Below are 57,671 nucleotides of genomic sequence, written 5' to 3' on the forward strand. Positions count from 1 at the left end.
AAGCTTTACTAATTTCTTGTCAAATATAGTTGCAGGTCTTATTGCATATAGCTTCTTGCCTAAAAAACCTTCTATTAAATATCAAACTGTAAAGTCCAATCAATTGACTTTTTATTAATCGAACTCAGGTTTCTTATTTATTTTATATAGCTTTCATTCCTTTTTTAAGTAGGCAGTCTGTATTTTTCTTTTAATTTGATACACAGTATTTGATAGGTCTGATCTCCCTAGGTAAAATAACTTTGCTTCTTCCTTACAACTCATTTACTACAAGAGACTATTTAAAATAGAATTAATTCCTTAACTAAAAGTACTTAATGGGTGGGCTTATTATTCTTTTAAGATTGCTATACCTTACCTTTTTAAAGATTTAGTGTTGCTAGTCCATGGTATAACAACACCATCTGCCTCTAGATTGCAACTATGAATGTTTTTAAGTACTTGATGCTTCTTCATAGACTAAGTAGTTACTCACAAGTTATCTAGAAACTCTTTGTACATAAGATTTGTCGCGAGAACTCTATTAGTGTATGGATTTTCTGTAAGTTTCATGATGGCAAGTGGAGTAGATGTATATAATACTTAGAAGTCATTATTATTTTAATGTTGAAGATAGCTACAGCTCGCGTTAAATGTTTAAATACAGAATGCTACAAATGAGTGCTTTGTGATTTTATTCATGAATTTTATACTTGTTAAAAAGTAATCATATTTAATGATCTAAAAATACTTATTTCATAAAGGGAATCTCCATTTTTGTCCTAGATTTATACTTAACATCTAAATACACAACGATGAAATTTTTTATTGATACCGCAAACTTAGATCAAATAGCCGACGCTCAGGACATGGGAATTCTGGATGGAGTGACTACTAATCCTTCTCTTATGGCCAAAGAAGGAATAACTGGACAAGATAATATAATCCAACATTATAAAAAGATCTGTGAACTGGTAGATGGAGATGTCAGTGCAGAGGTTATTTCTACTAATTATGAGGGAATGGTTAAAGAAGGAGAAGCTCTTGCAGCTCTCAACGACCAGATAGTTGTAAAATTACCTATGATTAAAGACGGTGTAAAAGCCTGTAAGTACTTTACAGATAAAGGTATTAAAACTAACATGACTCTAGTTTTTAGTTCTGGACAGGCATTACTAGCAGCAAAAGCCGGCGCAACTTATGTATCACCATTTATAGGTAGACTAGACGATATTAGTACCGACGGTCTTAACCTAATTGCCGAAATTAGAATGATCTATGATAACTATGGTTTTGACACAGAAATTCTAGCAGCTTCAGTAAGGCATACTATGCACGTTATAGATTGTGCAAAATTAGGAGCAGACGTAATGACTGGACCACTTTCTTCCATAGAAGGCCTGTTAAAACACCCATTAACAGATATAGGTCTTGCAAAATTTCTAGAAGATTACAATAAAGGAAACGCTTAATCTTTCTTTATCTAGTTAAAGATAAAAAAGGTGCTTAGTAAATATTACTAAGCACCTTTTTTTACGTTTTGTGTAACCAGCTTATCTACTTAAATAGCCTAAAAGAGTAGTTTCTATCTTGTAATGAAATAAGTTAATATTAGGATCTAGAATAGTAAGTCCAGGGGCTATTACCATACTCCTATTATCATTTCTCAAAGCGAGTTGCTTACTTATAGACTGGCTATTTACCAGTTGAAATTCTGTTCCTATATGAAAACCGAATTGTTCTCGAGCATCTTTCCATACATCGCTCTCAGGATCATCTAGGTTAATACCTATAAATTTAATCTCTGGATACTTATTGCGCAATTCATTTACTTTTCTATGCACTCTTAAGGCATAAGATTCATTTTTATTAGACCAATAAAAAAGAACAGATAATCCATTTATGTTAGAAGACAGTTGTGTAATATTCTTTTGATCATCATAAATTTTAAAATCCGGTAACTTATTTCCAGGATCTAGATTCATATACGTTGCAGCTATCTTAGTAATTTCATTATTAAGTTGCTCATCTGTTGATATTTGAAGAAACTCGCCCACTAGATCATTAATTTCTCTTGCATTTTTTCTACTTTTAATAAAGTTTCTAGTCTCGATACCTGCAAATAAACCTTTTAATTTTTCATTAGTAAAAAGACTATCTATAACATGCAGTTTCTCCTTACGGTAATCATACCCTTCCCTGTCTACCGCCTCACCAGACCCATATTTACGAGCACAGTTATATAATGCAATATTAGAAACTAGAGATGTGACATACGGCCTATAAGCATAGTTGTTAAGTAATTTAGTATCGCATATTTCTAGATGCTGTCTGTAAGAATAAAAATTAGACGGTAAAACATCACTTTTTAAAATATCGCTTTTACCATAATGTGTAAAGGCATATCGTTCTAGAGTAGACCAAGAACTAAATTTGATAATCATCTCTGTGTTCTTCACAAAATAGGTTTGAAAACCGATTTTCTTTGCCGTTTTCTTTAATGCTTTGATTCTCTTTGCAGTCAGCTCATCAATCATTTTTTTAAAGTCACTAGGCTCGCGATGGTACTCACTCATTAGGTTTCTATTTGTTTGTTCAATTTCTAGAAATAAATTGATCAAATAGTTGTTCTCCTTTGCGGCAGCACCAGTATACGCAAGAGACTCATCAAATGCTTTTGTGTTTAATCTCAATCTTAAAGTATCCCCATATCCTATATATAAAGATTGATATTCCGTAGGATGTACAAAAGTGTATAACCCAGGCGTTATAGATTCATATTCCTTAAGAAATACCCCTTTATCATTTAATCTAATCGTGTCATTTATTCCAGAGTAATTTCTTAGAACGATAAAATCGGCGTTAGGATTTATAATCTTTCCAGTTAATACAATAGATGTATCACCACTATTTTCTTCTTCACAACCTATTAAAGCTGTGAGAGATACTGCTAGTAGAACGATGTAAAGAAATTTATAGTTTCGCTTTCGCGAAAGCGAGATATAATCAATCATAAAGGCACCATATAATAGAGATAGTCACAAAAAAAGACTTATTGATTTACATGACGCGTTAACGCACTGTTAAAATGATGTCAAAGAGTTCTTTTTAAACTCAATAGAATGAGTATTTTTGCAAATTCAAAAATCAATCTATGTTAACTGTTTCTAATTTATCGGTTCAATTCGGTAAGCGCGTATTATTTGATGAAGTAAATGCAAAATTTGGTGGTAGTAACTGCTACGGCATCATCGGAGCAAATGGTGCTGGAAAATCTACTTTTTTAAAAATTCTTACAGGAAAAATGGAGCCTACCAGCGGTCATGTAAGTCTAGAGGCAGGAAAAAGAATGTCTGTTCTAGAACAAGATCACAATGCCCATGATGAGGATACCGTACTAGAAACAGTACTTAAAGGTAACAAGCCTCTGTATAATTTAAAGACGCAAATAGATGCCCTTTATGCATATTATACAGATGAAAACGCTGAGAAAATAGGAGAGTTACAAGTTGCCTTTGAAGAAATGGATGGATGGAATGCAGACAGCTCTGCAGCATCATTACTTTCTAATCTGGGTATAGGTGAGGAATATCATTATACTCTTATGGGTGATATGGATAATAAGTTAAAGGTGCGTGTGCTTTTAACACAAGCGCTTTTTGGAACTCCAGACGTTCTAGTTATGGATGAGCCTACTAACGACCTGGATTATGAAACTATCTCATGGTTAGAGCATTTTCTTGCAAATTATGAAAATACAGTAATCGTAGTATCTCACGATAGGCACTTTTTAGATGCGGTATGTACAAATATAGCCGATATTGATTTCGGTAAAATTAACCAGTACTCTGGTAACTATACCTTCTGGTATGAGTCTTCTCAACTAGCAGCGAGACAGCGCCAGCAAGCAAATAAAAAGGCCGAAGAGAAGAAGAAAGAACTTCAAGAATTCATTGCTCGTTTTAGCGCAAACATGGCAAAGTCTAAACAAGCAACTTCTCGTAAGAAGATGATTGATAAACTAGATATATCTGAGATAAAACCATCTTCTAGACGTTATCCAGCTATTATTTTTGAAAGAGATCGCGAGGCAGGTGACCAAATCTTAAATGTTGAAAAACTAGCAGGATCTGTAGATGGTGAAGTGCTTTTTAAAGATGTAGATATTAACCTGGCCAAAGGTGATAAAGTTGTTTTATTCTCTAAAGACAGTCGTGCCACCTCTTTATTTTATGATATCATAAACGATCGCGCTACTGCAGACGCTGGTAAATTTGCCTGGGGTGTTACCACAGTGCAAAGTTATTTACCAGTTGATAATTCTGAGTTTTTTGATGTAGATCTGGATCTTGTAGACTGGTTAAGACAGTATGCACAGACTGAAGAAGAGAGAGAAGAAGTACACATAAGAGGTTTCTTAGGTAAGATGATTTTTTCTGGAGAAGAAGCTCTTAAGAGTGCACGTGTACTTTCTGGAGGTGAGAAAGTACGTTGTATGTTATCTCGCATGATGATGAAAAGAGCAAACGTTCTTGTAGTAGATGAGCCTACTAACCACCTGGACCTAGAATCTATACAAGCGTTAAACAACAGTTTAAAAAACTTTAAAGGTACCGTGTTGCTTACCACGCATGATCATGAGTTTGCTCAGACAGTAGGTAATCGAGTGATAGAGTTAACGCCTAAAGGAGTTATAGATCGCTACACCACTTTTGAAGAGTATATGGACGATAAGAAAATTAAGGAACTGAGAGATAAGATGTATTCTTAGCCTTTATTTTATAAAGAAGAGTAAAAAAAATGCGGGCAAAGCCCGCATTTTTTTTGCTTTATAGATAAATTAAGATAATTAGTATTTAATCTCACAATTTCAGGATCACTTAATTGCGTTGTCTTAATAACTAGGCATCATCTTTGTTCATTGTCTATCGAGTATTTATTAAATTTGTAAAATACCAGAGGTTATGGGAATTATAGGTCGCAGAAAGAATAAGAAATACGATTATGAACCACGTTACTATAAAAATAGTACCGGCGGTAAACCCTTTGAGATCAAACATAAGTTTGATGATCAACGTTCTACAGTACAAAATGTGGGGCTCAAGGGAAAATTCGGTAATGCGATACAAGATTTAAAACAAGGAGCAGATGTGCTAGTTAAGAGAAGACTCTTAATTATTATTTCTATTCTTGTTCTCATTTTTCTCTGGATCATTGACTTTGATTTATCCATCTTTAGATTCTAATTGACTTCATGTCAGACATTATAAAATTATTACCAGATCACGTTGCAAATCAAATCGCTGCTGGAGAAGTAGTGCAACGACCTGCCAGTGTGGTAAAAGAGTTGCTAGAAAATGCTATAGACGCTGGAGCAACACAAATCCAGATGATCATAAAAGACGCTGGTAAAACATTAATACAAGTTATTGATAACGGTAAAGGTATGAGCATGACAGATGCTCGTATGGCTTTTGAACGTCATGCAACATCAAAAATCTCTACTGCCGATGATCTTTTTAATCTCCATACCAAAGGTTTTAGAGGTGAGGCACTAGCCTCTGTTGCTGCTATTGCACAAATTTCTGTAAAATCTAAAAGAGAAGAAGACGATCTAGGAACTTTGTTAGAAATAGAAGCAAGTAAAATCACAAAGCAAGAGCCCGTTGTTACTTCTAAAGGTACGATGATAAGTGTACGTAATTTATTTTACAATGTACCAGCAAGAAGGAAATTTCTTAAATCTGACCAGGTAGAATTGCGCAATATCACAGACGAGTTCCATCGTGTGGCAATGGTCCACCCAGAAGTAGCAATAAGTTTTACACATAACGATACCTCACTTTTTAATCTTGTTAAGAGTACGTACAGACAGCGTATAGTAGGTATTATGGGAGCAAAAACTAATGAAAAATTAGTTCCTGTAGAAGAAGAAACAGAATTGATGTCTATAAGGGGTTTTATAGGTAAACCAGAATTTGCTAGAAAAACTCGTGGATTGCAATACTTCTTTGTAAACAATAGATTTATAAAACATAATTATTTAAATCACGCCGTAGCAAGTGCCTTTGAAGGATTGTTAAAGGATAAATCAAATCCGTCGTACTTTCTTTATTTAACTGTACCGACTGATAGTGTTGATATAAATATTCATCCTACAAAAACAGAAGTAAAATTTGATGACGAGCATAGCTTATACGCTATCCTTAGAGCAAGTGTAAAACATGCGTTGGGTCAGTTTTCTGTAAATTCTATTGATTTTCAACAAGAGAAACAATACGAAGTGCCTTATGATGTGGCAAAAAATGGCTATACACAAGCGCCTAAGATAGAGGTAGATCCAGATTTTAATCCTTTTCAACAAGATTCAAAACCATCAAAATCATACCAGGCGCCTTCGTTTCAAAAACCACCGTCTCAACCATGGGAATCGCTTTATGCAGGTATAGAAGAGACCACGCAATTAATTGATGAAACGCATACAGAAGAGTCTACTTCTTCTATGTTTCAACAACACGAGGTCGAGCAGCGCAATATTTTTCAATTACAACGCAAGTTTATAATCAGTACTTTAAAAAGTGGACTGTTAGTTATTAATCAGCAAAGAGCGCATGAGCGCATTCTTTATGAAAAACTATTGAGACAGCTTACCGTGCAAAATGGAGTAAGCCAGCAATTGCTTTTTCCTATCAAGATTAATTTACCTGTAGAAGAGGTTGCGATACTTATTGCTTTACAAGAAGAGTTAGAACATACTGGGTTTTTATTTAAAAGTCTAGAGAATAATGTGGTAGAGATAGAGGGCTTGCCACTAGAATTAAAAGAAAAAGATGTGCCTGGCGTGCTAGAAGCCGTTATTGCAAAAGAACAACACGATTTACCAGAAAACACCTATTCTCCAGCAGACAGACTAGCGCAAACCATGGCGACCAGCATGTCTATTAAAACAGGTGAGGTGTTGAACAGCGAGGCGATGGAGAATCTGGTGGATGAATTATTTGCATGTAAAGAACCAGAGGTCACCTTTTCAGGAAAGAAAATATTTATAAATCTATCTGGCGATAGTCTTAATTCAAAATTTAACTAAAGATGTTTAATTTCAATTTATCACCTATGGTTAAGAATCTCCTCATTTTAAATGTGGTGATTTATATAGGATTTATGTTTATTCTTAATGCAGAGCCTTTGTTTAACACCTTTGCGTTATGGCCTTATCAGAATCCTAATTTTAGAATATGGCAGCCGTTTACTCATATGTTTATGCACAGTCAGTATGACTTTACACATATCTTGTACAACATGCTCGCACTTGTTTTTTTAGGTCCTGCAATTGAAAGATGGATGGATTCTAACCGGTTTCTTTTCTTTTATTTAGCTTGTGGTATCGGTGCTTTTATTACAGTAGCTGCGGTAAATTACTATAACTTCACCTTTGATAATGCTTATTTCATGGCGACAGATTACAATGTGCCTTCTGTAGGTGCTAGTGGTGCTATTTATGGTATTCTAGCTGCTTATTTATGGTTGTTTCCAGAGAGATCATTGACTTTATTTCCAATTCCTATTCCTATAAAAGTTAAATATTTGATAGGATTCTATATGATCAAAGAATTACTTGCTACATTAGGCTTTATTACATCCACTCCTAATGTGGCACATCTAGCTCATATAGGTGGTGCTATTTTTGGTTTTATCATGATATGGTACTGGAAGAAAAACGACATGGATAAATATAGAATCTATTAAATATGAATGGTTGGGATCAGTTTAAAGTAAAATATGCCGCATTTGATATAAGTGGTAAGTTAATTACCGTTTTATTTTTAACCACTATTATTGGTTGGTTTTTATATTATACTTATTTACCTGCTTATTTACAATTTGTTTTACCTAGCGGTTTTTCAGCTGCATTATTACAGCCGTGGAGCTGGATTACTTATGGTTTAATTCATGATGGTTTATGGCACTTTATAGGGAATGCGTTAGGTATTTATATTGCAGGTAGGTACATTTTAAATATCTTTAAAGCGAGACAGTTTTTAACCCTATTCTTTTTAGGTGTTTTTGCTGGTGCATTATCATTTATACTAGCATCTGGATTATTTCCTACTTTTTTTAGATCTCCTGGTTTAATAGGTGCAAGTGCTGGTGTTTTTGCATTAATTTTATTTTCATGTGCTTATTTCCCAGAGTCTGAGTATAGATTGATATTTTTAAATATTAAATTGAAATACGTTGCATATTTCCTTCTTGCAACTAATATAGTAATGGTTGCATTCCAAATAAATACTGGTGGCAGTCTGGGGCATCTAGCTGGTGCTGCGGTAGGTTATTTTGCTGCTGTACGCATGAAAGAAGGAGATGATATTCTAGAGAGTTTTGCTAGAATAGGGGACTTCTTTATAAACCTTTTTAAACCCAGCGTTAAGAAATCTAAGTCAGAGCACAAGGCAAAAATGAAAACAGTTTATAAAGGGAAAACAGCATCTTCAAAAACAGCTAGTACAGTAAAATCTACAGATCAGAAAAAGGTAGATGCTATTCTTGATAAGATCTCGGCGAGCGGTTATGAGTCTTTATCAAAAGCAGAAAAAGATTACCTGTTTAAAGCAGGAAAAGACTAGTTTATTTCTTTTAGTTGGATAGTAGTTCCGCTTTCGCGAAAGCGGAATAATTAAATCACTTATTTATAATTTCACTTTTAGAGTAAGGCGATGGTAGTTTTATTTTAAAGGCAACGGCCAGCACTCGCGTTAGTATTACAGTCACCGCAGATGTTGTAAATACGATATTGTTAGGTAAATTAAATTCTAAAAGTATAAAGTAAACAATGCCACCTACTATGCAAGCAGTTGCATAAATGTTTTTTCTAAAAAGAACAGGGATTTCATTAATTAAAATATCTCTGAGCACACCACCAAAACAAGCAGTGATACATCCTATAATAATACAGATTAATTGATGTAAACCAGCGGCTAGTCCCATTTCTAGACCTACCACTGTATAAAGACCTATGCCTATGGCGTCAAATAAAAAGAGAGTTTTACGCAGTTTTGCTAGTTGTGCCCTAAAAATAAAAGTGATGACCACACAAGCTAGTATGGTGTAGATTAAGTTCATGTTGCGCATCCACGAGATGGGTTGCACGCCTATAAGAATATCTCTTAAAGTACCACCACCAGCGGCTGTAACAAAAGCTATAATGACTATCCCAAATGGATCTAGTTTTTTAGAAAATGCAGCGAGTGCACCAGAAATGGCAAAGGCAATAGTCCCTAAAAAATCAATAATTTCTATAAAATTCATCGTCCTTGTGTTAGGTAAGTATAGTCCTTGAGTACTGTGCGTATGAAGACTCCATCTCTCAAATCTGAATTGATATTTAAAAGAGATTCTACTTTTATGCGCAATTCTCTAAGAGTCATATAATCACGACTTTCTCCAGCAAGGCGGTAAATGTCTTTTATTTCATTAACATCTGCATCTGTTAATAGATAAGCATTTTGAAATTGTGCCTGATAATTAGGGTCTAGATCTTCTAGAATCGTATGAGATATTTTTGTGCTTTTTTTTGTATTGATGACTATGGTTTTTGCAGCGAGATCACCTAAACGTTGTTTTTTTTCTGAAAATAGAATAGAAACTACACCTACAGTACCAAAAAAGATTATAATATCTACCAGTCTGAATATCCATCGCACTAAATAATCTGATAATCGGGCAGGTGATCCATCTTCTCTTACTACTTTAATACCCATAATAAATTTACCTACGGTACGTCCATTAAAGATAAGATGCATGAATAGAGAGTAACAAAATATAGGTAGCATAGAAAGTTCTTGAATCCCTAAGGTATTATTATCGTCTAATAATCCTACCGCTCTATATATAGTAAGAGACATGGTAATCAAATATATAGCAAATATGACTAGGTCTAATAAGAAAGCGAGCATGCGTTTACCAACACCGGCAAATTCATATTCTATGTTTACATTTTGTGCTGTGTTAATTGCAGTATTTGACATACAGTTGTAAGTTTATATCTTTATAAAAAAAAGAGCCCATGCGTGAAGCTGCTTTTGTGAAGCAAAATAAGGAAAAATGGATAGCTTTTGAAAGAGCACTGGATGCTAATGTGAAAATTAATCCAGATCACCTGTCTGATTTATATATTCATCTTACTAATGACCTCTCTTATGCACAAACATATTATGAGGGTTCTAATACATTAAAGTATTTAAATTCTCTTGCTAGTCAGGCGCATCAAAAGATTTATGTCAATAAGAAGGAAAGTAAAAATAGTATAGTAGAGTTCTTTAAAACCGATTTTCCATTATTTTTCTCGGGATACCAAAAAGAATTTCTTTATGCCATTCTTGCATTTTTTGTTGCGATATTTATAGGTACCATAAGCACTTTGTATGACGACAGCTTTGTTAGATTAATACTAGGTGATAATTATGTAAACATGACACTTGAAAACATAGCAAATGGTAATCCTACAGCTGTTTATCAAGATAGTGGGCAAGGAGGTATGTTTCTAGGTATTACGATCAATAATATAAGAGTAGGTATGATGTGTTTTGCCTTCGGTCTACTTACCTCTATAGGCTCGCTATATATTATTTTTAATAATGGTATTATGGTAGGAGCATTTTTTACCATGTTTTATAGAGAAGGTGTTACCATAGAAGCATGGCGTGTTATCATGTTACATGGTACGGTAGAGCTTTCTATAATAGTAGTATGTGGTGCGGCAGGAATTATATTAGGTAATGGTATTTTATTTCCTGGAACATATCAACGTAAATATTCTTTTATAAAAAGTGCCAAAGCAGGTTTAAAAGTCATGGTGAGTACCATACCTTTATTTATACTTGCAGGTTTTATAGAGGGATTCATTACCAGATATGCTTTTATGCCAGCTCTTTTAAACTGGATTATTGTGATAGCAAGCGCTGCGTTAATTATATGGTATTACGGGATTTATCCTAGAATAATAAAGAACAGACATGAACAATTATATAGAGCCTCGATTACGTAGGGATTTTAGTGGTGTTATCACTGCTTATTTTGATTTTTTAAAAGGCGATCATAAAAATTTATTTAAGGTATTTCTTGCTTATAATTTTATTTTTATAATTATTCTTTTTATAACTAATTATATAGCAAACTCAGGACTATCTAGTGTTGTTGCCTTAGCAAACGGTACTTACATGGATCAGGCTATGAATGGAGCTTTAGAGACCAGTTATATAGCGAGCGGTATAGGTGTAGTAATTAATGTTTTAGTTACTTTGTTAAACGCCTCGTTAGCAGGTGTGTATTTAAGACTTTATGAAAGAGATAGAGAAGGTAATCCTAATTACAAAGAAGTATTTCATTATGCCAAAAAGAAATTAGGAGGTATGTTTCTCATTGTTTTAATAGGTGGTATTGCAGTTATACCAGTAATGATAGTAGGTGTAATCGCTGCTATCATACCTATTCTAGGAATCTTTGTTTTATTGCTTATCCTTATTACATATGCTACCTGGGTAGGATTGAGCATGTTTGCATTTGCTTATGATGAGCACATGGATGCCGTTGCTGCACTAGGTAAAGGTTGGGAAATGCTTTTTTCTAAATTCTGGAAAGCTGTAGGTGTCTCTTTTGTGACTTCCATTCTTATTTATTTAGCATCTACACTTTTTCAATTGTTACCTGTTTTAATAGTTGCCTTTTATGGTTATAACAGTGCAGAGGATAATGTAGAACTAGAAAGCAATATTTTTATAAAAGCGGTAGAGTTTTTCTTCTATGCTATAAATAGCATCCTTAGTTCCTTAACCTTTTTTCTTATCATGTTAGTCATGGGGTATTTATATTTTAACCTACATGAGACGAAGTATAATGTGTTTTTAAAGAACCGTATTGCAAAATTAGGTGTGAAAGATGAGGAGTAAAACCTATCTATTACATATATACTTTTGGATTCTTTTCTCTTATGTAGGAAATGCCCAGATACTAGAGAATGTGATTCAGGATATTGAAGAACAGCCTGTAGAGATAGTAGATACATTAAATAGAAAATATGACACTCGAGAATTAACGGTACGCAAGATCGATAAGGATCTTAAAGAAGAATATTCTGGTGGCGAGTTTAATTATGAACGCACCACGGCAACGAGTCAGAATTTATTTGCAAGATTCTTCAGTTGGATGATGGATGGATTACAAAGAGTTTTTGGATTTCAACTATCGCCATTAACCATAAAAATCCTTACCTATCTATTTTATTTTATCGTAGGTGCTGCGGTTATTTTCATGATAGTAAGACTAGTAGGTAATGAGAGTGCGTCAAAATTATTCAGTAAAACAGCAAAGAAATCGAGTAATGTAGAAATAGCAGATACTCATATTGAAGAAATAGATTTTATTACATTAATAGAAAATAGCGAGCGAGAAGGTAGTTATAGAAATGCGATACGTTATCAATACCTATCACTTTTAAAAAGCTTGAGCGCAAAAAAGTTAATCGATTGGGATTTTCAAAAAACCAATTCTGATTACCAACACGAACTTAAAAATCCAGAAACTAGAGAAAACTTTAAAAAAGTATCTTACCTATACGATCATGTTTGGTATGGAGAGTTTCCTATTGATGAGCAAACGTATAGAGAGGCAGTAACCGAGTTTGAAACTCTTAAAAACAGAGCTGCATAATGGATAAGAAATCAAAAATATACCTCTATATCATATTCGGTGTGGTAGCTCTGTTATTATTCTTAGAATTAATAACCCCACAGCCCTTAAGCTGGGAAGAGAGTTACACCAGTGGAGATAAAATCCCTTTTGGCGCGTACATTCTGTACGATCAACTAGATGATTTATTTGAAGAAGGTGTAGAGAGTATTAAAATAGATCCAGTCTCTTTTTTAAAAGAGCATGAAGATGTAGAAAATGCAAACTATATCTTTATAAATAATTACTTAGGTTTTGATAGAACAGAGCTGAGATATTTAACAGAATTTGCAGAGCGTGGTAATAAAGTTTTTATTTCTTCAGAAAGTGTTACCGGTGCATTAGGAGACTCTCTTAATGTAGACTCAAATCGTTTTTATAGCTATTATGAGCAGGATACGGTAAGGGTACGTTTAAATAATCCTGTATTTGAAAACCGCAGCTATATCTATAAAAAAGGGAGCAGTTATCGCCATTTTACCAGTTATGATACCACGAGAACAACCGTTCTAGGAGAGGTTTTACCTTTTGAACCAGTAAAAGGTTATCTTAAAAATATTTTGGGAGAAGACTTTGGGGATCAACCAGATTCTACTCAATCTATTATAGAAAAAGCCATTGAAAAATCTAAATCTAGACAGGTGCCACAAGCAAATTTTATAGAACTTAAAGTAGGTGATGGTGCTATCTATTACCACCTTAATCCTATAGCTTTTACTAACTATTACATGCTAGAAGAAGGTAAAAAGCAGTATGTTACCGAGGTGTTTTCTTACCTTAATGATGGACCAGTTTACTTTGATGATTATGGAAAATCAGGTAAGAGAGTTGTAGCGTCTCCTATGCGATTTATACTCACTAATGGGGCTTTAAAATGGGCCTGGTATATCACACTAGGTGCTATTTTATTATATTTTATTTTTAAAGCAAAAAGAGAACAACGTGCTATACCAGTCGTTAAACCACTTGTAAATAGTACGGTAGAGTTTACTAAAACTATAGGTAATTTGTATTATCAAAGTGGTGATGTATCTGGAATTATTAATAAAAAAATCAATTTTTTCTTAGAAAAATTAAGAACTAAATACTTTGTAAACACACAACAACTGGACGATGTTTTTATAAAACGACTGGCAGTAAAAGCAGGTGTTTCACAAGACCAGACACAAGAAATTATAGAATACATTAATCACTTGCGCAGTAAACCGGTGCATAGTGAGCATGAATTAAAACAACTCAATAAAAGGATAGACGCCTTTTTCAAAGAATAAGAAATGGAAGACACTAATAACCACTCACAGATTCCTCAAGATAATAACCCTAGCCAGCAACCACAGCAGCCTGCGCAAGAGCAATATGTTCATAAGGGTGAAGATGTTAATGATGGTAACGCTTTCGCGAAAGCGGAACAACCACCATCCATTCCAGATCTACAAGAGCCTCAAATACAAGATCCAGCAACGTCATTAGAATTTAAAAACAGACTGGACTTAAATCATCTAAGTGCGGCAGTTTATAAAATTAAAGCAGAATTGCGCAAAGTGATTGTGGGACAAGAAGAAATGATCGATTTATTAATAGTTTCTATTCTTGCAAATGGTCATTCTTTAATAGAAGGTGTGCCTGGTGTTGCAAAAACGGTAACAGCAAAGTTGCTAGCAAAAACCATGCAGGTAGAATTCTCGCGTATACAGTTTACGCCAGATTTAATGCCGTCAGATATTTTAGGAACTTCAGTTTTTTCTATGAAAAACAATGAGTTTGAATTTAAACCTGGTCCTATTTTTTCTAATATCATTTTAATTGATGAGATCAACAGAGCACCTGCAAAAACACAAGCTGCATTATTTGAAGCAATGGCAGAGCGTCAGGTAACTATCGATGGTAAAGAATACCAGCTCAACGCACCGTTTCTAGTATTTGCAACACAAAACCCTGTAGAGCAAGAAGGTACTTATAGACTGCCAGAGGCACAATTAGACCGTTTCTTATTTAAGATTAACGTGGGTTATCCTAATCTAGAAGAAGAAATACAGATTTTAACAGATCATCACGCACGTAAAAATGTAAACGCAGAGTCTTCTGTAAATGGTATACTGTCTGCCAGCGAAATTGAAAAATATCAAAGAACAGTTAAGGAAATCGTTATAGAAAATAACCTTATAAAGTACATCGCAAAGATTATATTAGACACGCGTAATAATCCTAATTTATACCTAGGAGCATCACCTCGTGCATCTATTGCGATTATGAATGGTTCTAAGGCCTATGCGGCTATCATGGGACGTGATTTTGTAACGCCAGATGATATTAAGTACATCGCAACTGCAGTAATGCGTCATAGAATTATATTAACCCCAGAGAGAGAAATGGAAGGCTTAACAGCAGATAGAGCTGTAGTACAAATATTAGAAAACATAGAGATCCCTAGGTAGTGAAGAAATTTTTTAAAAGCCTCTTTTTGCAAAAACGCTTCTTTATAGCGCTAGGTAGTCTAGTGGTGCTATTTGTGTTTGCGTTCTTTTTTGAACGATTGATAGATTACCTTAAAATAGGTTTATTTGTACTGATAGGGTTGCTTTTAATAGATATCTTATTATTATATAGAACTAAAGATGCTTTAAAAGCAAGCCGAGTCTTGCCAGATAAGTTGTCTAATGGTGATAAAAACCCTGTAGAGATTTTAATTACAAACCAATACAACACTAAGGTTTTTCTAAACATTATAGACGAGTTACCTGTGCAGTTTCAAGAACGTGATTTTAGAATCATAGACCAGGTAGAGGCAGGTAAGTCTAAGACGTTTTCTTATACCGTACGTCCTACAGAAAGAGGTGAGTATCATTATGGTGGCTTACAGGTATTTGTAGGTAGTCCATTAGGTCTAGCGCAACGCAAGTTTTCTTTTAATAAAAATGCAATGGTGCCTAACTATCCATCATTCTTGCAGTTGCGCAAGTATGAATTAATGGCATTTACTAACAAGCTCAGAGATTTTGGGCTTAAAAAAATAAGAAGAATAGGGCATACCATGGAATTTGAACAGATTAAAGATTATGTTCAAGGAGATGATGTGCGCAATATTAACTGGAAGGCTAGTGCAAAACGCAACCAGTTAATGATCAATCAATTTCAGGATGAAAAGTCACAACCAGTATATTCTGTAATAGATAAAGGTCGTGTCATGAAAATGCCTTTTGAAGAATTAAAGTTAATCGATTATGCAATTAATGCTACACTTGTTATTTCAAATATTGCCTTAAAAAAAGGCGATAAGGCAGGTATGTTTAGTTATTCAGATAAGTTATCTAATCAGGTCATGGCGCAAAAAAGAGCCTCTCAAATGAATTTAATTCTAGAGACGCTTTACAACCTCGATACTGATTTTAAGGAAAGTGATTTCGGTAGACTTTATATAGATATTAAACGTACGATCACGCAACGTAGTTTATTGCTTTTATATACTAATTTTGAAACTATGGATGCGTTACATAGGCAACTTCCATACTTACAGGCTATTGCAAAGAATCATTTATTAGTGGTTATATTTTTTGATAATACAGAATTAAAAGAAATGGTAAAAAGGCCTGCTATTTCTACACATGAGATTTATCAAAAAACTATTGCTGAGAAGTTTATTTATGAAAAACGTTTAATCGTTAATGAATTAAATAAATATGGTATTCAAACCATACTTACCGAGCCTCAAAACCTGACGGTAAACACGATTAATAAATACCTAGAAATCAAAGCACGTGGCTTATTATAAGAAGAAAAAGAAGATAGAAGGCTCTAGGAATTAACTAAATTTTTTAAGTTGATACGGTAACTTAAAAATGGACTACAGTGAAAAGATAGGGTTATGAAGATAAGTGCTAGAAAAGCTGCTATTCCTATAAGATTAGAAATCAAGGGCAACAATTAAATATGTTTTCTGTGTACAAAATTACTGTCTTCAACGGAAATTATTTTAATGCATTTCTAGATGAGATCGCAACAATTTAATCTCCTCTTTTATTTTTAAAGCCATTTGATTCAATTGATCGCTGTAGTTTCTGTCATTTATACCAGCTTCAAATGCTTGTTTCATTAAGCAACTGTACCTTTTTTCTAACCGACGTAAATCAGTTAAATCATTCTCATAAGAATTAAAATCCTTTTTCATTTTCACACTTTTATAGAGTGCGAATTTAAAAGAGTTTTAAAGTTTTTTATCTAGTAAACTGTTAATATTCAGTTGATTTAGGTTAAATTAATATTAAAGAAATCACCTGTATTTTATAGTAAAGATGGATGTTATAGTCTGTCTGAGAATAAATTATTTTATAAACAAAAAGCTAGGAATGTAAACATCCATAGCTTTTACCCCTTAAATATGTCCATATGGACATCTATAAGACTCTTAAGACGCAAATAGGTTGCGTGAAAAAATGATTAATTAATCCTGTAAAGCAAAAACTTTAACTAAAAGATCTGTACTTCTTGAACTTACGTTCTCACGTATTTGTATTTCTTCTTGAGCAATTACTTTAAAAACACCTTCTAGTGCTTTTTGAGTAACATAATCTGTTAGATCTGGGTTAACACTACTAGTAAAAGGAATCGTGTTATATTTAGTAATAGCATTGCTCCATAAATCTGTAGCACCCACTTTACCAAGACTGTTTTGAATAACTGGAGAAAATTTAGTGTAAAGTTCTTCTTGTGTTCTACCTTCTAGATATGCAGTGGCAGCTCTTTGGTCACCTAAAAGAATATTTTTTGCATCATTAAAAGTAATGTCCTTAACAGCGTTAACAAAAATAGGTAAAGCCTCTTTTGTAGCATCTTCGGCAGCGCGATTTAATAATTTAAGACCTTCGTCAGCAACACTACTTAACCCTATTTTTCTAAGACCATTATCTACTTTTTGAAGTTCCTCTGGTAAAAGAATCTTGACAAGATCGTTTTTATAAAATCCATTTGTACTCATTAATTTAGTCACTTCTTTATCAATTCCTTGATCAAGTGCTTGTCTTAGACCGTTGCCTATATCTAGATTAGATAAGCCACCTCCAGAAGATGGAATTTGACTTGCTATTTCTTGTAAACTACCACAACCGTTTATCATTATAGTAGTAAGAAAAATAAAAATTACTTTGTTCATGATGTGTCTTTTTTTCAAATATAAACTATTTACTTTTTTAAAATAATGTTGTTCAAGAATTAAGAATGGTCTGATACTTGATAAAGCATGGAAATTAAAACTAACTTATGAAAAAAATTCTTGTACTACCTATATTATGCCTTTTACTTTACAGTTGTAGCAGTAAGAGTCAACTTGCAAAAAACATTACCTCTAGACCAGTTCCATTATCTGCGTCTTTACTTACTGGACTTTATGAAAATAGAATACCTGGTGATAATGAAAATAGTTTATGGAATGATTTCTGTTTTCATTATCCTAATAAAACTCACGATATCACTGAAGGGAATCAAGTATTTATTCATCAAGTAAATGATACATTAATAAATTTAGAACTATATCAGTTCGGAAGGTTGTTAGACTCTTTCAGCCTAAAAGGAAAGTCGAATAAACATTATTTTTCTATTAAAGAAGGTACTAATTTTTCTACCATTGTTGTGGTATCCTCTTCGGTCGATAAGCGTACTATTATAGGTAACGATGTAAATGCAGATTTATTAATCGCTCAAAAAGGTTCTAGAAGGACTTTTATGTTAACAGATGAAATAGATTATAAGGATGATGGAATTATAGTGGGAACATATAGGAGACTAGCCGATACGCGACCTGCCAAAACATCTTTTCAATAAAAGTGTAAATTAAAAAAAGCAGGAATAATATACAATATACATTCCTGCTTTTTTTAACTAATAAGAAAAGGTTTTATTTATCAATAGAACCCATAACTTTTTGTGCAAAAGTATTTGCAGCCTCTATACCACTCATTCCTTGAGCAACATTGTTATGTACCTCAAGAGCACCGCATATGTTGGTTATTAATTCTCCTACTACATCCATTTCATCTTCAGTAACAGATCTATGTTCAGAAAAACTCTCTAATACTTCTAGAGTAGCTTCTAGCGACTCTGGAGTACTGTTTTTTTGCAGGTGTCTAATTACTGGTAACTTCATTTACTAAATCTTTAAGGTTCTCAAATTTATTAGTCTGTACCTGGTTTACAAAAGCTCCATTTTTAAAAGTAGCAAATGTAGGTAAGTTATCTACGGTAGCCATTTTACGAGATTCAGGAAACTTTTCAGCATCAGCTAGAATAAACACAGTATTCTCATTCTCACCAGCTAGTTTTTTAAATTTAGGTTTCATTACACGGCAGTTACCGCACCATGACGCCATATATTGTACGACTACAGTATCATTTCCCGTAATGATTTCCTGTAGATTATCTTGATCTAATGTTTGCATAATAATATTTTTAAAAGAATGGAGAAAGTAGATCGATTTACTTTCTCCATTAATAAGTGACTTCTTACTTAGTTTTTAGAAAGATACTCAGCAGTAGCGTTACGGTTTGCACCCATAGCATCTTTACCTTCTTCCCAGTTTGCAGGACATACTTCACCATTTTTTTGTACGTGAGTATATGCGTCTATCATTCTTAAGAATTCGTTTACATTTCTACCTACAGGCATGTGGTTAACACCTTCATGAAATACAGTACCTTCTTCATCGATAAGGTAAGTAGCTCTATAAGTAACGTTATCACCTACAAGAACACTGTCATCGATATCTTCATTGTATTCTACCTCTACATCTAGAATATCTAGAGTACCAGATAGATTACGGTTAGAATCTGCAAGAATGTCATAAGTAACACCTTCTATACCACCATTATCTTTAGGAGTGTTTAACCATGCAAAGTGTACCTCTGGAGTATCACAAGAAGCACCTATAACAATAGTGTTTCTTTTTTCAAATTCACCTAGCGCTTCTTGAAAAGCGTGTAATTCTGTTGGACATACAAATGTGAAATCCTTTGGGTACCAAAATAAAAGTACTTTCTTACCTTTATTTTTAGCCTCTTCAAATACATTTAATTTGAATGTATCTCCCATTTCATTCATTGCATCCACATCTAGATTTGGAAATTGTTTGCCTACTATAGCCATGATTTAATATTTAAAAATTAGTCTGTTTTTTTAGGTTGCAAATGTAGTTTCCGCTTTCGCGAAAGCGGAATAATTTCCATCTCATTAACAAATGTCATTATAGATTTTGATTATTAAACAAACAAACTTGGATAACTTATCGTGATAGCATGTGATTTTTTAGATAATCATGATTCTATTAATGGATTATTTTACAAATTTTCAAAAACTTATTAAGCACTATGCAGGTTGATTTCTACCAGACTGTGGCTTACCAAAAAGAACAAGAGAGTTATGTCATGACCGTTGGCGATAAGGCTTCTAACAGTTAAGGCTATGGCTGGAGTTTTATAAAAGGTATTGTGCTAATTATTTTAACTATTTGGCCTTTGTTTATATGGTTACCGTTGGTGATTTATGGGCTGAAGTGGGTGAAGAGAAAAAGTAATTGCGGTATGATAAAATCATAAACTTCTCTAATTTATATTTTGAATTAGAGAGGTTTTAATCTTGTTTGGTTATAAATTTTATTGGATAGTTCGATAATAATATTTTACTAAAAAACCTCAAATCATTAATTCTTATTCCTCTGGTTTTATCTCATTCAACTCCACATTTTTACTCGCTGCATATTGATAACCGCTTTCCCACCATTGTTTCATCTTTTGTTTTTTAAAGACCAGTGAATTTGTGGTTAACACGGTAGGAGTATAGTATAGGTTGATAATAGCATCGTTTTTATTAGCTACATATTTACCTATGGTTATGTTTTGTTTTTCTATGCGGTCCATCATAAAACCATGTAGATTAGAGAGTAGGGAGAATACATTTTTAGATGGTAAGTTATTATAATAAGCCACTTCAGTCTCTAGAATAATTACATCTACCTCTGTAGCACCGCGATCTATTGCTTCTTTAATAGGCACCATACTACCAAAACCACCGTCAGCGTACTCACAGCCGTTTTTTCTAACTAGACTCATAAAAGGGATGTAATTGCAAGAAATCCATATCCAGTCCAGAAAATCTTCGTATTCAAAATCGTTAATAGATTTATACTCGGTTTCATTTAATGAAATATTAGATACGGTAACGACTACATCTTTGGTACTTTTTTTTAGTTCATTAAACTCCTTTATAGAAAGCGTGTTCTTGATGAGTTTTCTTAGGTTTTTACTCTCACCAAATGTTTTTGATCCTCGATAGAAATTTTTTAAGACATTCCAGTGATTGATACTTATTTGATCCTGACCATATTTATCTTTCTTGACTAAAAAAGGTCTTCTATTAAATATAGATGACTGATTAACGCTGGTATAAATCTCTTTAATCTTTTCTATTTTATCTAGAGCGAGATGTGAAATCAATAAACTACCTGTAGACGTACCTATGTATAAATCATACTCATAGCCTAACTTTTCCTTAAGGTACTGAGCCACGCCACCGCCAAAAGCACCCTTACTACCACCACCAGAAATTACTAATGCCCTCATAAATAGGTTTTATTCTTTGTTTGCTTCTAGTAATAAACTATCGTAGATGGTAGTTCTTATCTTTATCGAATTGATAAAACCATTTCCATAACCTGCCTTATCATATTTCTGAGTAATGGTGGTGTCTTTTTCTACCTCTTCACGAGATTTCCCAGATATTATCGCTTCATTAATTTGTGTTTTTAAATCGTCTAGCATAGCAATAGATTTCTCTACGTCATGGTAATTACCTAGTGGTCCGTGACCAGGCACTACCTTAGCGTCATTATTTATAGTTGTTAATACTTGTTTCTGCGCAGCTATATAACCGGTAATAGAACCACCAGATTTAAGATCGATGAATGGATAATTACCGTTAAACATTATATCGCCCATATGTACTACATTGTTATTTAATAAATAGACAAAGCTATCACCGTCTGTATGTGCGTTATGAACATGGATAATCATGTTATTATGATCATCTACCACTAGTTCATATTTTTCTTCAATGGTTTTTTCTGGTAAAAAGCCTTCGTTTTTATCGCTAGCTTGTAGTCTCTTCAGGACATTTTCGTGTGCAATAACAGTTACCTGATCTGAATTGAAATTTTCATTTCCACCGGTATGGTCACCATGGTGGTGCGTATTGATAAGAAAGGTGACAGGTTTTTCTGTAATTTTTTTAATGGCAGTCATTAATTTGTCACTTAATGGTGCAAATTGAGAGTCTATCATGACCACTTCTTCTTCTAGAACCTGAATTAAGATGTTACCACCAGCTCCTTCTAGCATATATACATGGTCTGTTACTTCATGTGTTTTAATTTCTACTTTATCAAATCTATTTTGTGCGCTAGTAACTAATACAGTGAATAGGCTTATAGCAAAAAGTAATGTTTTCATTTTCGTTTATTTTGCATTGAATTATACTATGGCGATCATAAAAGAACCACATTTAAAACTCTGACGGCTCTTCACCTAGTGTACTCATGGTAGGTTTAGGCGCTGCAAGCTGTCTTATTTTTATTCTGAAAGCGGCAAATATTAAAGTCATAAAAGGAGATAACCAGTTGAAAATAGCATAAATAAAATAATCTTTTACATCTACACCTAGCGTGGTACTTTGATATGCACCACAGGTATTCCATGGTATTAATGCGCTAGTTACTGTACCAGAATCTTCTAGTGTTCTAGATAAATTTTCTGGAGCAAGTCCTTTTTCTTTATAAGCTTTTGCATACATTTTACCAGGTACTACGAGTGCTAGGTATTGATCGCTTGCCGTTACATTAATAGCAAGACAGCTCACAACCGTACTGGCAAAAAGACCGAATACAGAATCAAATAAGTTAAGTAATGCACGACTTATACGCGATAGAGCGCCTATTGCGTCCATAATACCACCGAATACCATGGCGCAGATTATCAACCATATGGTCCCTAGCATAGATTCCATTCCTTTTCCTTCAAAAAGTCCAGCAAGCTTCTCTGCAATCTCTGGGTTATCAGTAACTGGTATTACTACTGTTTTTACCGTAATGGCATTCATAACACCTTTATACATAGCACTGGCATCATATTTTTCTAGTCCAGATATAGTATGTACTAATTCTGGTTGAAATATTAAAGCAAACACTCCGGCTAATAAAGTACCTATTAATAAAGCAATTAAAGGAGATACTTTTTTAACAATCATAGCAATAACAACTACTGGTACAGCAAAAAGAATAGGACTGGTGTTGAAAGTAGCGTCTATGGCTGTTTGATATTGAGAAACATCTGCTACACCTGTTGTGTCTATACTAAAACCTATAATTATAAAAACTAAAAGTGTAATAATAATAGTAGGTACTGTAGTGATAGTCATGTATTTAATGTGTGTAAAAAGGTCGGTGCCAGCCATGGCAGGAGCCAGGTTAGTCGTGTCGCTTAATGGACTGAGTTTATCACCAAAATAAGAACCACTCAAAACCGCACCAGCTGTCATACCTGCGCTTATATCTAGTGCACCAGCAATACCTATTAACGCAATACCTACTGTAGCACTAGTCGTCCAGCTACTTCCTGTAGCAACAGAGATGACGGCACAAATAATGACGCAGGCTGCGAGAAATATAGAAGGATTTAAGATGTCAAGACCGTAGTAAATCATCGTAGGGATAATACCGCTTAATAACCAGGTTCCAGCTAGCGCACCTACCATTAATAAAATTAAAATCGCTCCTGTAGTAGATTTAAGATTTTGTGCTACTTCTTCTACCATAGATTTATAAGTCACTTTATTAAAATAACCTACTATACCAGCAACGGTAGCGCCTAGTAGAAGTACAAACTGGTTAGAACCACTTAAAGAATCATCACCAAATATGTATACATTAACCGCTAGCATTGCGACTAGAGCAATTACAGGAATTAAAGCTTCCCAAATACTAAGCTCTCTGTTTTCAATGATTTTTTCGTCTTCTTGATTTATATTTTGACTTTCCATAAGGGTAATTGATGAACTGTAATGTTACGATTTTGTGAAACGAGTTGCAAACTGGATTTTAAACCGTTTTATATTTTTTGAGTAGATGTTTTTCATAACCTAGCTTTCGCGAAAGCGTAACCATAACAGACAACAACGGTTTTATCCATCTAAATAAAAAAATATCTAATTGAGTATCACCCCAGTATAGTAGTAGTATAGCATGAAAAGGATTGTAAGGCACCTGTTTATTTCCAAATGTTTTACCATCTCTGACTAGTCCAAAAAGAACTGCCATAAAATTTTCAAAATTGGGCTGTCCAGGTTCTAATCGAGCTCTAAATACAATAACTTCATTAGTAGGGTTGTAAAATCGGTGAGCATGTAGTAATGGAACTTTAAAGTTTTGATTAGGTTTTAAAAAAATTTCTTTGCCTAAATAATGCACACCCAAAGTACCTTTTATCGGATAAAAATCTTCTGTAAATTGCTCGTGAAAATGAATAGGATTACCGCCACCAGGTTGTAATTCTACTTCTATAAGAGTACAAGCACCATTAGTTTGCGAGCTAGTTTTGAGTAGGGTAGCTTTTTCTTTGGTAATAGGGTTGAGGTATATTTGTGGCATAGGTCAAAGGTACTACCTAATTCTTCAATTTATCAGTAGAATTTAAAAAGCTGCAATCATGGAAAACCTTAATAAATGGATAATAAATAGTGATAATAAAACCAAGGTATTGAGACTCCATCCTATTACATTTGTAATTCAAAGTTTACAATTATGTCAGAGAAGATAGAAAGAATAAAATGTTTAATCATAGGTTCAGGTCCTGCAGGATATACTGCAGCTATATATGCTGCCCGTGCAGATATGAAACCGGTAGTTTATACAGGTATGGAGCCTGGAGGACAGCTTACTACAACTACTGAGGTAGATAACTTCCCTGGTTATCCAGAAGGAATAGATGGTCCAGCTATGATGGTCGATTTACAGAAACAAGCAGAGCGTTTTGGCACACAAGTACGCATCGGTATGATTACAGAGGTAAATTTTGCTACAGAAGAAGGTGGTATTCACACCGCTGTTGTAGATGGTAAGACTAAAATAGAAGCAAATACGGTAATTATTTCTACTGGTGCAACGGCAAAATATTTAGGTCTAGAGAGTGAACAACGATTGCGTGGTGGTGGTGTAAGTGCATGCGCGGTTTGTGATGGGTTCTTTTATAGAAATCAAGATGTAGCGATAGTAGGTGCTGGTGATACGGCTGCAGAGGAGGCTTCTTACCTTGCAAATATTTGTAAAAGTGTTACCATGCTAGTGCGTAAAGATCACATGCGAGCGTCTAAAGCTATGCAACATAGGGTAAATAGCTTAGATAATATTAACGTACTTTATAATTCTGAAGTGGATGAGGTTCTAGGTGATACAGTAGTAGAAGGTTTACGTATTGTAAATAATGAAACTCAAGAAAAGCATGAAATAGCTATCACTGGAATTTTTATCGCCATAGGTCACAAACCTAATACAGATATCTTTAAAGGACAGCTAGATATGGGTGAAGATGGTTATTTAAAAACGGTACCAGGTTCTACAAAGACTAATTTACCTGGTGTATTTGCATCTGGAGATGTACAAGATAAAATATACAGACAAGCTATTACAGCTGCTGGTACAGGATGTATGGCGGCACTAGATGCAGAGCGTTACCTTGCAGAGGTAGGAGTGGTAGATGAGGTTAAAGCTGGTGATTATTATGTAGAGTAAATGATCTCACAGTAAAGAAAAAAAAATCCCCATGGAAACTAAGGTTTCCATGGGGATTTTTAATTTTAAAAAGAATGTCTATCCTCTACTGAGAACAGATTTACCAGCAAATTTATTTAAATCAATTTTAGGAGAGTTGTGCAATTCTACATTAGCATCTCCACTAGACTCAAGAATTAGTTGGTTTTTTACATTAATAACAGCGTCTGCGTTATTAGTTATGTTTAGATCTAATTTATTGAAGATTAAATTTTTCCCTTTAAAATCACTTTTATTTTTAAGTTGTAAGTAGCCAGTTTTAATATCACCTTCTATAGTAGCATCTGCTCGATCTTTCATGTTTAGCTCTAGGTCGTCATATTTGATTAGCGCCTTTACAGACGTGTTATTGTCTAGATTCATAACAGCTTTTTTACCAGTTAGGTTTAATTCTGCCTTTGTACTACGTTCTGCATTAAGTGTTAATCTTTCAATTTTTGCCGTTAAATAAACCTCAGCATCTTTTTCTATGTTCAATTTTAGATCTTCAAAAAGAAGGGTGGTTACAGAAGACAGTTGTGCGTCATCAGTAACAGTAATCTCATTTAATTCTGGACCGTAAATAATTCTAAATTTCATCTCTTTTTTAGAACGTATTTTTGCGGTGGTGGTAACCACTAGTTTATCATCTATAACACTAGCTGTGAGAAACTGGTGCAGGTTAGAGTCTGTAGTGATCTCTATTTGTGGAGATGCTCCAGGAATAATTTCTATTTCATAATCACCATTAATTTCTAATGTCTCAAAGGGATCGATAGGACTTATCTCGGTAGTAACCTCACGATTTCCTTTTACCTTAATAAGATCTTGAGCACTCATGATAGTAGTACTTAATGCAAACACAAATAGTAGTAATTTTTTCATTCTATTAATTTATTTGGCAAAGGTAAAACAAAAACCGCTCCAACATGAATTGGAGCGGCTAAGAGTTCTACATCTCAATCACAAGGGTAGAACGTCAACTGAAAATTATAATCTAATAAGTATCTGTGGTCTTTACAGTTACACCGCCTATATCTAGTGAGGTAGTCACTGTAACTTTGTCTTCGTTTTCTACATCGTCATCTTCATATTTCCATTTCCCATCTGTTGTAGTTGTAGAGTCGATACTTCTATTAGCATCTAGAGCGTCGTTTTCAGAGGAGTTATTGTATCTAGATTTAAATTTACCATTTTTAGGACATTCTAGACATATTGTTTTTCCATCACTTATCTCATACTCATAAGAACCGTCATAGCGTTTTTCTATTCTCAAAGCTTCGTCACTCATCCAGGAATCATAACGGTTTTTAAAGCTATTATTAAACTTGACTTTAGTTCCTTTAGGTAAATAGATGGTTACATTCACTCGTTGACCGAACACGCCCGAACCTTTAGGAACAATCACATAATTAGGAGCCGTAAAAGAAGAGTCTGTAATCTCATAATCATAGACCAGTGATTCTGCATTTAATTTTGCGGTGTCAAAAGAGTCTCCCTTGGCCTTAAAATTAACACTCACTCGTGCTAGACTATCTCTACTCGTGGCAAATGCTATATAAACATTATTTTTTCTAATGGCTTTTTCTCCATTAAAATCAACAACTTTTAAACCATTGCTAGTTACATAAGTCTGGTCTCCTAGATTACCATCTTTTAATAACTGCAATTCAAATACCTTCTCTTTATTAATAGAAAATTCTTGAACCTCTATAACATTACCGTCATAGGCTTGTGTCGCAGCTATTCTTGCAACAGAAATACTAAGTACAATTATTGAAATAATCCACAGTACCACAAGAATAATTTTTGCAGGCATACCTATAGATTTTAAATTATTAACTAATAACTTAAGACCTAAAATAGCAAGCACTAGTAAAGGAATACCGACAGCAAAAATAATAGCCGTTAATAAAATCCATGAAGCCTGGTGATGTGGTATCACCACATCAAAGAAGTGCATTAAATTCTGTCCATCTACATCGATAAAACTAGCTGTAATTAAAGAAACAACAAGTCCTATAAGGGCAGAAGTAGCACTTAAGAAAACTATAAGCCCTATAATTTTAACTAGAGCTTTAAAAAAGCCTTTAATTAAACTCCCTAAAAAACCGAAGAATCTAATAGAACCTCGTTTACCTTTTTGACCTACGATACGGTGGTCGGCGTCAGTCTGCCCATCGACCACGGGCTCAAAACCCTGCTTAAAATTTTCTTCTATATTAGAGATGTTTACTTCCTTTCCCATCATGGTTAGACGCTGGTTAGTAGTCACCGCATCTGGTACAAGAATCCATAGTAATATATAGATAGGTATCGCCCATCCCACACTAAAGAATACCAGTAAAACCCATGCAACTCTTAACCATACCGCATCTATACCTAGGTAATATCCCATACCTCCAGACACACCACCTACATAACCGTTTTGTGTATCTCTAAAAAGTTGTTTGTTTTTACCGCTATGTCTGTAATTTTTGCGAGAGGTTTGTTCTTCAAATATCTCTTCATCAACCTCATAGTCTTCAGGTTGTCCCATGATGTTAATCACTTCTTCTACGTGATTTATGGATATTACTTGTTGTTCGTTAGCTCTTTTTTCTAGAAAAAGCTCGGCAATGCGCGATTCTATATCGCTCATTATTTCGTCTGCGCCGCTAGTACCGGCAAATGATTTACGCACCGCAGCTACATAACGTTGCAGTCTTTGATAGGCATCTTCGTCTATATGGAAGAACAGCCCAGCTAGGTTTATATTGATGGTCTTGTTCATGATTTTTTATTTTTAGGTAGGGTTACTAGGTTAACTGCATTTTTAAGATCGTCCCATGTTGTGGTCAGTTCTGTAAGGAAAATTTTACCAGTTTCAGTAAGTCCGTAATACTTACGTGGTGGTCCACTGGTGCTTTCTTCCCAACGATAATTAAGCAATCCAGCATTTTTAAGTCTCGTGAGTAATGGATAAATAGTTCCTTCTACCACCAGCATTTTAGCATCTTTTAAAGTTCCCAGAATCTCAGCCACGTAGGCGTCATCTTCTTTTAAGATGGATAGAATGCAGTACTCTAGTACGCCTTTACGCATTTGCGCTTTTGTGTTTTCTATCTTCATATTAGTTATTATTAGGTACTTCTACCTCAGTATGATGAGGTATGAAGTTAATCGTTAAAGGATAATTGTAATCATGACCATCATGCGCTTTTATAGCAGCTTTAATTGTACATACTAGATCTATTACTGCTAGTATTACTAGTAAACTACCACATATAAAACCGCTAGCTATTACAGTACTAAAAATTCCCATTTCACCCCAAAACGGAAAATCATGACCACGATCCATTGCTTCCCATAAACTAGGGCCGCCAGAAATCATAGATCCTATTATAATACCGCCACCTATAAAAGCCAGTACGATAGTATAAAGTGTAATACTCATTTGAAAGTTAATGGCCTGTTTACCATGTCTATCGATAAAATCAGATTTCTTAGAATTTATCATCCATAAAAGAATGGGTAGAATAAAATTACCTAAGGGAAAAAGCCATTTACCGAATGTCAATAAATGTATTCCAGTAGCAATATTATGGTGGTTGTTTGAGTTCGTTGATTCCATAGCCTATTATTTTCTTATGCAAATATATGGTTAAAAGATAGTAATATGTAATACAAAGTACCATATAATTTTTTATACGCTATTGATTTTTAAAGTTCCGCTTTCGCGAAAGCGTAATGATCACAAGGCTTATAAGAGTTTTATTAATCTTAATTTATTTTTTAAAATTTGTTTTTGTTCTTGAGGTATTTAGGTTAATGGAAGTGATTTCTTATTCATCGCATATAAAAAAATGTAAATAGAAGGCGGTTTTTAACCTGTAAAAGCGATTTAATTATTAAATTTCCAGATATTATAGAAAAACATTCTTATGATCACGGCCCAAAAAATTAATGCCTTTACATTTTTTAAATTACCTAGTTGCTGGTGGAGTGGTGTGAGGTGTAAAGAAATAGATCCAGAGAACTGTACGGTTACCGTAAAGCATAAATGGTTCAATCAGAATCCATTTAAAAGTATGTATTTTGCTGTACAAGCCATGGCTGCAGAGCTTTCTACAGGCGCGCTGGTTATGTCTTATATTCAAAAAAGCGATGCTCGTGTCTCCATGCTAGTTGCAAATAATAAAGCGACTTTTACTAAAAAAGCTACGGGCCGTATTACATTTAAATGTAATGATGGACTTGGGATTAAAGAGGCGATAGAGAAAACGGTCGCAACTGGAGAAGGACAGACGGTATGGATGACCTCTCAAGGTGTAAATGAAGACGGTGTACAGGTGAGTGAATTCCAATTTGAGTGGACGGTTAAGAAGAAATAGTTTATAGTCTCAGTGAGCAGTAGACAGGTTGATTTGTGCGCTGTCTCATGTAGTTTATTCACTCTGACCATCCCAGAAAATTTGGCTTGAGCCTAGTTGATTTAAAGAAATAGTCAGTTCCAAATTTATCTGGGATCTGCTGGAAATTTCTCGGAGTTAGTAAAGTTTTCATACTTATACCTACCTTAATGGTTCTATTCTCTATTTTTACTTCATGAAAGCACATTTCCAGAAATACGTTTTAGAATTTAAGCAACCAGCAGGAACATCTCGTGGTATTTTAAAAACCAAAAACACTTGGTTTCTTATCATTGATAATGGTAATAAACAAGGTGTAGGAGAGGTGAATATGTTTGCTGGTCTTTCTATAGACGACAGACCAGAATTTAAAAAGCAACTGCAATGGACTTGTGATCATATTAATTTATCACCGGTAGAGATGATGGAGGCATTAAAAAAATGGCCTTCTATTTTATTCGGTTATGAAACGGCGATGAGGTCCTTGCAATCTAGCGATCCTTTTACATTGTTTCCAACTATGTTTACAGAAGGGCAAGATGCGATTTCTATTAACGGACTCGTATGGATGGGAAATCAGGATTTTATGATGCAACAGCTAGAAGAAAAACTAGCTGCAGGTTTTGACTGTATTAAAATGAAGATAGGCGCTATCGATTTTGAGTCAGAAATGAGTCTATTGAAATTGATTCGTTCTCGCTTTCGCGAAAGCGAGATCACCATAAGAGTTGATGCAAATGGAGCTTTTACACCTCAAAATGCATTGGGTAAACTAGAAGAAATTGCAAAGTACGATGTACACAGTATAGAGCAACCTATTAAACAAGGTCAATGGGATGATATGGCACGGCTGTGTGAACAGACGCCGCTAGATATTGCTCTAGATGAAGAATTAATAGGTCTTTATAGTATAGAAGAAAAGATAGCCTGTCTAGATGTTATTAAACCGCAATATATTATCTTGAAACCTGCTCTGGTAGGTGGTTTTCAAAGTAGTAGAGAATGGATAAATCTCGCTACCGAAAGAAATATAGACTGGTGGATCACAAGCGCACTTGAGTCTAATATAGGTCTTAATGCAATTGCACAATTCACGTACACGCTAGGTAATAAAATGCCACAAGGTCTAGGTACAGGGTCGCTTTATACTAATAATATAAAGGCACCACTAGAGATTAAAGAGGGACAGTTGTGGTGTAACACATCGGGCAATTGGGATACTAATAAAATAAAGTTTTAAAATATGTTTATTAAAAGAGGTGCAAACGGTTTTCATGATACGTGGAAGTGGCTGATAGGTGCCGTGGTAATATTTTTGGGTTGTCAGTTTTTTGGTGCTATGCCATTCACTATTGCTGTAATTTATGAACAATTTACGCTTCATGGGGTAGATGCATTAAATAATCTAGATGAGTCTACATTAATGAATACCTTTTCAAAAAATGTTACTTTCTTTTTATTGATGTTCAGTTTTGTGGTAGGTACGCTAGTGTGGTGGTTGTGGATTAAATATATTCATAAGTTAACCTGGACAGCATCTACTACTTCACGAGATAAATTTGATTGGAATAGAGCTTTTTTTGCTTTTAGTATAGTAGGGCTTGTGTCTATAGCAAGTACTTTAATAGGGTACTACAGCAATCCTGAGGTTTATATATGGAATTATAACGCGAGTAACTTTGCTATTCTTGCAGTCATTGCTATTGCTTTAGTTCCTATACAAACTACATGGGAAGAGCTTTTTTTTAGAAGTTATGCTATGCAGGGATTGGGAATTATATCTGGTAATCGGGCAGTTCCTTATATTCTTACATCAGTCGTTTTTGGAATGATGCATATTTTTAATCCAGAAATTGCTACTATGGGGTATATCGTTATGATTTGGTACGTAGGTACTGGTTTTCTACTAGGTACTTTCACCTTAATGGACGAAGGTACTGAGCTAGCAATAGGTTTTCATGCAGCAAATAATTTATTTATAGCTTTATTAGTTACTGCAGACTGGACAGCGTTTCAAACAGATTCTTTATTGATAGATACATCAGACCCAACAGCTACCTGGGAAACCTTTATACCTTTATTTATTTATTATCCTGCCTTAATATTACTGTTTGCTAAGAAATATAAATGGAACAATTGGAAAAATAAATTGTTCGGAAAAATAGATGTACCAGCTTTAAAAACTAATTATGATACCAAAGATCCATCCCACATTTAAGTTAAATAGTCACTCTCTAGATCATGAAGGCGTCATGACCGTTGCATATAGTTATGTAAAAGAAGGTGAAGAATGGGAAAAACAAGTAGGAGAATTTTTACTAAGCTGGCTAGACAACTTTGATGTAGTCACGGTTAAGACTAGTGGTTCTACTGGTGTCCCTAAAGAGTATAAACTAGATAAGCAGCATATGCTTAATAGTGCTGTAATGACAGGTAATCGCTTTGATATAGGAGCAGAGAGAGATGTACTTTGCTGCTTGTCTCTAAGTTATATAGCTGGAAAAATGATGCTGGTGCGTGCCATGACATTAGGCTGGCACATAGACCTAGTTAAGCCTAGTACCACGCCTTTAAAGAAAGTAGAAAAGCGATATGACTTTACAGCCATGTCGCCGTTGCAACTTTCTAAATCTCTAGACCATATACATAAAGTGCGTAAAGTGATCATAGGTGGTGGTGCTGTTTCTCAAGGTTTAATCGATCAGTTAAATGGAAAACACACGCAAGTATTTCATACCTATGGCATGACAGAAACAGCCTCGCATATAGCGGTAAGACAATTGTATCCTACGTATGAGGAGAATTACTCTGTTGTTGAAAATGTAACGATTGATAAAGATAAGGAAGGTAAACTAGTTGTTCATGCACCAGATTTTGCTAGGACATCTTTAATAACAAATGATCTAGTAGACTTAGTAAATAAGAATGAGTTTAAAATACTAGGCAGGGTAGATGATGTAATTAATACAGGCTCTGTAAAAGTGCATCCATCACAAGTAGAACAGAAGTTATCCATACATATTCTAGAACCTTTCTTTTTATCTGCTAGGGAAGATGAAGAATTAGGCCAAAAGGTTATTCTTGTAATTCAAGGTGAACAAAGAGATCTAAAATCAGCTTTTAAAAAGTTAGACAAATTTGAAGTGCCTAAGGAAATTTATTTTTTAAAAGAGTTTGCTTTAACGCACACAGGTAAGATAGATAAGAGAGTAGTTTTAGAAAAATTATTTTCAGATAATAGATAAAGACTTCTATGAGTCTTAAAAGTAAAAAGCCTTTAATACTAGTTGTATTAAAGGCTTTATTTATTCTCTTGTAGGATCTAATTTTTTGGCAATAACATCTGTAGCTCTATCTAACATACGGTATACATTTTCAAAACCTTGTGTACCGCCGTAATATGGATCTGGTACATCTAGATTTTCTTCAGGAAAAGCTTCATCTAGTATTTTAATAACCTTTTTCTTTTCTTCTTCTGTAGAAGCAAGTGAGATTACATCATCATAATTAGACTGATCCATGACATAGATGTAATTAAATTTCTGAAAGTCCTCTTTTAAGAGTTTACGACTTTTTTGCTTTGATATATCTAGTCCATTTTTCTTTGCAACAGCAATGGATCTTTTATCAGGCGCCTGTCCTTTATGACCACCGCTAGTACCAGCACTATCTATTTTAAATTTTGTAAAATTTAATTTAGATCTCATCAAGCCTTCAGCGAGAGGAGATCTACAAATGTTACCTAAACATATCATTAATATGTTAGTCATAATAGTTTCTAATTAGAAAGTTTTTTATGTAAATCCTCAACATATTTACCGAACTGCTTATCAGTAGCAGCGAGATTGTCAACAGTTTTACAAGCATGTAAAACTGTGGCATGATCGCGTTTACCTATTTGAGTACCTATACTTGCTAGAGATGCTTTGGTAAGTTTTTTAGAAAAATACATCGCTAGTTGTCTCGCTTGTACGATATGGCGTTTACGCGTTTTAGATTGCAGTGTTTCTACATCCATGGAGAAGTAATCGCTTACTACCTGTTGTATTTGATCTATGGATATTTCACGTTTTGTATTCTTTACATAGTTCTCTACAATCTTGCGTGCGAGATCTATAGTAATATCTTTACGATTAAAAGAAGAATGTGCAATTAAAGAAATTATTGCTCCTTCTAATTCTCTAATGTTGGTCTTAATATTATCAGCTAGATAGTGAATTACATCATCATCCATTTCTACACCGTCACGGTATAATTTGTTCTTAATAATAGAAACGCGCGTTTCATAGTCAGGGTGATTTAACTCTGCACTAAGACCCCATTTAAAACGAGAAAGTAGTCGCTGCTCAATATCCTGCATGTCTACTGGTTTCTTATCACTGGTAAGAATTACTTGTTTACCATTTTGGTGCAGGTGATTGAATATATGGAAGAAAACATCTTGAGTGCTTGATTTACCTGCAAAGAACTGAATATCATCTACAATAAGAACGTCTACGATTTGATAGAAGTGAATAAAATCATTTCTATTGTTTTTACGTACAGATTCTATGTATTGTTGTGTAAATTTTTCTGCGCTTATATAAAGTACTGTTTTATCTGGGTAGTTTTCTTTAATTCCTACACCTATGGCATGTGCGAGATGTGTTTTTCCTAAACCTACACCACCGAAGATTAAAAGAGGATTAAAACTAGTTCCACCGGGCTTGTTAGAAACAGCCATACCTGCACTGCGGGCCAGTCTATTAGAGTCACCTTCTAAGAAACTTTCAAAGTTATAAGAAGGATTAAGTTGTGACTCAATCTTTACATTTCTTATTCCCGGTATTATAAATGGGTTTTTAAGCTCTGGGCTTTTACTTCTAACAGGTGCATCTACAGATTGTGAGTTATTTATAGAGCGGTTGCTACTAGGTATTTTTTCAGTAAAGGCTTCCATACCTTTTGTAGGATTTTCCATCTTGATCGCGTAGATCAATTTTGCGCCCTCACCTAGTTCACGTGTTAAAGCAGTTTTTAATAATTTTATATAATGTTCTTCTAGCCATTCATAAAAAAAACGACTAGGTACTTGAATACTTAAGGCAGTATCTGTTAGCTTTACCGGTTTAATAGGTGCAAACCAAGTTTTATAAGCTTGGGGTGCAATATTATCTTTTATAAAAGCTAGACAATTGTCCCATACCGATTCTGCAGTCAGTGTCATATATTTATTACTTTTTCAAGTTAGAATTGAGTCGATTAAGAACTAAAAATTATAAAGAAATTCTGTTGTTGAAATCGAGTACAAATATGTGTATAAAAAACCTTAAAAAAAATTTATTTAATGTTTGATTTTTGAAAAAAAAGTCGCAAGCATATTTCTTTTTTTTAAACCTAATTAATAACTATAAATTATTATGAATACTATCACAATTAACATAATGCCCAGGTACTCAGAAACAGATCAGATGGGGATTATACATCATGCTAACTATTTGATATACCTAGAACAAGCAAGGTTAGAATGGCTCAGGCAACTGGGTTTTTCTTATGTTGAAATGGAAGAAAGTGGTGTATTGCTGCCAGTATACAGTGTCGATATGAAGTATAAAAATCCGATCAAATTTGGGGAGGAAATTTCTGTCAAAATCAGACTGAAATCACTGCCGACTACTAGGGTTGTTTTTGAGTATGAAATAGTTAACAACAGTGGTGTTGTTTGTGCGGTATGTGATCTAACATTAGTTTTTACTGATGCAAAAACTTTTAGGCCTAGAAAACCTATTCCAGAATTCCTTAAAGCTTGTGAACAATTATTCTGATTTTATAGGTTCTTAACAATTATGGCAATTTGATAAAGTTATAAATCTTGTTTGTTTTAAAAAAAATAAAGCATTTTAAGTAAGGGAATACTTATTCCACTGCTTTTGCTTTAATAGGATACATCTTATTAAGTTGCGCCGTGACTTGTTCTCGTTTTGAGGCAGGTACTTCTATTTGTATAATACAGCTAGCGGTTAGTTCTTGTTTTGCTATTCTATAGTTGTTCTCGTCTATAAATCGCATGACTTGACTCATTTGTGGGTATTCAAATTTGATCTCAATAGATGCGGTGATAGTGCGTGTTTTAATTTGTGCTGTTTCTAGACTTATTTTTGCAGCCTCACGATAAGCGCTTATTAAACCGCCTACACCTAGTTTTGTACCGCCAAATATTCTAGAAACAACCACCAGTACATCGCTCAATTCATAAGAGTTGATCTGTCCAAGTATAGGGTCACCAGCGCTGTGGCTGGGTTCTCCATCATCATTTGCTCTATAGTTATTATCGTCTGCGCCCAGTTTCCATGCATAGCAATGGTGTCCCGCTTTAGGATGTCTATTGCGCAATGGAGCTATTAAATCATTCACCTCTGTATCACTAGTAATAGGGAATGAATAGCCGTAAAATTTACTGCCTCTGTCCTTATATAAGATCTCTGGGGTAGGTATTGTTATTGTTTTGTAGGAATCTGCCAATTATAATATTATGTTAAAGCAATCTTAAGAACTTGTGAAAGCGATTAGTTAGAATATTTTAGCAAAATAACTATTAAACTTAACCAATGAAAAAGATCTTAGCCTTATTATTTTTATCAGTCGCAATAATTAGTTGTGAGACAGAACCTTTAGACCCTAGCTTAAATTCTGGTGCTACAGGCGGTGATGGTAGCGGTAGTGGTTCTGGTAGTGTAGATACTACTTTGATAGTGGGCTCTTGGGATTATGCAGACACAGAAACAGAGTCGACAACAACATCTGTTGTGATGGGTAATACGGTATCTCTTACTGTAGTTATTGAGTTCGTGAGTTCTGATGCAGTTTTAGTTTTTAATACAGATGGAACTTATACGGTTAATGGTGATTTAACTGTAGAGACTTTTCTTGCAGGAGCTTCTCAAGGACAAATTACTAATACTCTAGTTCAGTCTGGCGGCTATACCATTAATGGTTCAGATATCACTTTTACAGCTGATGGACCTGCAACAGTTTTTGACACAAATGCGGTTTATACCATCGCAGAATTAACTGCTACAGATTTAGAAATTACTTTGGCCTCAGATGTGACACAAGTAGTAAATGGTGTTAGTCAGCGCACGGTGGTAGAAGATTTTTTTTCTTTTACTAGATAAAGCACATCCCTATAAATAAATCAAAGCCTTTCTTTATAGAGAGGTTTTTTTTGTGTTACGCTTTCGCGAAAGCGATCATAAGAATAGCAACTATAGCTACTGTAATACCTATGTAATTCTTTGGAATTAGTTTTTCTTTGAATATAAGAATGCCCAGAATAGAAGCAAAAAGGACCGTAGCTACATTATTAATAGGGTAAACCACGCTGCTTTCCATGCCGTTTTTTAAAGATTTAATTAAAAAGTAAATGGAGAAATAGTTAGGAATTCCTAGCAGGATACCTGCGATTATAGATTTTAAATTGATAAGGCGTTTTTGTGTCGTCTCGTAAATAAGAATGATAACCCCTATGATAAAGGCAGTGGCAAAACACATGGCGCTGAATAGAGATTCTTCTCCTACTGAGACGTGATTAATTTCGGCATATTTAAGTGTGGTGTCTATTATACCGCTACCCAAAAATAATAGGACAGGAAGAATAAGTGTTTTTTTATCCAGCTGAAGCCCTTCCTTACTTTTAACTGATGTAAGATAAACAGAAATAAGAGCGAGTATTATACCTGCGATTTTCATCCATCCTATAGATTCTTCATAAAGCCATATTCCTGCAATAACAGGAATAACTAGCGACATTTTTCCAGAGACAGCAGCGACAGTAAGTCCATTTTTCTGGCTGGCAAGTGCCATGATGTTAAAAATAAAAATAAAAAGCGCGCCTGTAAAAAAGGAGTAGTAGAGCCAGTCTGCTTGTAAAATACTCTCCACATGAGGTACCTGTCCATAGGATATGAACCCAGTGACGCTAGCAATAATGTAATTAGTAATGATAGCATGTAAGGTGTTTACCTTAAAAATTTCAAAGTATTTGAAAATCACATAGAGTAAACTAGATGTGATAACACTTAATAATAACCAGATCATGCGTTAAGATATGTTTTTAAAACATCTTTATTTAAAGTAACTCTATCCAGGATGGTGTAGTTGCCATTTAATTTGGGCGCTGGTAGTCCATTATAAAATAAAACTTCAGTTCCTATAAACTGCATCGCTTCATCCCATAAATTAGACTCGATAAATTGTTCTATGGTACGGGCGCCGCCTTCTATAATTACTGACTGTATGTGGTTGTTGTAGAGTTTTTTAATTATGGTTTCAGGATTGTTGGAGTCTATAGTGATCGTAGGAGCTGCAGTGTTAAAAACAGCGTTGTTTTTACCTAGATTATTTCTAGAATCTAGGATTATACGTGTAGGATTCATGCCTTGCCAGTCCCTGCAAGTTAGTGATGGGTTATCATCTATTACGGTTTTTGCGCCTATAAGAATTGCGTTTTCTCCGGCTCTTAATCGGTGAGATAATTGTCTAGAATAAGAATTAGTAATCCATACTGGTTTTTGTTCTTCTTTTTGTACGGGCGCTATGAAACCGTCGGCAGTTTGGGCCCATTTTAAAATAATATAAGGGCGTTTTTTTCTATGAAAAGTAAAAAAACGTTTGTTGAGAAAATCGCATTCTTTTTCTAGAACGCCCACTGTGACTTCTATACCTTCTTCTTTTAATATGGCAACACCTTTTCCTGCTACTTTTTCATGTGGATCTAGAGAGCCTATGACTACTTTTTTAAACCCCTTTTTTATGATCATAGAAGCGCATGGTGGAGTTTTCCCTGTGTGAGAACAGGGCTCTAGGTTGACGTATAATACCGCTTTTGCAAAAGCGTCTCTACCATAACCATTTTTCTCAGCATCTAGGACTGCGTTAACTTCAGCATGCGGTTCACCAGATTTTTTATGCCATCCTTCTCCAAGAATCTCGTCATTTTCAGAAACGATCACACTTCCCACTAGCGGATTAGGATACGTGGTTCCTAATCCATTTTGTGCTAGTTGTATGCAACGTTTTATGTATTTCTCATTTGTAGTCATTAACACAAAAGTAAGGCTGAATTAAAATCAAAAAGAGAAATCCTTTTAAAATTAGAACATATTATACCGAATTGTGTTTTGAGAAGTAGATGAATAGTCTCTAATATATTCCTAACTCTAGATAATAATTGGAAAGGTAACTTTAAATTCGCATTATGAGAATACGCAAAATACTACCAGAAGATAATCAGGCTATAAAAGACATTATCCAGGAGTCTATCCTAGAACATGGAGCGCCTAAAGTGGGAACTGCCTACAGTGATGCCGCAACACAAGCTATGTATGAGCAGTACCAGCAACCACGTAGTGCGTATTATGTGTTAGAGATAGACGGTGTTGTTTTAGGTGGTGCTGGTGTTGCTCCTTTAAATAACTACAAAGGAAATGTGTGTGAGTTGCAAAAAATGTATTTTAAACCAGAAGCGCGTGGAAAAGGTTATGGTAAAAAAATGATGATGACCTGTCTAGAGTATGCAGCTAATTTAAAATTTGAAAGTATTTATCTAGAGACTATGGATAATATGCATAAGGCACAAGGTCTATATAAGCACGTAGGATTTGAGTTATTAAAGGCACCACTGGGCGATACCGGGCATTTTTCATGTCCAGTACAGATGTTGAAGAGGTTTTAGTTGATTTATATTTCTAATAGTTTTAACCCTTATATATCTATAATTTGAGTTCAATTTTAATGGAAAAGAAATGACTTTAAATCAATTCAAGACTCTTTATCAAGAGCAGCTCGCTCCTTTATATCCAGAAAATGAAATTCATAGTATTTTACAAATAGTCTGTGAAGATTTATTGAACTGGTCTCGATCTGACTTTTTAATTAATGATAGAGAAGAGATGAGTCATCTACAAGAAGAGATTCTCCATAAATCTTTAAGAGAATTATGCACTTCAAAGCCAGTTCAATACATTACCGGTAAAGCTCATTTTTACGGACATGAATTTGTTGTGAATCCATTTACTTTGATACCGCGACAAGAAACTGAAGAACTAGTTCATATGATTATCGAGAATCATAAAAAGGATACTTACCTCAACTTGATTGATATAGGTACGGGAACCGGTTGTATAGGTCTGTCTCTTAAGGCTGCTATGCCTAGTTGTAGTATGACCTTGATGGATGTTTCTAGTGAGGCACTAGAAACAGCACAAGCTAATGCTGCTCGACTTAAAACACCTGTAAAATCTTTACAACAAGATGTATTGAGTCTAGATAAACTGCCAGAACAGTATGATGTTATAGTGAGCAATCCACCATATGTAAGGAATTTAGAAAAGCAAGAAATTCATGATAATGTCCTAGAAAATGAGCCGCATCTGGCTTTATTTGTAGAAGATCATGATGCTTTGATTTTTTACCGTAAAATATTAGAACTAGCTCAAAAATCTTTAAAAAAAGACGGTGTTCTTTATTTTGAAATTAATCAGTACCTGCCAGAAGAGATGAAGAGTCTAGCGACAGAGTTAGGTTTTGAATCTCAAGTATATAAAGATTTAAACGGTAATTATAGAATGATGAAGGCTCAAAAAATAGAGCTTTAAGAATGAAATAAATTGTTGATATAGTCCCAAAATAGTGTTGATATCAAACTGTAAAGAATTAATAAATAAGCGGCCCTTTTTGTATTTTAGAATCTTATAATTAGAGCAATAGATAGCACGTTTTCTATGAGTCCAAAAGAACAAGTACAATCCCTGCGCGATGAATTGCGTGAACATAATTTTAATTACTACGTAAACGATAATCCGACGATATCAGATTTTGAATTTGATAAAAAGTTAGAACAGTTAAAGGCGCTAGAGGCAACTTATCCAGAGTTTTATGACGCAACGAGTCCATCAGTACGTGTAGGTGGAGAGGTAACAAAAAACTTTCATACCGTAAAGCATATTAATCGCATGTACTCACTGGATAATTCATATTCACTAGAAGATTTACAGGATTGGGAAACACGTGTTAAAAAAATAGTTGACGGTCCTTTACAATATACTTGTGAGCTCAAATATGACGGTGCGAGTATTAGTTTACATTATGAAAACGGCAAATTTGTAAAAGCAGTAACACGTGGAGATGGAAATCAAGGTGATGAAGTGACTGCAAATGTACGTACCATTAAGTCAGTGCCATTACAATTAAAGGGTGATGATATTCCTGAGAAATTTGAAATACGTGGAGAGATCGTATTGCCATGGGAAGGATTTCATAGGATGAATGAAGAACGTGAAGCACAAGGTTTAGATTTATATCGCAATCCTCGCAATACGGCTAGTGGTAGTTTAAAATTACAAGATAGCGCAGAGGTTGCAAAAAGACCGCTGGACTGTTTATTATACTCACTGGCAGGAAATAATCTGCCGGTAAAGACACAATATGACTCTTTAAAATATGCTAGAAAATGGGGTTTTAAAGCTCCTCAGGAAAGTAAACTAGTTAACTCTATAGAAGAGGTTTTTGAATTTATCAATCATTGGGATGTGGCAAGAAAAGAATTGCCTTATGAAACAGATGGTGTGGTGATTAAAGTAAATTCATTAGACCATCAAGATGAATTAGGTTTTACAGCCAAAGCGCCTAAATGGGCAATAGCCTATAAGTTTGCAGCAGAGCAAGTTTCTACTAGGTTAGAAGAGATTACTTATCAAGTAGGTCGCACAGGATCGATAACACCAGTTGCAAACCTAGATGCTGTTGAGATTTCTGGAACTACAGTACGACGTGCTAGTTTGCACAACGCAGACCAGATTGAAAAACTAGACATAAGAGTAGGTGATGAAGTGTATGTAGAAAAAGGTGGTGAGATCATACCTAAAATAGTCGCAGTAGACCTGTCTAAAAGACCAGAAAACTCTGTTCCTACAGTTTATGCGACACACTGCCCAGAATGTCATACACAACTGGTGCGCAATGAAGGAGATGCAAAGCATTATTGCCCTAATGAGATGGCGTGTCCACCGCAGGTAAAAGGACGTATACAGCATTTTATATCACGTAAAGCGATGGATATAGATGGAATAGGTGCTGAAACGGTAGACCAGTTAGTAGAGGCTGGAATGATACATAACTATGCAGATTTATATGATCTAACCGTAAAACAAGTGTTGCCATTAGAGCGTATGGCTCAAAAAAGTGCTGAGAATATGATTCATGGAATAGCTGCGAGTAAACAGGTTCCGTTTGAGAGACTGTTATTCGGTTTAGGAATAAGATATGTAGGAGAGACTGTGGCTAAAAAACTTGCAAAGCATTATAAAAATATAGACGCACTTATTAAAATGCCTGCAGAGCCAGAAAGGAACGATTTAGATCTTTTTGCAGATGTTACTAGTGCGGCAGATAAGAAAATAGAAGAGCTCACTGCTATACCAGAAATAGGAGAGAGCATCGCTAGATCTCTCGTAGATTATATTCAGAACGATTACCACCTAGGATTAATTGAGCGATTAAAAACCGCTGGTTTACAGTTAGCACTTAGTGAAGAACAACTAGAAGGGCAAACCGATAGATTAACCGGTAAGAGCTTTGTTATTTCTGGAGTATTTAAAATGTCGAGAAATGATCTTAAAAAACTCGTAGAAGATAATGGAGGTAAAAACTCTAGTTCTATATCTAGTAAAACAGATTACCTAATACGAGGTGATAAAATGGGGCCTTCTAAGCTCGAGAAAGCAGAGAAATTAGAGATCACTATGATAAGCGAGGAAGAGTTTCTAGAAATGGTTAAATAGTTTCTGTTTGATGATTTAAAGAACTCTTTTTGTTTTAATTCCGCTTTCGCGAAAGCGGGATTCATCATGCCATTTACCATAAAAAAAAGACGCTCCATCACAGAGCGCCTTTACATACTAACTAATTAACTAAAACTTACTTACTTACTTACTTGCTTTTAGTTTACTAATTCAACAGAAACTTCTATTAAATTATATCCACCTCTTTCTTCTCTATGTTGAGTTACACCAGCTGTAGAGCTTATAACTCCTTTGCCGAATTGTACATCTTCTAATGATGTTACTCTTCTAACATTTGTATTAGAATCAGCGGCTACTGGGTTGTTACCTCTCATAGGTTGTCCGTTACCTAATCCTACGATTTCATCTACTTCAGTACCTGAGTCATATAAGTAGTTTTTGTTTACATCAAAGGATACTTTAGGGCTACCATCTGCATTATATAGTTCAATACCAGCCTGGTTGTTAGAAATAAACCAGTCATTTGAAGACACCAACATAGTTGCAAAGTTTAAACGTTGTCCTTGTGTTGCTTCAATTTCAAAAGAGAAACTTTCTCCTGGAGCTAACGGTGCAGTGCTACGTTGTGCTGTTATATTTTCCATAGCGTTTAAATAATCAAAAGCTATTTGAGAATTACCATCTTCGGCAAGCTCTTCTAGACCATTTACAGCATTAATAGGTTGATTGTTTGTGAATAATGGAGTTTGCTCACCATTGTGAACATAAGCCACTGCTGGAGATAATACAGACATAGAAGATGATAATCTTAATGGTGCACCTGCCGTTCCTGCTTCAGTAAACCAGTCGTATACTGCTGCTGGAGAACCATCTTCTGCTAGACTTTCAAGCCCATTGTTTTTAAGTGGTTGTCCATTTGTAAATAAGGCATTATCTAAAGTATGTACTACAAGAATCCCTGGTGTTACAAATCCAGGATTGTGTAAGGATTCTCTATTTGCCTTTGTTATAGTTAGAGTGAACTCTCTAGCAGTAGTATCATAATCTAAACGTGCTGATAGGTATTGTAAGATGTTACGTCCAGTATTCCTAACCGTATCATCATCATCTGCTGGTCCAGTATTAGGAGCTGCTTGATTAGGTGCAGTGTTAACCGTGTTAGGGAAATCGGTTAAGAAGGCTTCATCTTCTTCACTTCCTGCATCCCAAACTATAATACGGTCAGAAATATCACCTGTGAGTGGAGTAGTTCCATCCCATAACTCAATACCCCTGCTGCTAGGAGCAAAAAACCAGTCGTTACTTTGTGCAAACATATTTGCAAAGCTTAGGTAAGTTCCTTGTGTTGCTTTAAAAGTAGTGGTAAATTGTTGTCCAGTTGCGGTGAGTGGAGCGTTTCCTATTTTCTTTACACTTACATAATTGATGGCGTTACGTAATGTTAATCTAAATGTGTTTTTAGCTACTTCTGGAGTGGTTTCTTGTTCGTTACTATCATCTGAAGAGCAAGAAGCTAAGATTGCTATTACAGCTACTGAAAGGGTTAAAATTGTCTTTTTCATTTTTAATTATTTAAATTGTTATATTATTTGTTGTTGTTAGACAGTGCAAATATGTGGGTGTTTTAAGGATAGAAAAACTTTTTATGAGTGATAGGGAAATACAGCCGCTGAAAATGAAAAGATTAAATATAGTTTTAAAACACCTGTAAATCAGTGTTTTAAATAATTTTAAAGTTTTTTTTTACTCCTAAAAGTGAAAGAATCGCTTTAAAAGTGAATACAGGAGTCTGATTTTAAAATGGAGATTTTTTTTAAAATGAAATTATCTTATGTGTAAAATTACCAGATAAGACATCGAGTAAGTGGAAGCATTGCTGCACCATGATGATAAAAGAAAATTTGCCAGTTCGAGCGAGAGTCGAGAACGTTTACCTAGCGCACCTGATGATCTTCACTATAAAAACCTCTCACTTGTTCTAAATGAAATACACTTGCAACATTAACATAGTAAGTTGTACTCTTATTTTGAATTTTATATTTCCTGCTCTTCTATTAAAAATATAAAATGCAGACAGTATGCCTAATGTGTTTGAATTTTACTGTGTATGGACTTATTAAAATTGATATGAACTTACTCGAGACGGTACTCATTGCAAGCGAGCACTAGCTTCATAAACGGGCGCTAGCTGGTATGGAAATATAGATGGATGAAGTCCCACTTACAGTAGTGTAAATAAGAGGTGCAAGACAAAGGATAGAGACTAATAGTTCTAGGCTATTACATATAAACTAATAAATCAGGAAGTTTTTATAAATAAACCTAGAGTTGAAAAGTATAAGTAGCTCTAAACCCAAAGGTCATATTTCTATTTCTCACGTTAAACTCCAGTTGATTACTGGTAATAAACAGATCTTCAGAATACGGCCTGCTATTAGTAAGCATAAATTGTAATAAAAGGTCACTTACTTCCCAATTTGCTCCTAAAGAAAAAGCGTCAAAAGTCTCCATAGATTCTAATGGATTAATTTGATAGAAATATTCTGAGAATAATTCAAAATGTGATGATAATTTATACCTGCCACTCACTCCTATGGCAAACTGATTTGTAGGGTCTACTTTAAATCTATTAGAACCTCTATGAATAAAAGTAGGGCTTAATTGAGCGGTAAATTTATCATTCCATTTATGCGCAACTAACAGTTGACTAGTGTAAGCTAGTTTTTCTCTAAAACTTCCTCTTGTAGTTGTGATATCAAAAAACTCTGATTTGTAATTCAAGGTTTGTACAAAAGTAAAACTTAACGGCAGTTTATCATTATTGCGTTGTCTTTTTAGTCTATATTTTCCAAAGACATTTGCAGCCGTCATTAAAGTACTGATAGAAGAACCTACCGTTAAATTATCTGTAAAAGCATAATCAAGAGCAAATGTGGTACATATTTGATCTACTAAAAAGCCTCTACTTTCCTCGTCAGGTGTATTCCAGTATCGCTGGCCTATAGATAGTTCAAATGTGTTACGATCTCTAGTCTCTATAGAATGACCTAGACCTATGCGAGTGCCTTTAAATGAAAGCGTTACCGCAGTAGTGTCAATTTGCTGTGATGTTAAAACATCTAATAAGCTTTGTGCATTTCCCAATTGAAAGAAAAAGAAAAAGACAATTAATCCTAGGCTATTTTTCATTTAGTGAATGTATTAGATTAAAAGAAGCTTTGATATTGTCTGCTATATTAGGTCTTAAAATAGGTGGAATGTTAATTTTATAATCTTCTACCTTAAGCTTTGTTTCACCACTTATGGTAATGTTATCATTTATTTTAGAAATTTGAGCTTTAATTTCTAAAGGTTTTGAGATTCCTCTCATCGTAAAATCTCCTTTAATAATTCTAGTCTGTATTCCATCAAAGTTTTTATCATAATCAATAATCCTACCGTTAAATGTGGCTTTAGGGTATAAATCAGACTCCATGTAACTTTCATTAAAGTGCGATTGCATCAAGGATTTTTTAAATTCAAATGCCTTCATTAGAATGGATACCGCAATTTCATTTGTTTCTATATCAACAATGCTGTAAACCGTATTGTTTGATGCCTGAATATTTTCAACTGTTGTATATGAGAAAAAAGTGACTTGACCTTGCTTTGTGATAAATTGCTTTTTAAGGTTGTCATCTTTTGTGCTGTTAAACAGCAATAGTATAAATAGGATAGAATATTTAATCATAGGTATGATCTAATAGCTCGCAATTTAAAAGAATTAAATCAGATAATTTACCTTTATATATGCCGCGTATTTTTACTCGGTCATTAATTTCTATTTTTTTTGTTTTTACTATTTGATTTTCATTGAGTTGACATAATATATTTTTTTCATTTCTACCTTCTAGTAACAGCGCGTATTTGCTGTTTGTAGAGAGTTTTTCTTTTACTGTACCATAAACAATAATAGACTTATCTATTAAAGAATCATGCACGGTTGCTTTATCTACTAGTTCATTTGACATTAATACAACGTCCTCATTAATGTTGTTATGATTATATGCTATAATAGCAACCATTACTACAATTAAGGTGATACTTATAAATTTAACTTTCATGTTCATTATAATTACTTTATAAAAATCATATCTGTAACTGTAAAAATAGGAGGGTTTTGTATTTTTCTAAAAATTAATACTTTTTAAAGTAGTTTAAAAGATCTAAAGGGAGAATCTATTTTTAAAAATGATTTTTAGGTAATTGAGATAGAAGTACAATTGCTTTTATATCTTTATAATTTTAATTAATTTATGTTTCTCACACCGTATAAAAAAATAGGTATTATAAATATAGCTATTGCATTCATTGTATATATAATAGCGATTTTTTATTTGACTAAGCAAGAGATGATTACTGCTCTAGATGCACAATTGTATCAAACAGAAAATACTAATGCGCATATTTCCTTAATAATAAGTGATATAGTTGTAAACAATGTGTCTCCTTCACAAATACAACAATCATTACAGAAGGCCTTATCTCAAACATCTCATGAATATACATATCTAACCGTTTTTAATTGGTCTGGTAAAATTATTGCTCATCCAGACGCGGTAAAACTAGATGATGATGTGGATTATTATGACGCATCCATTTTAAAAAAAGATGATTCTTTCTCCATAGAAAAAATATATAGTGACCTTGGTAACTACAAAGAAGATCAGGTTATTAATATTTCATCTGTGATAAACACAGACTGGATTATAGCGACGCATATTAAGGTAAAAGCACTGCAAGAATTAGAAAATGACATCTTGTTTAAAAATATTATACTCTTTTTAATCATTGGTTTGATATTTACGATGTTAACATTGTTAAGTTTAAGATATTTAAAATCCATATTTGAAAAAGAACTAGAAGAACGACAGTCTGAGATTTCTACAGGTGTTTCTAACATTGCTTCACTCAATAAAAACCTAGAACTACACCAAGAGAGTCTACTACAGGAACTTGATAAAGTTAAAAAAGGAATGAAAGTTAATATTGCACCGCAATCACTAGAACCTAAAGCAACAATGGGTACATATCAAACAGAAAGCCTGGATACTGATAATTATAAATCTCGTGTATTAACCTATGTACGTAATGAACTAGTTTCTCTGGCTAGTGAAGATATCGCGGTTATATATGTCGATAATACAATAACTTATTTCTTAAGTTTTAACGGTAAGAAATCAACTTCTAATGAGAGCCTAGACACTATTTATACTTCCTTGAATCCTAAAATATTTTTTAAAGCAAATAGACAATTTATAGTCTCCATAACAGCTATAGAAAAGATATCTAAATACGGTAACAGTCAACTTAAATTAAAAACAAAACCAGAATTAGAACACGAAATTATTGTAGGAAAAAATAAAGCAGCTTCCTTTAAAAAATGGCTTAATATTTAAATTTTACACAATACTGGCTTAGTCTATATTATTAATAAAAATTGTGATTATCAAAGTGATTTTATCGTGTTCCGCTTTCGCGAAAGCGCAATCATTTAAATCCATTATCATCCCAGATGATATCATGTTAATTTAATGGGCACTTAGATATCTTTTCACCACTTTTTTTAGAAAATAATATTTTTTTTATGTAAACAAATATATCGCGTCTGGTATCGATGCCAGAATAGTTAAATTACCATTTCTGTTCTTTTTTCCTTTTTTTCAAAATCACAATAGGCTAAATATGTATACGAATTATGATGAGTATTTGAAGTGATGGTTATTAACGATTATGTTAGTAAAGTCCCGTCTTATGATGAAGTGTTTGATACTACTGCTGCTATCGGTCTTTTTAATGATTTAAAATGGAGTAACTATTATCCAATATGAGAGTTGAAAATAAGGTTTTACGTAAATCCATAAAAAAAAAGGCAACTTAGTATTTCATAAATTAACCTTTCTAATAAAGAGTCTGTTTTTATCTATAAGAATTTGATAAATGAATATTATCAATGCTTATAGGGTAGATGTAATAATATCTAAACTAGCTTATAATACGTACCATATTCTAAGGAATTAAGTCTACCGACCATGCCTATTGCAAATGGTCGTGGCATAAGCTGTGGTGGCGATAGAATTTTTACACTCTACCTTAAAATTAAGTTTAGATTATAAACTGCTGGAAACTGATATTGCCCGCGTAAATAGTTTTTTTTAGAAAATTCCTTAAATCGCATTTTCCTATAGGGCTGTTTTTATTGAAAATGGGGTTAAAAATTATTAATGAGTTAACTTACCTCTTCTCCGTGCTGGCTTGCGTCTAGACCTCGCTCTTCTTGATCGTCTCTTACTCTTATAGGAATTAATAGATCTACAATTTTGTAAAGTGCAAGACTACCAAAAAAGGTAAAAATAGAAACACCTATTAATGCGATAACATGCCACATAATGGTATGGGTTGCACCATTTACAAGTCCTACTTCTTTTGCAAATACAGCGGTAAGAATCATTCCTACTATCCCTCCAACACCGTGACTGGGAAAAACGTCTAGTGTATCATCTATTCCTGTTTTAGAAAACCAGGTAATAGCTAGATTACTGGTTATAGCAGCAAAGAATCCTATAAAAATACTTTGTGATATGGTCACAAATCCTGCTGCAGGAGTAATAGCGACTAGTCCAACTATGGCGCCTATACATGCTCCCACGGCACTCATCTTGCGATTACTGAATCTTTCATAAAACATCCAGGTAATCATAGCTGTTGCACTAGCAATATTAGTGTTTGCAAAGGCGATAACAGCATCTGCATTTGCAGCTAGTGCACTACCTGCATTAAAGCCGAACCAACCAAACCATAGCAAGCCTGTTCCTAAGATAATGTATGGAACGTTTGCTGGATCGTGTGTTATTTTTTTACGTTTTCCTAGATATACAGCACCTGCTAGGGCAGCAAATCCTGCACTCATATGAACCACAGTTCCACCTGCAAAATCTAGAACACCTAAATTGCGCAGTAAACCGTCTGGGTGCCAGGTCATGTGGGCTAGCGGTGTATATATAAATATGGTAAATAGAACCATAAATAAAATATAGCTTCTAAATCGCACACGCTCTGCAAAACTACCTGTAATGAGTGCTGGTGTTATGATTGCAAATTTGAGCTGGAATAAGGCAAAAACTAAAAATGGTACTGTTGCTGCAAAGTCTGGATTAGGAGCGAGGCCTACGTTTCTAAAATTGAAAAAAGTCATAGGGTTTCCAATAATTCCGTGCCAGCTTTCTCCAAAGGCTAGAGAAAACCCTACAAGTACCCATATGATACTCACCACACCTAAAGCTACAAAACTTTGTAACATAGTAGAAATCATAGATTTTTTGTTCACCATACCACCATAGAAAAAGGCTAGACCTGGCGTCATTAATAAAACAAATGCCGATGCGATTAACATCCACGCAGTATCACCGCTATCTATAGCGCTCATGTCTCCGTTTTCAGTATAAGGACTACTGAAGAATAAACTGATTAGTACTAATACTGCAAGAACTATAAAGTTGACCTTTTTACCCATTTTGAAATCGTTTGCTTATTTTTTTTCAAATATAGGGTATAGCTCTTAAATATTGTGTTTAAATATGGAAAAGCCCTGTTTAAAATAGGGTATAATTTTTTATGGATAGTTTTTAAGGTGGTAATTTAATGTTTTTGCTGGGGTAGAATGTGAATATATTAGTTTCTGGTAATTTAACGATTGCTCTGTTTTTATTTCCTTATTTGATATTTATAAAAACTTGGGTTACACGTCATAAACAACATCTACACCTTTATCTATTTTTCCTTCTTTTAAGTAAAAATCAATGCGACCTAGGTTAATACCATAACAGCCTACTTGATTTACCATTACGTCTTTTCCTATTGCATTTTTTACAATTTCAGGTGCGTCTAAGAATGTGTGTGTATGACCACCTATAATTAAATCTATTCCAGATGTAGCTGCAGCAAGAGCAAGGTCAGACACTTTATCACCGCGGTAAGAGTAACCTAAGTGCGACATGCAAATTACGAGATCACAATTATCTTCTTCTCTTAATAATCTAGCTTGGTCCTTTGCAGTTTCTATAGGGTCGTTATAGATCGTTTCTTTATACATTTTTGGATCTACTAGTCCTTGTAACTGTATCCCCACGCCGAATAATCCTATACGCACGCCATCCTTTATAACCACCTTTCTCGATTTAATATGACCGTCCATTATGGTGTTAGAAAAATCATAGTTAGAAATCACAAAGTCAAAAGAAGCATTAGGCAGTTGTTTGAATAGTCCATCGATACTGTTGTCAAAATCGTGATTACCTATAGTAGCGGCATCATAGCCCATCATAGTCATTAGTTTTATCTCTAATTCTCCACCATAAAAATTAAAATAGGGCGTTCCTTGAAAAATGTCACCACAGTCTAGAAGTAGGGTGTTAGGATTTTCTTCTCTAACTGTGTTAATTAAAGCTGCTCTACGGGCTACACCGCCACGACCATCGTTACGGCCGCCAGAGATAGGTTCTATATGAGAGTGAGTGTCGTTAGTATGTAGTATGGTTATTTTTTTAGTGCCCATTTCTAATTCTGGACCTGTAAAAATACCATTTGCAAGAGCATAATTAGACCATAAAGCCGTTCCTGCTAGAATCCCTGTGCTCGTATTGCGTATAAATTTTCTTCTTTTCATTTTATTTAGGCTAAAATTATTTTAGGATATCAAACCTATTATCTCTCTTAAAATTTAACGTGTCTACCTTTTTAAAATAATCAATTAGAGCATTTCTTATTTTATAATCTATTTTAGTCATAGGGGTATCCTTAAAGAAACTCATGTTGTCGCCACCGTTATATAAATAATCGTTAGTAGCTACGGTATATGTTTTATAGTTGTCTATAGGTTTTTTATTAATGAGAACCTTGTTGATGGAGTGGTCTTTATTTAATAAAATCTGTAAGCCATCTATAGGGTGTGCACTTTTACGTTCTACCAGGTAATTAATCAATTCATGAACCTGTTTACCACTTAATTCTGCAATAACAATCTCGTTATCAAATGGCATTATTTCATATGCGCTACGCATAGTTACTGGGCCCGCGTTAAGACCAGATCGTATACCACCGTGATTAAGTAATACCATGTCTAATCTCTTGCCGGTTCTAGAATAATACACAGGTTCTCCTTGTGTTCTAACTATAGCTGCCATCATATTTCCTATAGGAGTGTTAAGCTTATAGTCGTTCTTGTGCATTGAAGTAGGGTTGTAGCTTATCTGCTCGTTCATTTGTCCGTCTAGAGACTTTTTGAAAGGGGCAATAAAAGCCTCGATTTCTTCAGTACTTTCTAGAGTTGCGTCTACGGCTGTTTGATTTCCTGAGACTTTTTTAAGCTCATATATTTTCTGGCTGCAAGAAACTAGTAAGATGGTGGATAGTAATACCGCTTTCGCGAAAGCGGAATGATTAAATACCACCTTACTGTTTACTAACTTATTTTTTTTCATAAAGCTTCGTGCTATTGTGCTACTTTTGTGTAATAGAATAAGTAGTAAAAGTACATGATTTTTGACGTTTTAAAAAAGCGATGGTTACGTAAAGAGTTCCATAAATTAGAAAATAGTTGCAGAGAACGCAAGCAACACTGGCCTAAAACGCTTGTTATAGTTTTTGATGCAAATCAAATATCTGATATACAGATTTTTAAAAAGTGGGCCGTAACTTTACAGATTCCTGTAGAGAATTTAACGCTTCTAGGTTTTACTAAAGACGCAAATAACGATAATCTAGAGGGAGCTGTTTTGTTTGATAAAAACCTTATTAAATGGAGTGGCGGTATATCATCAGTAGATTTTAAAAAGATCTTGAGTGCGTCTTATGATTTACAAATTAACCATTTTGAATCTCCTAGTTTAATGACCAGGTATGTGTCTTTAAAGTTAAATAGTGGTTTTAAAGTAGGGTATGCTTTTCATGAAGAGTGTTCATATGATCTTGCAGTTAACGTTCCATTAACTAATCAAGAACTTTTTATCTCGGAAATTGCAAAATATTTAAAAATTCTTAATAATTAACATGCAAGATTTAATAGGCACCGGTGTTGCGCTAGTAACACCTTTTAATGCTCAAGGAGCGATAGATCACGAGGCGTTGTCCCGTATTGTTAACCATCAAATAGATAATGGTGTAGATTATTTAGTGGTTCTAGGTACTACAGGAGAAAGTGTAACCCTTTCTAAAGAAGAGAAGCAAGAAGTCATTAAAACCATTAAAAATGCAAATGATGGACGTTTACCTTTAGTTCTAGGAATAGGCGGTAATGACACTGCTGTGGTAGTTAATGAGTTAAAAACTGCAAATTTAGAAAGTTTTGTAGCGATTTTATCTGTGTCGCCGGCATATAATAAGCCTACTCAAGAAGGAATTTTTCAACATTTCAAAGCTGTGTCTGAGGCTAGTCCTTTGCCGGTTATTTTGTATAATGTCCCAGGAAGAACAGGTTCTAATATGGCTGTAGAAACCGTAGTTAGATTATCTCAATTTGACAACGTAGTTGCTATAAAAGAGGCTGCAGGTGATCTGGTGCAAGCTATGAATATGATTCAATATACTCCCAAAGATTTTCTTGTGATATCTGGAGATGATATGATAGCAAATGCAATGACACTAGCAGGAGGTGCCGGTGTAATATCAGTAATAGGTCAGGCTATGGCACAAGATTTTTCTGATATGATACGTTATTCCTTAAATGGAGATGTAGGAGAGTCTTATGAATTGCATTATAAAATAGCGGCTAGCATAGATATGATTTTTGAACAAGGTAATCCTTCTGGAATAAAAACATTATTACATCATCTAGGTTTATGCGATGACGGTGTAAGATTACCGTTAATAAAAGCAGATAAAGACCTAAGTTCAAGATTAAAATCTTTTTTAGACCAATACGAGAATTAAAATCATTAAGTTAAGCAGTGTGAACGGGCTTTCTTTTTCCATAGAAAAAGTTACATTTGCAGCCCATTAAAGTTAAGTATGAAAAACCTTGTTGTAGTAGTAATTGTAGCCATAAGCCTGGCTAGTTGTAGTTCTTATCAAAAAGCTCTTAAGTCAGAAGATAATGCTGTAAAAGTAGCCATGATAGACACATTGTTTGCAAAAGGTAAGTTCGGGAAAAGTTTAATGCTTTTTGAGCAAATTATACCGGTTTATCGTGGTACAGACAGTGCTGCGCCTATGGCTATTAAGTATGCCAAAGCTTTATATGAAGATAAAGATTATGTGAATAGCGCTTATCAATATGAGCGTTTTATACAATCTCACCCAGCAAATCCTAATGCACAACTTGCTTTATTTATGGCTGCAAAGAGTCATTATCACATGTCTCCTGTATATTCAAAAGACCAAAAGAACACAAATATAGCGCTCACTAAACTACAGGAGTATGTTAACCTTTATCCTTCTGGTCAGTTTGCTGAGGAAACGAACGTACTGGTAGATGAATTGAGGTCTAAGTTAGATAGAAAAGCATATGAGACGGCAAAACAGTACCATCATTTCGGTAACTTTAGAGGCGGTTATATATCGGCAATAAGTGCGTTTGAGAATTTTATACTAGATCATCCAGGTTCAGAATATCAAGATGATGCTCAATATTATTTGCTAGAATCTCAATATGAATATGCTATGAATAGTTTTTCTAACTTAGTTCCAGAAAGACTGGCTCTCGCTAAGAAATATTATGATACCTTTGCACAACGTTATCCTAATAGTGAGTATAAAGAAAATGCTGACGATATACTCGCTAAAATAGAGGATTATAATTCTAAGAATACAAGTAAAATATAACAATGGATACTAAAAACCTAACAGCTCCTAACACGACTATTACTTATAACCGTGATGCATTAACTGCTCCTACAGGTAATATGTATGAGGCGATTTCTATTATCGCAAAACGTGCTGAACAGATCAATACAGATGTAAGAGAAGAACTTGTTGAAAAACTAGAAGAATTTGCTACTTATAACGACTCTCTAGAAGAAGTCTTTGAAAATAAAGAACAAATTGAGGTTTCTAAATTTTATGAACGCTTACCTAAACCTGCTGCTATCGCAGTTGAAGAATGGTTAGAAGGGAAAATCTACTTTAGAGATACAAGCGTTACTCAAGGATAATTTACAAATAATTATGTCTGTATTAAGTGGTAAAAATGTATTGCTAGGTGTAACCGGTGGTATAGCCGCTTATAAAGCTACTTATCTAGTGCGCCTGCTTGTAAAAGCGGGCGCTGCTGTTAAGGTGGTTATGACACCAGCTGCAAGAGAGTTTGTGACACCACTTACCTTATCTACACTCTCTAAAAATCCTGTTTTAAGTCATTTTACAAATCAAGAAGACGATAATGATACCTGGAATAATCATGTAGAATTAGGGCTCTGGGCTGACTTAATGATTATAGCACCTGCTACCGCAAATACCATGAGTAAAATGGTGAACGGGACTATAGATAATTTATTACTAGCAGTCTACTGTAGTGCAAAATGTCCTGTTTATTATGCTCCAGCAATGGATCTGGACATGTATAAACACCCATCTACACAATGCAATTTTGATCAACTCAACGTCTATGGTAATCTCATGATTCCTGCAGGTGATGGAGAACTAGCTAGTGGGTTATCTGGTAAAGGCCGCATGGCAGAGCCTGGAGAGATACTTAGTTTTGTTGAAAAAGACATTTCTAATAAATTACCATTAAAAGATAAAGTTTGCCTAATTACCGCCGGCCCGACATACGAGTCTATCGATCCTGTGCGTTTTATAGGCAATTATAGTAGTGGTAAAATGGGGGCTGCCATAGCGCTAGAATTAGCAAATCGAGGCGCGTCAGTAAAATTAATTATGGGACCCAGTCATGTTAAGACAGATCATGAACTCATAGACAGAATAGACGTAAAAAGTGCGCAACAAATGTACGATGCAGTACATTCTATCGTTGCTACTACAGATGTCGCAATATTTAGTGCTGCGGTTGCAGATTATAGACCTAAAAACCCTGTTGATCAAAAAATAAAAAAGAAGTCTAATACGTTAACTATAGAGTTAGTCAAGAATCCGGATATTTTAGCTAGTGTAGGAGCTATGGTGAAAAAACCATTTTTAGTAGGTTTTGCTTTAGAAACAGAAAATGAATTAGAACACGCTTTCGCGAAAGCGGAAAAGAAACAAACTGATTTACTAGTATTAAATTCTACGCGGGATAAAGGTGCTGGTTTTGGAGTAGATACTAATAAAATTGCGATTATAGATAAGAATAAAAATGTTTCAAGATATGAGACAAAACTGAAAACCGAAGTAGCAAAAGATATCGTAGATGAAATTATTAAAAGGATTTTATAGTTTTCTTGTTTTATTTTGTGCAGTGTCAACTGTAAATGCTCAAGAACTTAATTTTACTGTAAAGGTAAATGCGCAGAATGTTGCACAGCCCGATCAAACTATTTTTACTACTTTAGAAACTTCAATTCAAGAGTTTTTAAATAATACAAAATGGACAGATCAAAAATTTAAGGACATTGAAAAAATTAATGCTTCTCTAGTTTTTGTTGTTACTAATTATGATAACGACAGATTTAGTGGCAATTTTCAAATATCTGTTTCTAGACCAGTTTATAACTCTTCTTATACGACTCCCATATTTAATTTTAAGGATAACGATATCGCCTTTGAATATGTTGAATATGCACCCTTTTTTTATAATGCAAATCAATTTGAGAATAACTTAATATCGCTTATTTCTTTTTACGCTTATACGACACTAGGTATAGATGCTGATACCTTTGAACAAAGAGGTGGGCAGCAATTTCACGAGCAAGCGCAGACTATAGTAAGTCTAGCCCAGGGCTCGCAAGGAGTCGCTGGGTGGAAAGCAAGTGATGGGCTGCTTAGTAGATTTAGGCTTAATGACGACATCCTTTCAGATACTTATAAAGAATATAGAAACGTAATGTATGATTACCATTTAAATGGGTTAGATACTTTTTCTAAAGACTCTAAGAGTGGTAAAATTACATTAAAGAAGTACATCATGCAATTTGAAGAATTACATAGTCGCCGACCTAACAGTTTGTTACAGCGTACATTCTTTGATGCAAAGGCAGACGAGATATTGAGTATTTACTCTTCTGGACCGGCTGTAGATATAAGGGATATAAAAACCTCCCTGCAAAAACTTGCACCTAATCAGTCTTCAAAATGGCGCAATATTAAGGTGTAACTTCTTTTTTACGTCCCTCTTTTTGCCTAGATTTATGTTTTATAAACTGGTAGTTCTTTAACTGCTCAAATAGCTGTAAACAAATTGCTTAAACATATTCAAATAGAGAATTTTGCACTGATCGATTCACTAGAATTAGATCTTAAAAATGGGCTTACCATGATTACCGGTGAAACTGGTGCTGGTAAATCAATTTTATTAGGTGCATTAGGATTGATATTAGGTAACCGTGCAGATTTAAGCGCCATAAGAGACACCTCACGTAAATGTGTTGTAGAAGCCCAGTTTGATATTTCTGATTTAGAGCTCAATACTTTATTTGAAGCAGCAGATCTGGATTATGAAAACTTGAGTTTTTTGCGCAGAGAGATTCTACCTTCTGGTAAAAGTAGAGCGTTTATCAACGACACTCCTGTGACACTTTCTGTTATGAATACTATAGGTAAGCGTCTTATAGATATTCATTCCCAGCACCAGACATTGCAACTTTCTAAAGATACTTTTCAAATAGAGGTCTTAAATGCTTTTCTTATAGAAAACACTAAAGACTCAAAAAAGCCTGCATCCCAACTATTCAATAGTTATAAGGATGAATTACTTGTTTACAATAATGCAAAGAAAGAACTCAAAAAATTACAAGGTCAGGAAGCTCAGTTATCTAAAGACTTAGATTACA

59 protein-coding genes (1 of these 59 running past the window's edge) are annotated in these 57,671 nt (G+C 34.4%); 31 read left to right on the forward strand and 28 right to left on the reverse strand.

The window, feature by feature from the left end; genetic code table 11:
• Positions 1-794 precede the first annotated feature (794 nt).
• Positions 795-1,451, forward strand: coding sequence for a fructose-6-phosphate aldolase (gene fsa / locus Q0838_RS06950; RefSeq protein ID WP_298952735.1), 657 nt, complete (start codon positions 795-797; stop codon positions 1,449-1,451).
• 81 nt (positions 1,452-1,532) lie between these two features.
• Here the strand turns inward: fsa and Q0838_RS06955 are convergent, their stop codons facing one another.
• Positions 1,533-2,993: a redoxin domain-containing protein gene (locus tag Q0838_RS06955; RefSeq protein ID WP_298952737.1), complete on the reverse strand. Its 1,461-nt coding sequence runs from the start codon at positions 2,991-2,993 to the stop codon at positions 1,533-1,535.
• A gap of 140 nt (positions 2,994-3,133) precedes the next feature.
• Between Q0838_RS06955 and Q0838_RS06960 the strand changes: the two genes are divergently transcribed.
• The 5 genes from Q0838_RS06960 (at position 3,134) to Q0838_RS06980 (ending at position 8,603) form a co-directional block, all read left to right on the forward strand.
• Positions 3,134-4,750 (forward strand): ATP-binding cassette domain-containing protein, encoded by a 1,617-nt coding sequence (locus tag Q0838_RS06960; RefSeq protein ID WP_298952739.1) that lies wholly within the window; start codon positions 3,134-3,136, stop codon positions 4,748-4,750.
• A 193-nt stretch (positions 4,751-4,943) separates the two neighbouring features.
• Entirely contained in the window at positions 4,944-5,225 is a 282-nt protein-coding gene (locus tag Q0838_RS06965; protein ID WP_104515454.1) for a riboflavin synthase subunit beta, read from the forward strand.
• Positions 5,226-5,233: 8 nt separating this feature from the next.
• Positions 5,234-7,066 (forward strand): DNA mismatch repair endonuclease MutL, encoded by a 1,833-nt coding sequence (mutL, locus tag Q0838_RS06970; protein WP_298952742.1) that lies wholly within the window; start codon positions 5,234-5,236, stop codon positions 7,064-7,066.
• A 26-nt stretch (positions 7,067-7,092) separates the two neighbouring features.
• The gene (locus tag Q0838_RS06975) at positions 7,093-7,725 is read left to right on the forward strand and encodes a rhomboid family intramembrane serine protease (RefSeq protein ID WP_298952745.1); all 633 of its coding nucleotides are present in this window, start codon (positions 7,093-7,095) and stop codon (positions 7,723-7,725) included.
• Between the two features lie 2 nt (positions 7,726-7,727).
• Positions 7,728-8,603 carry a rhomboid family intramembrane serine protease gene (locus tag Q0838_RS06980; RefSeq protein WP_298952747.1) on the forward strand — a complete coding sequence of 292 codons (876 nt, stop codon included), beginning with the start codon at positions 7,728-7,730 and terminating at the stop codon, positions 8,601-8,603.
• A 55-nt stretch (positions 8,604-8,658) separates the two neighbouring features.
• Here the strand turns inward: Q0838_RS06980 and Q0838_RS06985 are convergent, their stop codons facing one another.
• Both Q0838_RS06985 and Q0838_RS06990 read right to left on the reverse strand, forming a co-directional pair.
• Positions 8,659-9,285 carry a trimeric intracellular cation channel family protein gene (locus tag Q0838_RS06985; protein ID WP_298952749.1) on the reverse strand — a complete coding sequence of 209 codons (627 nt, stop codon included), beginning with the start codon at positions 9,283-9,285 and terminating at the stop codon, positions 8,659-8,661.
• Complete coding sequence (locus Q0838_RS06990) at positions 9,282-10,004, reverse strand: RDD family protein (RefSeq protein WP_298952751.1); 723 nt, start codon at positions 10,002-10,004, stop codon at positions 9,282-9,284. Before Q0838_RS06990 ends, Q0838_RS06985 begins: the two co-directional genes overlap by 4 nt.
• Positions 10,005-10,042: 38 nt before the next feature.
• On the opposite strand from Q0838_RS06990, the gene Q0838_RS06995 reads away from it, so the two are divergent.
• From Q0838_RS06995 to Q0838_RS07020, 6 genes are read left to right on the forward strand one after another with little or no spacing between them, the layout of a single operon-like run.
• On the forward strand, positions 10,043-11,023 hold the full coding sequence (locus tag Q0838_RS06995) for a stage II sporulation protein M (RefSeq protein WP_298952753.1): 981 nt from the start codon (positions 10,043-10,045) through the stop codon (positions 11,021-11,023).
• Positions 10,992-11,924: a hypothetical protein gene (locus Q0838_RS07000; RefSeq protein WP_298952755.1), complete on the forward strand. Its 933-nt coding sequence runs from the start codon at positions 10,992-10,994 to the stop codon at positions 11,922-11,924. Before Q0838_RS06995 ends, Q0838_RS07000 begins: the two co-directional genes overlap by 32 nt.
• Positions 11,914-12,684: a DUF4129 domain-containing protein gene (locus Q0838_RS07005; RefSeq protein WP_298952757.1), complete on the forward strand. Its 771-nt coding sequence runs from the start codon at positions 11,914-11,916 to the stop codon at positions 12,682-12,684. The genes Q0838_RS07000 and Q0838_RS07005 overlap by 11 nt, the downstream gene beginning before the upstream one ends.
• Positions 12,684-13,973, forward strand: coding sequence for a DUF4350 domain-containing protein (locus tag Q0838_RS07010; RefSeq protein ID WP_298952758.1), 1,290 nt, complete (start codon positions 12,684-12,686; stop codon positions 13,971-13,973). Before Q0838_RS07005 ends, Q0838_RS07010 begins: the two co-directional genes overlap by 1 nt.
• A 3-nt stretch (positions 13,974-13,976) precedes the next feature.
• Positions 13,977-15,137 carry a MoxR family ATPase gene (locus Q0838_RS07015; protein ID WP_298952760.1) on the forward strand — a complete coding sequence of 387 codons (1,161 nt, stop codon included), beginning with the start codon at positions 13,977-13,979 and terminating at the stop codon, positions 15,135-15,137.
• A gap of 26 nt (positions 15,138-15,163) precedes the next feature.
• Complete coding sequence (locus Q0838_RS07020; RefSeq protein ID WP_298952761.1) at positions 15,164-16,471, forward strand: DUF58 domain-containing protein; 1,308 nt, start codon at positions 15,164-15,166, stop codon at positions 16,469-16,471.
• A gap of 201 nt (positions 16,472-16,672) precedes the next feature.
• Here Q0838_RS07020 and Q0838_RS07025 read toward each other — a convergent pair whose 3' ends face one another.
• Entirely contained in the window at positions 16,673-16,867 is a 195-nt protein-coding gene (locus tag Q0838_RS07025) for a Lacal_2735 family protein (RefSeq protein ID WP_298952763.1), read from the reverse strand.
• A gap of 273 nt (positions 16,868-17,140) precedes the next feature.
• Positions 17,141-17,848 (reverse strand): DUF4197 domain-containing protein, encoded by a 708-nt coding sequence (locus tag Q0838_RS07030; protein ID WP_298952765.1) that lies wholly within the window; start codon positions 17,846-17,848, stop codon positions 17,141-17,143.
• A gap of 107 nt (positions 17,849-17,955) precedes the next feature.
• Here Q0838_RS07030 and Q0838_RS07035 point away from each other — a divergent pair, with 107 nt between their 5' ends.
• Positions 17,956-18,516 carry a hypothetical protein gene (locus Q0838_RS07035; RefSeq protein ID WP_298952767.1) on the forward strand — a complete coding sequence of 187 codons (561 nt, stop codon included), beginning with the start codon at positions 17,956-17,958 and terminating at the stop codon, positions 18,514-18,516.
• A 73-nt stretch (positions 18,517-18,589) separates the two neighbouring features.
• Here Q0838_RS07035 and Q0838_RS07040 read toward each other — a convergent pair whose 3' ends face one another.
• The 7 genes from Q0838_RS07040 to Q0838_RS07070 all read right to left on the reverse strand — a co-directional run bounded on the left by Q0838_RS07040 (position 18,590) and on the right by Q0838_RS07070 (position 24,383).
• Positions 18,590-18,838 (reverse strand): hypothetical protein, encoded by a 249-nt coding sequence (locus Q0838_RS07040; protein ID WP_298952769.1) that lies wholly within the window; start codon positions 18,836-18,838, stop codon positions 18,590-18,592.
• The gene (locus Q0838_RS07045) at positions 18,819-19,133 is read right to left on the reverse strand and encodes a thioredoxin family protein (protein ID WP_298952914.1); all 315 of its coding nucleotides are present in this window, start codon (positions 19,131-19,133) and stop codon (positions 18,819-18,821) included. Before Q0838_RS07045 ends, Q0838_RS07040 begins: the two co-directional genes overlap by 20 nt.
• Before the next feature lie 65 nt (positions 19,134-19,198).
• Positions 19,199-19,834 carry a peroxiredoxin gene (locus tag Q0838_RS07050; protein WP_298952771.1) on the reverse strand — a complete coding sequence of 212 codons (636 nt, stop codon included), beginning with the start codon at positions 19,832-19,834 and terminating at the stop codon, positions 19,199-19,201.
• A gap of 560 nt (positions 19,835-20,394) precedes the next feature.
• Positions 20,395-21,306, reverse strand: a complete 912-nt coding sequence (locus Q0838_RS07055) for a patatin-like phospholipase family protein (RefSeq protein ID WP_298952773.1) — start codon at positions 21,304-21,306, stop codon at positions 20,395-20,397.
• Positions 21,307-21,315: 9 nt separating this feature from the next.
• Entirely contained in the window at positions 21,316-22,191 is an 876-nt protein-coding gene (locus tag Q0838_RS07060) for an MBL fold metallo-hydrolase (protein WP_298952775.1), read from the reverse strand.
• A gap of 52 nt (positions 22,192-22,243) precedes the next feature.
• Positions 22,244-23,776: a Na+/H+ antiporter NhaC family protein gene (locus Q0838_RS07065; protein ID WP_298952777.1), complete on the reverse strand. Its 1,533-nt coding sequence runs from the start codon at positions 23,774-23,776 to the stop codon at positions 22,244-22,246.
• 58 nt (positions 23,777-23,834) lie between these two features.
• On the reverse strand, positions 23,835-24,383 hold the full coding sequence (locus Q0838_RS07070; RefSeq protein WP_298952779.1) for a cupin domain-containing protein: 549 nt from the start codon (positions 24,381-24,383) through the stop codon (positions 23,835-23,837).
• Between the two features lie 153 nt (positions 24,384-24,536).
• Between Q0838_RS07070 and trxB the strand changes: the two genes are divergently transcribed.
• On the forward strand, positions 24,537-25,523 hold the full coding sequence (trxB, locus tag Q0838_RS07075; RefSeq protein ID WP_298952781.1) for a thioredoxin-disulfide reductase: 987 nt from the start codon (positions 24,537-24,539) through the stop codon (positions 25,521-25,523).
• 78 nt (positions 25,524-25,601) lie between these two features.
• On the opposite strand, the gene Q0838_RS07080 is transcribed toward trxB, so the two are convergent.
• The 4 genes from Q0838_RS07080 to Q0838_RS07095 form a co-directional block, all read right to left on the reverse strand.
• Positions 25,602-26,426 (reverse strand): DUF2807 domain-containing protein, encoded by an 825-nt coding sequence (locus Q0838_RS07080; protein WP_298952783.1) that lies wholly within the window; start codon positions 26,424-26,426, stop codon positions 25,602-25,604.
• A 112-nt stretch (positions 26,427-26,538) separates the two neighbouring features.
• Complete coding sequence (locus tag Q0838_RS07085; RefSeq protein WP_298952785.1) at positions 26,539-28,314, reverse strand: PspC domain-containing protein; 1,776 nt, start codon at positions 28,312-28,314, stop codon at positions 26,539-26,541.
• Positions 28,311-28,652: a PadR family transcriptional regulator gene (locus Q0838_RS07090; protein WP_298952786.1), complete on the reverse strand. Its 342-nt coding sequence runs from the start codon at positions 28,650-28,652 to the stop codon at positions 28,311-28,313. Before Q0838_RS07090 ends, Q0838_RS07085 begins: the two co-directional genes overlap by 4 nt.
• A 1-nt stretch (position 28,653) precedes the next feature.
• Positions 28,654-29,154 (reverse strand): DUF4870 domain-containing protein, encoded by a 501-nt coding sequence (locus Q0838_RS07095; protein WP_298952788.1) that lies wholly within the window; start codon positions 29,152-29,154, stop codon positions 28,654-28,656.
• A gap of 310 nt (positions 29,155-29,464) precedes the next feature.
• On the opposite strand from Q0838_RS07095, the gene Q0838_RS07100 reads away from it, so the two are divergent.
• The 4 genes from Q0838_RS07100 to Q0838_RS07115 all read left to right on the forward strand — a co-directional run bounded on the left by Q0838_RS07100 (position 29,465) and on the right by Q0838_RS07115 (position 33,177).
• Positions 29,465-29,914 (forward strand): DUF4442 domain-containing protein, encoded by a 450-nt coding sequence (locus Q0838_RS07100; protein ID WP_298952790.1) that lies wholly within the window; start codon positions 29,465-29,467, stop codon positions 29,912-29,914.
• Between the two features lie 214 nt (positions 29,915-30,128).
• On the forward strand, positions 30,129-31,172 hold the full coding sequence (locus Q0838_RS07105; protein WP_298952792.1) for an o-succinylbenzoate synthase: 1,044 nt from the start codon (positions 30,129-30,131) through the stop codon (positions 31,170-31,172).
• Between the two features lie 3 nt (positions 31,173-31,175).
• Positions 31,176-32,150 (forward strand): CPBP family intramembrane glutamic endopeptidase, encoded by a 975-nt coding sequence (locus Q0838_RS07110; protein WP_298952795.1) that lies wholly within the window; start codon positions 31,176-31,178, stop codon positions 32,148-32,150.
• Complete coding sequence (locus Q0838_RS07115; RefSeq protein ID WP_298952797.1) at positions 32,122-33,177, forward strand: AMP-binding protein; 1,056 nt, start codon at positions 32,122-32,124, stop codon at positions 33,175-33,177. Before Q0838_RS07110 ends, Q0838_RS07115 begins: the two co-directional genes overlap by 29 nt.
• Positions 33,178-33,237: 60 nt before the next feature.
• On the opposite strand, the gene Q0838_RS07120 is transcribed toward Q0838_RS07115, so the two are convergent.
• Together Q0838_RS07120 and dnaA are read right to left on the reverse strand one after the other, a co-directional pair.
• A complete protein-coding gene (locus Q0838_RS07120; RefSeq protein ID WP_298952917.1) occupies positions 33,238-33,687 on the reverse strand; it encodes a low molecular weight protein-tyrosine-phosphatase in 450 nt (149 codons plus the stop codon).
• A 23-nt stretch (positions 33,688-33,710) separates the two neighbouring features.
• On the reverse strand, positions 33,711-35,138 hold the full coding sequence (dnaA, locus tag Q0838_RS07125) for a chromosomal replication initiator protein DnaA (protein WP_298952798.1): 1,428 nt from the start codon (positions 35,136-35,138) through the stop codon (positions 33,711-33,713).
• A gap of 217 nt (positions 35,139-35,355) precedes the next feature.
• Between dnaA and Q0838_RS07130 the strand changes: the two genes are divergently transcribed.
• Entirely contained in the window at positions 35,356-35,736 is a 381-nt protein-coding gene (locus Q0838_RS07130) for a thioesterase family protein (RefSeq protein WP_298952800.1), read from the forward strand.
• Between the two features lie 91 nt (positions 35,737-35,827).
• Here the strand turns inward: Q0838_RS07130 and Q0838_RS07135 are convergent, their stop codons facing one another.
• A complete protein-coding gene (locus Q0838_RS07135) occupies positions 35,828-36,433 on the reverse strand; it encodes a YigZ family protein (protein WP_298952802.1) in 606 nt (201 codons plus the stop codon).
• 86 nt (positions 36,434-36,519) lie between these two features.
• On the opposite strand from Q0838_RS07135, the gene Q0838_RS07140 reads away from it, so the two are divergent.
• On the forward strand, positions 36,520-37,086 hold the full coding sequence (locus tag Q0838_RS07140) for a hypothetical protein (RefSeq protein WP_298952807.1): 567 nt from the start codon (positions 36,520-36,522) through the stop codon (positions 37,084-37,086).
• 55 nt (positions 37,087-37,141) lie between these two features.
• On the opposite strand, the gene Q0838_RS07145 is transcribed toward Q0838_RS07140, so the two are convergent.
• Together Q0838_RS07145 and ribD are read right to left on the reverse strand one after the other, a co-directional pair.
• Positions 37,142-38,008, reverse strand: a complete 867-nt coding sequence (locus Q0838_RS07145) for a DMT family transporter (protein ID WP_298952809.1) — start codon at positions 38,006-38,008, stop codon at positions 37,142-37,144.
• A complete protein-coding gene (ribD, locus tag Q0838_RS07150) occupies positions 38,005-39,012 on the reverse strand; it encodes a bifunctional diaminohydroxyphosphoribosylaminopyrimidine deaminase/5-amino-6-(5-phosphoribosylamino)uracil reductase RibD (protein WP_298952811.1) in 1,008 nt (335 codons plus the stop codon). The genes Q0838_RS07145 and ribD overlap by 4 nt, the downstream gene beginning before the upstream one ends.
• A gap of 155 nt (positions 39,013-39,167) precedes the next feature.
• Here ribD and Q0838_RS07155 point away from each other — a divergent pair, with 155 nt between their 5' ends.
• From Q0838_RS07155 to ligA, 3 genes are all read left to right on the forward strand, one after another.
• Positions 39,168-39,644, forward strand: a complete 477-nt coding sequence (locus Q0838_RS07155) for a GNAT family N-acetyltransferase (RefSeq protein ID WP_298952813.1) — start codon at positions 39,168-39,170, stop codon at positions 39,642-39,644.
• Between the two features lie 70 nt (positions 39,645-39,714).
• The gene (prmC, locus tag Q0838_RS07160) at positions 39,715-40,566 is read left to right on the forward strand and encodes a peptide chain release factor N(5)-glutamine methyltransferase (RefSeq protein WP_298952815.1); all 852 of its coding nucleotides are present in this window, start codon (positions 39,715-39,717) and stop codon (positions 40,564-40,566) included.
• 126 nt (positions 40,567-40,692) lie between these two features.
• Complete coding sequence (gene ligA, locus Q0838_RS07165) at positions 40,693-42,750, forward strand: NAD-dependent DNA ligase LigA (protein WP_298952817.1); 2,058 nt, start codon at positions 40,693-40,695, stop codon at positions 42,748-42,750.
• A gap of 158 nt (positions 42,751-42,908) precedes the next feature.
• Here ligA and Q0838_RS07170 read toward each other — a convergent pair whose 3' ends face one another.
• The 4 genes from Q0838_RS07170 to Q0838_RS07185 all read right to left on the reverse strand — a co-directional run bounded on the left by Q0838_RS07170 (position 42,909) and on the right by Q0838_RS07185 (position 46,820).
• Positions 42,909-44,273: a spondin domain-containing protein gene (locus Q0838_RS07170; protein ID WP_298952820.1), complete on the reverse strand. Its 1,365-nt coding sequence runs from the start codon at positions 44,271-44,273 to the stop codon at positions 42,909-42,911.
• Positions 44,274-45,033: 760 nt separating this feature from the next.
• Positions 45,034-45,900, reverse strand: coding sequence for a DUF5777 family beta-barrel protein (locus Q0838_RS07175; protein ID WP_298952823.1), 867 nt, complete (start codon positions 45,898-45,900; stop codon positions 45,034-45,036).
• Entirely contained in the window at positions 45,890-46,441 is a 552-nt protein-coding gene (locus Q0838_RS07180) for a YceI family protein (RefSeq protein ID WP_298952828.1), read from the reverse strand. Before Q0838_RS07180 ends, Q0838_RS07175 begins: the two co-directional genes overlap by 11 nt.
• Positions 46,434-46,820 carry a hypothetical protein gene (locus tag Q0838_RS07185; RefSeq protein WP_298952831.1) on the reverse strand — a complete coding sequence of 129 codons (387 nt, stop codon included), beginning with the start codon at positions 46,818-46,820 and terminating at the stop codon, positions 46,434-46,436. The genes Q0838_RS07180 and Q0838_RS07185 overlap by 8 nt, the downstream gene beginning before the upstream one ends.
• A 186-nt stretch (positions 46,821-47,006) precedes the next feature.
• On the opposite strand from Q0838_RS07185, the gene Q0838_RS07190 reads away from it, so the two are divergent.
• On the forward strand, positions 47,007-48,149 hold the full coding sequence (locus tag Q0838_RS07190; RefSeq protein ID WP_298952834.1) for a LytTR family DNA-binding domain-containing protein: 1,143 nt from the start codon (positions 47,007-47,009) through the stop codon (positions 48,147-48,149).
• Positions 48,150-48,979: 830 nt separating this feature from the next.
• Here the strand turns inward: Q0838_RS07190 and Q0838_RS07195 are convergent.
• The 3 genes from Q0838_RS07195 to Q0838_RS07205 all read right to left on the reverse strand — a co-directional run bounded on the left by Q0838_RS07195 (position 48,980) and on the right by Q0838_RS07205 (position 52,229).
• Positions 48,980-50,263 carry an ammonium transporter gene (locus Q0838_RS07195; RefSeq protein ID WP_298952837.1) on the reverse strand — a complete coding sequence of 428 codons (1,284 nt, stop codon included), beginning with the start codon at positions 50,261-50,263 and terminating at the stop codon, positions 48,980-48,982.
• Positions 50,264-50,488: 225 nt separating this feature from the next.
• Positions 50,489-51,415, reverse strand: coding sequence for a bifunctional UDP-sugar hydrolase/5'-nucleotidase (locus Q0838_RS07200; protein WP_298952840.1), 927 nt, complete (start codon positions 51,413-51,415; stop codon positions 50,489-50,491).
• Between the two features lie 16 nt (positions 51,416-51,431).
• Entirely contained in the window at positions 51,432-52,229 is a 798-nt protein-coding gene (locus Q0838_RS07205; protein ID WP_298952843.1) for a 5'-nucleotidase, read from the reverse strand.
• A 54-nt stretch (positions 52,230-52,283) separates the two neighbouring features.
• On the opposite strand from Q0838_RS07205, the gene Q0838_RS07210 reads away from it, so the two are divergent.
• From Q0838_RS07210 to recN, 7 genes are all read left to right on the forward strand, one after another.
• Positions 52,284-52,796: a hypothetical protein gene (locus Q0838_RS07210; protein ID WP_298952845.1), complete on the forward strand. Its 513-nt coding sequence runs from the start codon at positions 52,284-52,286 to the stop codon at positions 52,794-52,796.
• A gap of 1 nt (position 52,797) precedes the next feature.
• Positions 52,798-53,676 carry a 4-hydroxy-tetrahydrodipicolinate synthase gene (gene dapA / locus Q0838_RS07215; RefSeq protein ID WP_298952847.1) on the forward strand — a complete coding sequence of 293 codons (879 nt, stop codon included), beginning with the start codon at positions 52,798-52,800 and terminating at the stop codon, positions 53,674-53,676.
• Between the two features lie 78 nt (positions 53,677-53,754).
• The gene (gene bamD / locus Q0838_RS07220; RefSeq protein WP_298952850.1) at positions 53,755-54,567 is read left to right on the forward strand and encodes an outer membrane protein assembly factor BamD; all 813 of its coding nucleotides are present in this window, start codon (positions 53,755-53,757) and stop codon (positions 54,565-54,567) included.
• A 2-nt stretch (positions 54,568-54,569) separates the two neighbouring features.
• Positions 54,570-54,896, forward strand: a complete 327-nt coding sequence (locus Q0838_RS07225) for a DNA-directed RNA polymerase subunit omega (protein ID WP_298952852.1) — start codon at positions 54,570-54,572, stop codon at positions 54,894-54,896.
• 13 nt (positions 54,897-54,909) lie between these two features.
• Positions 54,910-56,118 carry a bifunctional phosphopantothenoylcysteine decarboxylase/phosphopantothenate--cysteine ligase CoaBC gene (gene coaBC, locus Q0838_RS07230; protein ID WP_298952853.1) on the forward strand — a complete coding sequence of 403 codons (1,209 nt, stop codon included), beginning with the start codon at positions 54,910-54,912 and terminating at the stop codon, positions 56,116-56,118.
• The gene (locus Q0838_RS07235) at positions 56,093-56,995 is read left to right on the forward strand and encodes a DUF4835 family protein (RefSeq protein ID WP_298952855.1); all 903 of its coding nucleotides are present in this window, start codon (positions 56,093-56,095) and stop codon (positions 56,993-56,995) included. The genes coaBC and Q0838_RS07235 overlap by 26 nt, the downstream gene beginning before the upstream one ends.
• A gap of 84 nt (positions 56,996-57,079) precedes the next feature.
• A protein-coding gene (recN, locus tag Q0838_RS07240; protein WP_298952857.1) for a DNA repair protein RecN crosses the window boundary here: on the forward strand, positions 57,080-57,671 show its beginning. It continues 1,088 nt past the right edge of the window; the window shows 592 of its 1,680 coding nt (coding positions 1-592); the start codon lies at positions 57,080-57,082; its stop codon lies beyond the right edge, outside the window.

Origin of the sequence: uncultured Nonlabens sp. (assembly GCF_947495285.1) — a bacterium.
In the GTDB taxonomy this organism is placed as follows: Bacteria; Bacteroidota; Bacteroidia; order Flavobacteriales; family Flavobacteriaceae; genus Nonlabens.

What these genes read in the sequence shown, in the direction of transcription:
- Q0838_RS06960 (WP_298952739.1), top strand. Translation starts at nt 3,134, where the DNA reads ATGTTAACTGTTTCTAATTTATCGGTTCAATTCGGTAAGCGCGTATTA.
- Q0838_RS07065 (WP_298952777.1), bottom strand. Translation starts at nt 23,776, where the DNA reads ATGGAAAGTCAAAATATAAATCAAGAAGACGAAAAAATCATTGAAAAC.
- Q0838_RS07180 (WP_298952828.1), bottom strand. Translation starts at nt 46,441, where the DNA reads ATGATTAAATATTCTATCCTATTTATACTATTGCTGTTTAACAGCACA.
- Q0838_RS07210 (WP_298952845.1), top strand. Translation starts at nt 52,284, where the DNA reads ATGATTTTTGACGTTTTAAAAAAGCGATGGTTACGTAAAGAGTTCCAT.
- Q0838_RS07025 (WP_298952763.1), bottom strand. Translation starts at nt 16,867, where the DNA reads ATGAAAAAGGATTTTAATTCTTATGAGAATGATTTAACTGATTTACGT.
- Q0838_RS06955 (WP_298952737.1), bottom strand. Translation starts at nt 2,993, where the DNA reads ATGATTGATTATATCTCGCTTTCGCGAAAGCGAAACTATAAATTTCTT.
- Q0838_RS07015 (WP_298952760.1), top strand. Translation starts at nt 13,977, where the DNA reads ATGGAAGACACTAATAACCACTCACAGATTCCTCAAGATAATAACCCT.
- Q0838_RS07030 (WP_298952765.1), bottom strand. Translation starts at nt 17,848, where the DNA reads ATGAACAAAGTAATTTTTATTTTTCTTACTACTATAATGATAAACGGT.
- Q0838_RS07100 (WP_298952790.1), top strand. Translation starts at nt 29,465, where the DNA reads ATGATCACGGCCCAAAAAATTAATGCCTTTACATTTTTTAAATTACCT.
- Q0838_RS07080 (WP_298952783.1), bottom strand. Translation starts at nt 26,426, where the DNA reads ATGAAAAAATTACTACTATTTGTGTTTGCATTAAGTACTACTATCATG.
- trxB (WP_298952781.1), top strand. Translation starts at nt 24,537, where the DNA reads ATGTCAGAGAAGATAGAAAGAATAAAATGTTTAATCATAGGTTCAGGT.
- Q0838_RS07035 (WP_298952767.1), top strand. Translation starts at nt 17,956, where the DNA reads ATGAAAAAAATTCTTGTACTACCTATATTATGCCTTTTACTTTACAGT.
- Q0838_RS07200 (WP_298952840.1), bottom strand. Translation starts at nt 51,415, where the DNA reads ATGAAAAGAAGAAAATTTATACGCAATACGAGCACAGGGATTCTAGCA.
- Q0838_RS06975 (WP_298952745.1), top strand. Translation starts at nt 7,093, where the DNA reads ATGGTTAAGAATCTCCTCATTTTAAATGTGGTGATTTATATAGGATTT.
- Q0838_RS07060 (WP_298952775.1), bottom strand. Translation starts at nt 22,191, where the DNA reads ATGAAAACATTACTTTTTGCTATAAGCCTATTCACTGTATTAGTTACT.
- Q0838_RS06965 (WP_104515454.1), top strand. Translation starts at nt 4,944, where the DNA reads ATGGGAATTATAGGTCGCAGAAAGAATAAGAAATACGATTATGAACCA.
- Q0838_RS07225 (WP_298952852.1), top strand. Translation starts at nt 54,570, where the DNA reads ATGGATACTAAAAACCTAACAGCTCCTAACACGACTATTACTTATAAC.
- dapA (WP_298952847.1), top strand. Translation starts at nt 52,798, where the DNA reads ATGCAAGATTTAATAGGCACCGGTGTTGCGCTAGTAACACCTTTTAAT.
- Q0838_RS07095 (WP_298952788.1), bottom strand. Translation starts at nt 29,154, where the DNA reads ATGGAATCAACGAACTCAAACAACCACCATAATATTGCTACTGGAATA.
- fsa (WP_298952735.1), top strand. Translation starts at nt 795, where the DNA reads ATGAAATTTTTTATTGATACCGCAAACTTAGATCAAATAGCCGACGCT.
- Q0838_RS07170 (WP_298952820.1), bottom strand. Translation starts at nt 44,273, where the DNA reads ATGAAAAAGACAATTTTAACCCTTTCAGTAGCTGTAATAGCAATCTTA.
- Q0838_RS07040 (WP_298952769.1), bottom strand. Translation starts at nt 18,838, where the DNA reads ATGAAGTTACCAGTAATTAGACACCTGCAAAAAAACAGTACTCCAGAG.
- Q0838_RS07070 (WP_298952779.1), bottom strand. Translation starts at nt 24,383, where the DNA reads ATGCCACAAATATACCTCAACCCTATTACCAAAGAAAAAGCTACCCTA.
- dnaA (WP_298952798.1), bottom strand. Translation starts at nt 35,138, where the DNA reads ATGACACTGACTGCAGAATCGGTATGGGACAATTGTCTAGCTTTTATA.
- coaBC (WP_298952853.1), top strand. Translation starts at nt 54,910, where the DNA reads ATGTCTGTATTAAGTGGTAAAAATGTATTGCTAGGTGTAACCGGTGGT.
- Q0838_RS07235 (WP_298952855.1), top strand. Translation starts at nt 56,093, where the DNA reads ATGAAATTATTAAAAGGATTTTATAGTTTTCTTGTTTTATTTTGTGCA.
- Q0838_RS06995 (WP_298952753.1), top strand. Translation starts at nt 10,043, where the DNA reads ATGCGTGAAGCTGCTTTTGTGAAGCAAAATAAGGAAAAATGGATAGCT.
- Q0838_RS06985 (WP_298952749.1), bottom strand. Translation starts at nt 9,285, where the DNA reads ATGAATTTTATAGAAATTATTGATTTTTTAGGGACTATTGCCTTTGCC.
- Q0838_RS07055 (WP_298952773.1), bottom strand. Translation starts at nt 21,306, where the DNA reads ATGAGGGCATTAGTAATTTCTGGTGGTGGTAGTAAGGGTGCTTTTGGC.
- Q0838_RS07140 (WP_298952807.1), top strand. Translation starts at nt 36,520, where the DNA reads ATGAAAAAGATCTTAGCCTTATTATTTTTATCAGTCGCAATAATTAGT.
- bamD (WP_298952850.1), top strand. Translation starts at nt 53,755, where the DNA reads ATGAAAAACCTTGTTGTAGTAGTAATTGTAGCCATAAGCCTGGCTAGT.
- Q0838_RS07110 (WP_298952795.1), top strand. Translation starts at nt 31,176, where the DNA reads ATGTTTATTAAAAGAGGTGCAAACGGTTTTCATGATACGTGGAAGTGG.
- Q0838_RS07145 (WP_298952809.1), bottom strand. Translation starts at nt 38,008, where the DNA reads ATGATCTGGTTATTATTAAGTGTTATCACATCTAGTTTACTCTATGTG.
- Q0838_RS07005 (WP_298952757.1), top strand. Translation starts at nt 11,914, where the DNA reads ATGAGGAGTAAAACCTATCTATTACATATATACTTTTGGATTCTTTTC.
- Q0838_RS07190 (WP_298952834.1), top strand. Translation starts at nt 47,007, where the DNA reads ATGTTTCTCACACCGTATAAAAAAATAGGTATTATAAATATAGCTATT.
- mutL (WP_298952742.1), top strand. Translation starts at nt 5,234, where the DNA reads ATGTCAGACATTATAAAATTATTACCAGATCACGTTGCAAATCAAATC.
- Q0838_RS07175 (WP_298952823.1), bottom strand. Translation starts at nt 45,900, where the DNA reads ATGAAAAATAGCCTAGGATTAATTGTCTTTTTCTTTTTCTTTCAATTG.
- ligA (WP_298952817.1), top strand. Translation starts at nt 40,693, where the DNA reads ATGAGTCCAAAAGAACAAGTACAATCCCTGCGCGATGAATTGCGTGAA.
- Q0838_RS07105 (WP_298952792.1), top strand. Translation starts at nt 30,129, where the DNA reads ATGAAAGCACATTTCCAGAAATACGTTTTAGAATTTAAGCAACCAGCA.
- Q0838_RS07115 (WP_298952797.1), top strand. Translation starts at nt 32,122, where the DNA reads ATGATACCAAAGATCCATCCCACATTTAAGTTAAATAGTCACTCTCTA.
- ribD (WP_298952811.1), bottom strand. Translation starts at nt 39,012, where the DNA reads ATGACTACAAATGAGAAATACATAAAACGTTGCATACAACTAGCACAA.
- Q0838_RS07050 (WP_298952771.1), bottom strand. Translation starts at nt 19,834, where the DNA reads ATGGCTATAGTAGGCAAACAATTTCCAAATCTAGATGTGGATGCAATG.
- Q0838_RS07155 (WP_298952813.1), top strand. Translation starts at nt 39,168, where the DNA reads ATGAGAATACGCAAAATACTACCAGAAGATAATCAGGCTATAAAAGAC.
- Q0838_RS06980 (WP_298952747.1), top strand. Translation starts at nt 7,728, where the DNA reads ATGAATGGTTGGGATCAGTTTAAAGTAAAATATGCCGCATTTGATATA.
- Q0838_RS07010 (WP_298952758.1), top strand. Translation starts at nt 12,684, where the DNA reads ATGGATAAGAAATCAAAAATATACCTCTATATCATATTCGGTGTGGTA.
- Q0838_RS07085 (WP_298952785.1), bottom strand. Translation starts at nt 28,314, where the DNA reads ATGAACAAGACCATCAATATAAACCTAGCTGGGCTGTTCTTCCATATA.
- Q0838_RS07205 (WP_298952843.1), bottom strand. Translation starts at nt 52,229, where the DNA reads ATGAAAAAAAATAAGTTAGTAAACAGTAAGGTGGTATTTAATCATTCC.
- Q0838_RS07185 (WP_298952831.1), bottom strand. Translation starts at nt 46,820, where the DNA reads ATGAACATGAAAGTTAAATTTATAAGTATCACCTTAATTGTAGTAATG.
- prmC (WP_298952815.1), top strand. Translation starts at nt 39,715, where the DNA reads ATGACTTTAAATCAATTCAAGACTCTTTATCAAGAGCAGCTCGCTCCT.
- Q0838_RS07195 (WP_298952837.1), bottom strand. Translation starts at nt 50,263, where the DNA reads ATGGGTAAAAAGGTCAACTTTATAGTTCTTGCAGTATTAGTACTAATC.
- Q0838_RS07130 (WP_298952800.1), top strand. Translation starts at nt 35,356, where the DNA reads ATGCCCAGGTACTCAGAAACAGATCAGATGGGGATTATACATCATGCT.
- Q0838_RS07000 (WP_298952755.1), top strand. Translation starts at nt 10,992, where the DNA reads ATGAACAATTATATAGAGCCTCGATTACGTAGGGATTTTAGTGGTGTT.
- Q0838_RS06990 (WP_298952751.1), bottom strand. Translation starts at nt 10,004, where the DNA reads ATGTCAAATACTGCAATTAACACAGCACAAAATGTAAACATAGAATAT.
- Q0838_RS07120 (WP_298952917.1), bottom strand. Translation starts at nt 33,687, where the DNA reads ATGATATGTTTAGGTAACATTTGTAGATCTCCTCTCGCTGAAGGCTTG.
- Q0838_RS07090 (WP_298952786.1), bottom strand. Translation starts at nt 28,652, where the DNA reads ATGAAGATAGAAAACACAAAAGCGCAAATGCGTAAAGGCGTACTAGAG.